Source organism: Corallococcus sp. CA049B (genome assembly GCF_003611685.1).
GTDB classification, from domain to species: Bacteria; Myxococcota; Myxococcia; order Myxococcales; family Myxococcaceae; genus Corallococcus; species Corallococcus coralloides.
Genome location: NZ_RAWC01000038.1, coordinates 1 through 54,813, shown reverse-complemented (window position 1 = coordinate 54,813; position 54,813 = coordinate 1). Strand labels below are relative to the sequence as shown.

The following is a 54,813-nucleotide window of genomic DNA, read 5'->3' as shown; positions in this document are numbered from 1 at the left end:
CCTCAAGCGCGAGCTGCCCCGCCCCCGCGGCCGCTTCACCCGCGTGGAGGCCCAGCGACTGTCGTTCCTTGAACTGACGCGCGCGGAGGGCAAGGAGACGCTGGAGGCCGCCATCGAGGCCACGGAGCACCGCTACTCACTTCTGCGCACGCTGGAGCACCGCTACAACGGCCCGCGCGGTGAGATGACCCAGGTCGACATGGAGAACGTGCTGCGCCAGCACGGCATCATGGAGACGCTGGAGGCGCGCGAGCGCCACAACATCGAGACCGCCTACGCGTCCCAGCGCGGCGCCGCCGGCCGGGTGGCCTGGGCGCTCGGCCTGTCTCCCAGCGAGCTGCAGCGGCTCACGCACGCGCTCAAGCTGGAAGAGGTGGTGGAGGCCCTGCGCGAGCGCTTCCGCAACGAGGTGCTGGCCACGGGCCACCTCACCCACCGGCTGGATCTGCTCGGCCGGGACAAGTACCTGGTGGACCTGGGCATCCAGAAGCGCTTCGCCGACGCGCTCCGCAAGGAGCTGGAGCGGCTGGCGAAGGACGCCCTGCCGGACGCCACGGATCTCCACTCGCTGGCCAACGTCGTGGGTCGCAAGCACGGCGCGCCCGCGGAGCTTGTTACTCGCGCCTTCGAACGCCTGAACCTGACGGAGGGCCTGCGCAAGCAGCTGTCCGCCCAGGCCCAATCCCCTTCGAACTGACTCATCGAGACGAGGTACCCACCCCATGCCCATCTACGAGTACGGCTGTTCGGCCTGTGGAAAGACCATCGACGTCCTGCAGAAGATGTCCGACCCGACGCCCCCCGTCTGCACCGCGTGCGGCGCCCAGAACACGCTGAGCAAGCAGGTCAGCCGCTCCAGCTTCCACCTCAAGGGTGGCGGCTGGTACTCGGACCTGTACGGCTCCACGAAGAAGGACGGCGGCGGTTCGTCGTCCTCGTCGTCGTCCGCGTCTTCTTCGTCCGCGTCGACGTCGAGCACCAGCACGGCGCCCAGCGCTCCCGCGGCCGCGCCGAGCACGCCGTCCGCGTCCGGCGACAAGTCGTAGCGCCCCAGGTCCCACCGTCCCACCGCCCCCGGCTGAAAATTCGCTGGGGGCGCGGGGAGGCCGCAGACTTCACGCGTGCCCTTCCCTCCCTCGAAGCGTCCCCCCCGCCACTGCGCGCTGTGCGGCCATCCGGAGCTGACGGATGCGCGGGGGCAGGGGCGGTTCCTCCTGGTCGCGGATCCGCATGGACGCGGGCCCGTGTGTCCTCCGCAGCGCGGCTGCCGCAACGGCAAGCTCGCGGCGACGGACACGCCAGCGCTGACGCAGGCCAGCCGCTAGGCTAAGCAGACACCTGAAAGCGCGCGCGCCCCACCCCGCGTGCCTCCAGGTGCCATGCCGCGTTCCCTCCGCTCGCTGTCGTCCCGTCTCCTGGTGCCGCTCGTGGTCGCGGCAGCCACCTTCGGCTGCGCGTCCGCCACCCGCATGTCCCCCGAGGACCGCGCCGCGCTGGACCGCGGCCTCAGCGGCCCGGACGCGGAGCAGTACCTGCGCGTCTCCGCCTACCTGACGCCCTTCTTCGGGGACGCGTCCAAGCGGCTGCTGACACCCTACCCGCCGGAGGACGTGCGGCTGGTGGACGACACCCAGGGCAAGCCCATCAACCCCGGCCCCATCCAGGCCACCCTCCCCGCCGGCTCGCGCGTGCGGATCACCAAGGTGGAGTTCCCCACCGCGTGGGTCGTCACCGAGCGCGTCCTCTACTCCCCGCGCACCTGGCCGTGGGTGTACGTGACGGTGGAGGGCGCGCCCGCGGGCGAGCAGGTGGTGATGGTGCTGCCGCCGAATCTGGACCGGCAGGACGCGTTCCGCGCGGAGCTGGGGAGCACGCTGTCCCCCCACCCGCTGACGCAGCAACTCAACGGCTTCAGCGCGGCGGTGAGGGAGGCCGTGCGCACCAAGACGCTGGTGCCGGACATGCCCGCGGACGCGGTGCGCATGGCCTGGGGCCCGCCGGAGTCCGTGCGCCGCACGCTGGAGGGCACCGCGAAGAACGAGGAGTGGCGCTACACCGGCGAGCGCCGCAAGGTGTTCCTCACCGACGGGAAGCTGGTGCGCGCGGAAGAGGCAGGCAAGGCCATCCTGCCCTGAGCGTCTGGCGCCCGGCTAGCGCCGGCCGCCGCGGCGGTGCTGCTTCTTGCCGCCACCGCCCTTGCGCTGGGCCTGGGCCTCGCCCGGCCGGGTGAGGCGGGGCAATTCACCGGCCATCACCGGCCAGTAGTCGCCCTTGAAGAGCTCCTCCACCAGCTGCGCCTGGGTGAGCACGTCGCGCTTGAAGAAGGTGGCGCCGCGGCCCATCTCGTCCAGGGAGCCGCGCGCGTCGCTGCCGCCCACGCAGGGCACCTTGAGGACGTCAGCCGCTTCCACGGCCAGGTCGTTGGCCGTCTGCTTCACCTTGGCGTTGTAGCCCTCCACGGCGCACAGCACGCCGGACAGCGAGCGCACGTAGTCCATGGCGGGGTTGGGCACGTCGCGGTCGAACGGGCGGGCCGCGACGATGGCCGCGCCCAGCGCCTTCACCTTGGGCAGGCACTCGGCGGCGCTCCAGGGCTTCTCCCGGTTGCTGCCCCACATCTGCACGGGCTCCGGCGCCAGCTCCGGCTTCGGGAAGAAGCACAGGTACTGGCCCCGGTCCGTGACGAGCTCCAGGCCCACGAAGACCTTCACCTTGGACTTCGCGCCGATCTCGAACAGCTCGTCGCAGCCGTCCTGGGTGTTCGTCTCGGTGAACGCCACCGCGTCCAGGCCGAACATGGCCGCCCGCTCCAGCACGGCGCGCGGCTCCAGGTCGCACCCCTTGGACAGGTGGGAATGGGCGTGTAGGTCGATGAGCATGGGCGACGCGTGCCTAACAGGCCTCCCCGGGCCTGTCGAGCCCGCGTGCTCGAGGCCCTCAGGCGTACGCGTAGGACTGGAAGTTGCCCTGCTTGGCCTGGCTGTTCTTCTCCTCGTACGTGCGGATGAGGTAGCCCATCAGCATCAGCGAGGACGTGTTCTCCAGCACCCGGGACGGATCCTTGGAGATGAGGTTCGCGCTGTAGTTCAGGAAGAACTGCGCCAGCTCCTCGCCCGCTTCCTTCACGATGAGGGCGTTGAGCGCGCTCGGCTCCATGGTGCGGATGGTGTTGATGAAATCGACCGCCAGGTCCTTCTTCGTCTTCATGTCCACGGTCCTGCCCCCTTTTTCCGCCCATGCCCTGGAGCCGGAAATGGCCCCGAGCCCCGCCCCAATCCACGAACCGGGTGCGACCGGGTGAACCTATGCATGCCGGTCCACCTGCAAACCCCCACCCCGCGCAGCTCCCCCGCTCCCTCGCGGATCACGACTTTTGGTCCGCAGCATTTTTGACACCCCGAAACGGCGTGTGCGATAACCCCCGGTCAAGCCTTTTCTCACCACCCACAAGGAGTGGCAGGCGATGTTCACGGGCGTGAAGGTCTTCTCCGCGACGAAGGCCAAGGAGCGGGAAGAGTTGGGTGAGAACGTCACCCGCTGGATCAAGAGCAACGCGGACCTGGAGATCGTGGACCGGGTCGTCTGCCAGTCCTCTGACAACGAGTTCCACTGCTACACGCTGGTGCTCTTCTACAAGCACGCGAAGCCGCCGGCCTGACCGCCGCTTCAGGCTCCTGGACTCCTCCCAGGCCCGTCCTCTTCCAGGACGCACCTTTCCGGTGCGTGCGGGGAGGCCGGGCCTTTCTGTTTTCGTATGTTATGGTCCGCGCCGTGGCGCGCTTCGGGGACGACAGCGGGGAGGAAGACCGGCAGCTGCGCACGGACGCCCTGCCGGCGATGCGCTCGGCGCGGGTGCGGGTGCGGCTGTTGGTGCTGTCCGGCCCGGACGCGGGCCAGAGCTACCCGCTGGCGCCCGGACGCTACCGGGTGGGCGCGGACGCCAGCTCGGATGTGATCATCGCGGACCGGGCGGTGTCCCGCAGCCACCTGCTGCTGGACGTGCGCGAGGACAGCATCCAGGCGGTGGACGCGGGCTCGCGCAACGGCTCGTTCTGCGAGGGCATGCGCTTCACCACCCTGGAGGTGCGCCCCGGCGCGGTGCTCACGCTGGGCACCACGGAGCTGAAGCTCGTCCCGGAGGGAGAGAAGGCGCACACCCTGCCCCTGTCCAACCGCGAACGCTTCGGCAACCTGGTGGGCCAGAGCCGCCGGATGCGCGAGGTCTTCACCCTGCTGGAGCGCGTGGCCCAGGGCGAGTCCGACGTGCTCATCCAGGGCGAGACGGGCACCGGCAAGGAGCTGTGCGCGGAGGGGCTGCACCTGCATGGCGGGCGCTCCAAGGGGCCCTTCGTCATCGTGGACCTGGCGGGCGTGGCGCCGCAGCTCTTGGAGTCGGAGCTGTTCGGCCACGTGAAGGGCGCCTTCACCGGCGCGCAGGCGGACCGGGCGGGCGCCTTCGAGCGCGCCCATGGCGGCACCCTCTTCCTGGATGAAGTCGGCGAGCTGCCCCTGGAGGTGCAGCCCCGGCTGCTGCGCGCGCTGGAGCGCCGGCAGGTGAAGCGGGTGGGCGCCAACGACTACCGCTCGGTGAACGTGCGGGTGGTGGCGGCCACGCACCAGGACCTGGAGGGCGCGGTGAAGGCGGGCCGCTTCCGCGGCGACCTGTTCCACCGGCTCGCGGTGCTGCGCGCGACGCTGCCGCCCCTGCGCGAGCGGCCGGAGGACATCCCGCTGCTCATCGACACCGTGCTGGAGCGGATGGGCAAGCCGCCCAGCGCCCTGTCGGACCAGACGCGCGCCCTGCTGGCCCAGTACCCGTGGCCGGGCAACGTGCGGGAGCTGCGCAACGTGGTGGACCGGGTGGTGAGCCTGGGCGAGTCCGCGCTGCCGGAGCTGCCGGACACGCCGGTCGCGCGCCCCGCCCTGTCGCCGGACCTGGACCCGGAGGACACGCTGTCGCTGGCGCTGGAGCTGCCCTTCAAGGAAGCGAAGGAGCGCCTCATCGAAGGCTTCGAGCGCGACTACCTGCGCACGCTGCTCGAGCGGTGCGGCGGCAACGTCTCCAAGGCGTCACGCGAGGCGGGCATCGACCGCGTCTACCTGCGCAAGCTCCTGCGAAAGCACGGGCTGGTGTCCGGTCCGGACTGACGGCGCTCCCCTGCCCCCACTCGCGGTCGCGGTCCCCGTGGCCCGGGTGACACTGGGGCGGACCTCCCTGCCGGGGGTGGTTGTCGGACCGGGTTTCCGCCCCATCTTGGGAGCACCAACGCACGAGAGGTGGGGGCCATGCGCCAGGGATGGGGGAGGTGGCTGTTCGTCGTCGGAGGGCTCGTGCTGGGCGTCAGCGCGTGCCAGTCGCGGGACGGGGCCGTCGCGGAGAGCGGCAGGGTGCCGCCGCTCGCGGTGTTCTCGTCCCTGGCGGAGGTTCCCACGGAGGAAGGCACCGGCGGGAGCGGGAGCGCGGGCTCGGTGGTGGCCGAGGACGTGCCGGACTTCTACGGCACGGTGACGCTTTCGGGCACGCGGGGCTTCACGGTGCGCGACGACGACGGCGTGGAGCGGCCCTTCGTGGTGGCGCCGTCCACGCGAATCCTGCGCGACGGCAAGCGCGTGGCCCGCGCCCAGCTGCACCCGGGTGTGCTGGTGCACACGACCTACGGCGAGCGGCTGGGGTCGTGGGTGGCCACGGACGTGGAGATCTACTCCGGCACGCCGTCGCGGGATTTGACGGCGACGGCGACGGCGGCGCCGGTGAAGCGCTGACGGGCGCGGCGGCCCGTCAGTAGACGGCGAGCGCCTGCGGCAGGTGGTAGCTGACGATGGTGAGCACGGGGATCTTCGGGCCCTCGTCCTCGTCGTCGGTGGTCATGCCGGAGGTGACGCGCAGGCCGTCGAAGCGCGCGAGGATGACGTAGTCGCGGCGGGTCTCCAGGAAGGGATCCGGCGCGGCCAGCCGGCCCAGGGCCTCGCGGCCGGTCTCCTCGGAGAGGTTGTCGAAGGTGCGCTCGGAGGCGGACTGGGTGTTGCTTTCACGGGTGAAGATGGAGCCGCCCATGCGGCCCTCGCCGGTGAGCGCCGTGCGTCCGCCCAGGTCGCCGGAGGCCTCCGTCACGGTGTCGGAGTGGTAGGCGACGCCGACCTCGCGGCGGGAGGCCACGGACTGGAGGCCCTGCTCCACCAGCCACAGCGTGGGGCGCTCCCCTTCCGAGCGCTGGTCCGCCACCTGCGCGCGCAGGAGCACGTAGCGGCCGCGGTAGGTGTCCGGCTGGGCGACGGCGGACGCGAGCGAGAAGATGGGCACCTTGCGCGCGTGGAGCAGGCGCAGCTCGCCGTCCACGCTGCCGCCGCGCTGGGCCACCACGCGGGCGATGAGGTTGGCGGCGTCCGGCCGCACGCGCAGGTCCTCCGCCCACGCGCTGCCCAGCACGGCGCCCAGCTGGGTGAAGCCAGGGGCCTCCGCGCACACCTTCAGGGCCAGCCACGCGTCGTCGCGAGAGGTCGCCTGGAGCCTGCGGGCGGCGGTCTCGCACGCGGCGGGCGTGGAGTAGCGGGCCAGGAACGCGCGGGCGTCATGCGGCGACAGGGGCGGTTCCTCCGCGGCGACGGAAGTCCGGGGCGCGGGGGGCGGCGTCCGCGGCGGAGGTGCGTCCGTGAGGGCGCGGTCCTCCAGCGCGACGTGGGAGTGCGAGGCACCGCAGCCGGTGGCGAGCGCACCCAGGAGGGTCAGCAACGGAAGACGGGGCATGGCGCGAGGCTCCTTGAAGTGCGACGGCTCGGTGGACGCGCTACAGCGCGGCGGAGTCGGTGTGCTGCGGGCTTCCGCGCGACGGCGACTGGCGCGGAATGGACGCGGACGGGGGCAGCATCATGGAGCAGGCGTCGCGGCAGCGCTCGTCCATGCACGCGAGCGTGGTGGGCCCGGCCTGCTGCCGCGACACGGCCGCGTAGCAGCTCTCTCCGTTGCCGGGGCACTGGCTGCGCGCGGCGCACTCACAACAGGTGGAGGCCACGGAGGCCATCAGCTGCACGTCCTGGAGCACGGAGGACAGCGCGCGGTAGCAGGCGCGGGCCTCGGGCGCGAAGCGGCCCTTGGCATCCACCACCGGCGTATTGCCTTCGATGCCGCAGCGGCCCACGACGTCCGCGTACTTGCGCTCGCAGACGGCGACGAGCTTGGGGTCGGGCGTGCCGTCGCGCGCGATGCTCACGGCCTCCGAGCAGAGGGCGCGCGACGCGTCCTTCAGCAGCTTGATGTTGGCGGACTCCACGTCCGTGTTCGCGCCCTTGGCGGGCGGCACCTCCGCCTCGAACACGCACTCCTTGCCCGCGCGCAGCGTGTCGATGGTGCACGACCACGCGGTCGGAGACGCATCCACGAGCGGGGGTGCCCCCAGCGCTTCGGGGGGCAGGGACGACGGCGCGGGGCCGGACGGCGCGGCGCCGAGCAAGAGCAGGGACAGGAGCATCGCCTTCATATGGGACGCAGCGTAGGACTTTGGCCCGCGCCGCTCAAACCGCTCCGCCGGGAAGGTGTTCGTCCACCATCATGTCCGCGGGTCCGGGTGGACCGGTCTCCAGCTTCCCCGGAAGCGCCTTCTTCCGGCTGATGACGATGGGCGGCTCGATGAGCCGGGGCGGTGTCGCCCGTGTGTCCGTCGGGTCCGGCACCCACACCGGCTCCTCCGGTCCGCTCCCCCGCTTCCACCGCCGAGGCACCCGCCGGAACCCCACCGGGTACACCGTGAGCTGGCCGTCCGCGTCGAAGTGGAGCCGGAGGAAGTTCTTCCAGTCCGGAATGGACAGCGACGAGAACGCCTCATTGGGGTGACAGGAGAACACGTTGAGCGACAGCAGCAGGTACACGCCCACCACCAGCGGTCCCACCAGCGCACCGCCGCCGAACAGCAGCAGCCCGCTGAAGAAATCCCGCCGCAAGCTCCACTGAAGCTCCGCCGCCAGCGGCGAGGCGATGGCGGACACGCCCCACGTGAGCAGCAGCGCCACCCCCATGTGCGCCAGTCCATGCGCCACGCCCGCGGCCTTCTTCCAGAGCGGTCCCCTCCGGCGGTCCGCGAACGCGATCGCGCCCAGCACCACGCCGGCCCCCAGCACCATGGAGCCCGTGCTCTGCAACGCCGCGTTGATGAGCTCCCGGAACGAAGGCGCACCCACCGCGCCCTCGTTGAGGTTCGCGGCCACGCCCCAGCCCAGCAGCGTGTAGACGACGCCCATGAACACGCCGAACCAGGGGTTGATCGCGGTGAACAGCAGGTTGCGCCAGGCGAGCCACTGGGACGTCTTCCGCGACGGATAGCTCGCCTTCTGCACGAAGCCGCCTGGACTCTGGTCCACCTTGGGCAGGTGCGTGGGATGCAGGAACGCCCCTCCCCCACCCGCGATGATCTTCTGCCGCCCGTCCGCGTTCTCGTGCCGGCGGTAGTGGTGCAGGTCCCCCGCCAGGAAGACGCTCACCTTCTTGCCCAGCACCTCCTGCTCCAGGAAGTCGATGTTGTGGTCCAGGAAGCCGCGCCCCGCGTGAGGCATCACCTGCTGCTTCACCCACGCCGGCTCCGCGTTGCAGAGGATGATCCGGTCCGTGGCGCGCATCTGCCCGGCCACCTTCTGGAAGAACTCCACCTGCGGCGCGTCCAGGTCGGACTCCAGTTGGAAGTCCGTGCCCAGCAGCCACCAGCCGTGCGGCAGCCTCAACGCGAAGTAGCTGCGCTGCTGCTGCGTGCGCCAGCCATTGGAGCGCCGGCCCTGGCAGAACAGGCGCGTGAAGGACACCAGGCCGTCATACCAGTCATGGTTGCCCGGCACCGCGAACAGGTGTGGCCGGTGGCGCCGCTTGTTCAGGGCGTCCTCGTACGGCACCACCGTGCGCGCCTGGTACTCGTCCACGCTCGCGGTCGGATACACCTCGTCCCCGCCGAACACGAGCACGTCGCCGCCCCGCGTGACATGCGTCTTGCCGTCCTCGTCCGTGAGCGCCAGCTCCGGCGCCATCACGGTGGACGCCACCGCGTAGGTGGAGTCCCAGCCGTCGCCCAGGTCCGCCACGTAGTCCAGCCACAGCTCGTCGCGCGGATGGCCGGTGTCGTCCACCGAGTAGTCGAACGCCAGCGGCTGCGGCCGGGAGACGGCATCCAGCAGCCGCCGGTCCGCCTGCTTTCCGAACGTCCCGGACAGCAGCGCCTTCATGCCCGACTTCGCGAGCACGGCCGGGTCGTACCACGACACCATCTTCCGGCCCGGAGGCGTCTGGGGCTCGGGCTCGACGCGCTGGCCCGGGAGGCGGCTCACATCGGAGGCGCGGACGGCCATGGCCCCTCCTCCGCTTCCCGCCACGTGCGTCCCCGCGTGCCCCGGCGGAACGAATCGATGAGCGCATCCGCGAACCGGTCCGCGAGCGCCGCGATGGTGAGGCTCGGGTTGGGCCCGACGGGGCCCGGCATCATCGAGCCGTCGGCCACGTACAGCCCCGGGTGGCCAAAGGCCTCACCCGTCGCGTCCACCACGCCCTCGTCCGGCCCATGTCCCATGGGGCAGCCGCCCAGCGGATGCACGGTGATGACCCGGCTCAAGTAGCTGAGCGGGTTCTGCAGCAGCCTCCCCTCCAGCGTCCTGGCGATGTCCGCCATCGACTGGCGCACCTGATTGAAGTACTCGCGCGAGCCGCTCATCCGCCAGTCGATGGCGAGCATCCCGTCGTCCGTCAGCCGCATGTGGCCGTTGGGAAGGTCGCGCCCCATGCCCAGGAGCGGCAACGACGTCGCGGAGCCCAGACAGTCCCCCAGGAGCTCGGCGATCTCCTCGCTCACGTCGGAGTCGTGCGCGTGTCCCGTCCACCCGCGAATCAGGCGCCACGCCAGCTTGAGGCCTCGCTCCACCAGCGGCACCTGCTGCGCGCCCTCGTAGAGCCAGTTGACGAACTCCGGGTAGCCCGCGTCCTCGATGTAGTAGCCCCGGCCCGTGCCGCCCTCCTCCTGGCTCCGGAAGTGCAGCGCGCTGGTGATGACCGGCCCGTGCCCTCCCTCCAGGATGCGCGGCAGCTGCTTGCCGGTGCTCGAGTCGTGGCACTGGCGCATGAAGCCCAGCAGGTCTCCATTGCCGCAGAAGCGCGTGCCCAAGCGTCCGCTCAGCCCGGGGAAGTTCCGCTGGTTCTTCAGGAGCAGGAACGGGGTGCCGAACGTGCCCGCCGCCAGCACCAGCCGGTCCGCCGTCACGGTGCTGCGCGGCAGCAGGGACTGGGGGCCTTCGCGCGGCACGTCCTCCGGCGTGTCCGTGTGGTCCAGGTACCGCACCACGTAGCCGCCGCCCTCCGCGGGCCACAGCTCCGTGACCTCCGCGCGCGTGCGCAGCTCCGCCCCCGCGCGCTTCGCCGCGGACAGGTACGTGTAATCGAGCGTGTTCTTGCTGCCCGTGTTGCAGCCGACGTCGCACTCACCGCAGAGGTGACAGGTGGTGCGCGTGCGGCCGTGGAGGTTGGGAAACTCCTCGCGGATGGGCTCGCCCGGGACGGGCACCTCGCCGGGGTTGCCGAACGTCACGGCCAGCGGCGGCAGTTGCCAGTCGCCCGCGCGGCCCAGGCGCTCGGCCGCGAGCTTCATGGCCAGCGTCTTCGCGGTGGTGGAGTATGGCGGATGCTCCAGCGGATAGCGCTGCACGCGCATCATCCGCTCCACGGCGTCGTAGTGCGTCTCCAGGTCGGCGCGGGTGACGGGCCAGTCCTCGTAGCCTCCGTCATGGAGGTCCTGGTGGATGAAGGTCTTCTCGTCCTTGCGCAGCAGCACGTTCGCGTAGATGAGCGACCCACCGCCCAGCCCCGAGGACACCACGCCGCCCAGCCCCTGGAAGGACCAGAGGTTGAACAGGCCGTGCATGCCCTTGCTCGGGTCCCAGAAGTTGCGGCGCATGTCGTGCGGACTGCGCGCGAAGGAGCCCGGTGGATACGCCTTGCCCCGCTCCAACACGCACACCCGCAGGCCGGCTTCCGCCAGCCGCCACGCCATCACCGAACCGCCGAAGCCCGAGCCCACGATGACGACGTCGAAGTGCTCATCCCTCGTGGCCATGCGGGGCCTCCCCTTCGCGCTCGCGCACCGGCGCCTCCGGGGCGTAAAGGTCCCAGAGCGCGCCCAGGAACAGGTGGCCGAAGCGGGCCATCATCTCCGCGCCCTCCACGCCCCCGCGAGACGAGCGCATGCTGGCCACCAGGTGGAGCAGCTCGCGCATGCCCAGCACCAGGACGCCCGCGCCCACCACCGGGCCGCGCGCGTCCGCGCCTGCGTGCAGGTAGCTGTAGAGCCGCGTGGTGTCGCGCCAGAGGTCCGGGCCCGGGTCGTCGCGCAGCGTCTTCGTGCCGTCCAGGTAGTAGTCCTGGCCGTTCGCCTGGAAGCGCAGGCCGTAGGTCATGATCTTCGTGCGCGGATCATCCGTGGAGCGGAAGAGGTTGAAGCTCCCCTCGCGCACGGGCAGGTCCATGCCCAGCGGCTTGTATTGCACGTGCGCCACCAGCCGGGCCGCGTGGTCCGGGTCGCGGATGAACGCCTCCATGTCGTCGATGGTGATGGTGCAGTGCATGGTGAAGGGCGTGGAGCGCCCGTCGTGGGCGCCCGCCTCGGGGTCGGTGGTGCCCATCGCGAGCGGACCGGCCATGGTCTCGCGGAAGCTCAGGTCGTAGGCGGGTTCGGTCATCTGCGTGATCTCCGGGGTGAGGGGCAGGCCCTGGCCGTCCGCCACCGCCAGGTAGCGGCAGGCGTCCGAGTAGCCCTGGTCGATGAGGGTCTCCGCCGTGACGTTTCCCGCGTAGAAGTCCGGGTCCAGGGGCAGCGGGTGCGCGGGTTTGATCAGGTGCACGGTGATGGGCCGTGAGTGCCCCGGCACGTGCTCGCCCGCGAGGATGCGCGCGTTGAGCTCGCGCACCTGCGCCAGCTGGGCGAAGAGCGCGCCGTTCGCGCTCAGTTCGATCATGTGGACGTACTGGTGGAAGAAGCCGTCGGCGTACCGGGGCGTGTTGCCGATGCACCAGACGATCCACACCTCGTCCGCTCCGCGGCGCACGGCCTCCATCACGTTGGCGTCCTGGATCCACACCGAGTCCAGGTACAGGTGGCCGTCCTTCACCACCGGGGGCATGAAGAGCGGCAGGGAGATGCCGGCCACCAGCAGGTCGCGGTCCACGTCCGTGTGCGGGATGGCCTCGTTCGTCTTCCGGGTGAAGTCGCACACGTTGAAGGTGCCGGAACGCTCGCGGTTCGCGCGGATGGCGTCCACGTCCACGCCCAGGTGGGGGAAGACGCGCTGGATGATGCCGTCCGCGTCCCCCAGCGCGGGGAGCTTCCAGGGCCGCGCGTATTCGTCCAGCGGCATCAGCGACACGAAGTCCTTCACGTCCAGCGTCCGCCACCGCTCGCACATCTCCGCGGGGGACTGGCCGGACAGCCACATCGCCAGGGTGATGATGCCGCCGGACGTGCCGTCCGCGTGGGAGAAGGTCAGCCGCGCGTCCGTCAGCGCGCGCAGCACGCCCGCCTGCCACGCGACGCGCATGCCGCCCCCCGCGAGCACCAGCGAACGCCGGGGCGCCTCCGCCGGGGAAGGCTGGACGGCCGTGACCTCCCCGAACGTGCGCAGGGGCCGCTGCGAAGGCGCGCCATTCCGGGTCGCCTCCGCGACCCGCAGCGCGCTGACGGAGGGGCTGGTGATCTCCGGAGGTGCTTCCTCTGTCTGCGGCCTGAGCACGGTGATGATCTGCTCGCGCTGGCGCAGCGACGCGTAGAACCCCAGCACCAGCACGGCGGACAGCGCGTCGAACGCCGCCACTCCCAGCGCCAGGGGCGACAGCAGGCCGCGCGCCACGCCCACCGCCACCATGCCGCAGGCCCCCACCTTCTGGAGGCCGGTCCACAGGAAGGCGGCGGGGTTCGCGCGGGGCTCGTGCAGGCCGTGCAGGAGCAGGCCGCCGAACAGCACCATGAACATGCCCACGATGCGGAAGAAGTGCGCGGGCGCGGCGGACGCATCCGCGTGCAGCAGCCGCAGCTCCAGCCCCGGCAGGAACAGCTGCGCCGCGCCGGACGCGACGGTGATCCACCCGATGGCCGCGAGCGCCCAGCGCCAGGGGCGCCCGTTGACGCGGGCCTGTCGCTCCAGCCACCGCGACGCGGTCGGGCTCATGCGTGGACCTCCCGGCGCGGCGGCGCGGACAGCCCCAGGCGCCAGCGCTCCCCCGCGGGCTGCTCCGCGCGCAGCACCCGGTGGACGAAGTAGCCCAGCGTGAGCAGCCACTGCACCGTCCACAGCCCCACGCGGATGCGGTTCATCCGCATCCACGCGTCCAGCACCTCTCTCAGCCGTTCGGGCGACGTGATGCCGGCCGCCATCTCGTCGTTGTACGGGAAGATGTAGATGCGCGTGAGCAGCGTGGCCACCACCACCGCCACCCCCACGCCCAGCGGGTACCAGCGCAGGGCCGCCTTGCGCTCGCGCCACGCCAGCACGCCGGAGGACAGCAGCATCACCGCCGTCATCCAGGTGAAGAACCGCGTGGCCGCCTGCACCTGCGGCACGAACTGCAGGTAGTAGTTGTCCACCGTGAGCTGGGGCGCGATGGGGAACGTGAAGAGGATCAGCGACCAGCCCGTGCCCAGGTACATGGACGTGCACAGGAACAGCAGGCACGCGTTCGCCAGATCCAGACGGCCGCCGCGTTTCATGGACGCGCTTCCTCCCGCGGACGCGCTTCGGGCAGGGGCCCCACGGCATGGAGCGCTCTCGGCGGCGCTCCCTCCGACTCCGGAGGCGGCATGGGCGTCTGGTCCTGGCCCAGGTCCACCACGCTCTTGAGTCCCTCCGGATACGTGTCCGGAGGCAGCGTGGGCTGGGTGAGGAACCACGCCTCGAAGTGATCATCCAGCACGCCGCTGGACGCCGGGAAGAACCCGGTGAGGAACGGGCGCGGGGAGATGCTCAAGTCCCTCAGCACCTGCACGCGCGGATGATCCCCGAGCTCCAGCGTCCCCCACGCGCGCTTCCCCAACCGGAAGCCGAAGCGGCCCCGGAAGTAGATGGTGGACTTCATCAGCATCCCCCGGAAGGCGCAGTAGTTCACCGCCGACATCCGCACGGGCAGCCACGCGAGCTTCGGCCGCTCGATGCGCACGCGCACCGCCTGCTGGCTGCCCTCTTCGTAGCGGCTGCTCACGGAGCCGTCCTCCACCCGGAAGTCCAGCCGGGCCAGGTGCTTGGGCATGCCCCAGATGCCCTTGCCGCCCTTCACGGAGATCTCCGTGTTCACCGGCAGGTCCACCACGTACTGCCCCACGCCGAAGCGCTTCTGGAACAGCAGGGGCAACAGCGGCGGCGCGGGCCTGCGTCCGTGCGTGCACGCGAGCGCGATGCTGAACTCGATGTACGCGCCGATGTCCGTCTGCTTGTAGTCGATGACGGAGACGAGCAGCACGCTCCGGTCGCGCGACAGGCGCAGCGGGTGCAGCTCATTGCCGGGCAGCAGGGCCGCCGCGCGGCGGGCGTCCACGGTGAAGGCGGCCACCATCGCGGGTGCCCCCTTCGAGTCCACCGGCAGCGCGTACGGGATGTCATCCACCCGCGAATAGCGGCCGTACTGGGTCTGGATGCGTCGAGGCAGGAACATGGCTTTGCCTTTCGTCAGTGGAGCGCGGAGCGATCCAGCTCGGAGAGGATGAGGGGGAAGACGTCCTGGGATGCGCGCTTGCCCATGAAGACGTCCAGGTGGCCGTAGCCCGGCAGCAGGTGCAGCGCGTGCCGGCCCGGGTGGAAGTGCTCCAGGTGTTCGAAGCTGCGGCGCTGGCTCTCCGCGAGGAAGCAGCGGTTCTCCTCGCCCGCGAAGAAGACGAAGCGCGCGTCCGTCTGGGGCTCGCGCACGCCCAGGTCCTCCGGCAGCGCGCGGAAGCCCTCCACGGGCACCAGGTGGCCGGCGCGCACGCACTGGTCCATCTGCTTGAAGAAGCTGAAGGGCACGGGGCCGAACTCGTGCTGGAGCCAGTCGTGCGTCTGGGCGTTGAGGTTCTCGTGGCGCCACAGCACCGGGAAGCCCGTGCCGTAGGTGAAGCTCGTCCAGCGGCAGACCAGGTTCTCGCACTCGTGATGCGTGGCCTGCACCACGCGCGTGAGCATCCGGGCCGTGCGCGTGGGGCCGCCGTAGGCCCACTGCGGATCCAGGAAGGGCGTCAGGTGCGCGACCAGCGGCACGGCGTAGTGCAGCTTCACCTTCGCCGTCTTGGGCACCACCGGGTGCAGCGACACGGCGTTGGTGATGATGAGGTCCACCTCCGGAAGGAGCCCCGCCACCGCGGCCATGGTGAAGCTGGTGGAGCCCTGGCAGTGGATGACGGCCTTGATCTTGTCCGCGCCCGTCTTCTCCCGCACGGTGCGGATTGCGGGCGGGTGGTCCAGGACGGCGGCCTGGTCCAGGGTCCACTCGCCCGGCTCCACGTCCATGCTGGCGCGCCAGTTCTCCAGCCACACGTCGTAGCCGTCTTCAATCAGCGCATCGACCACGGTCTGACGCACCGGCGCGCGGAAGATGTTCCCGCGCACGCCTGCGCCGTGCACCAGCACCACCGGCCCCTTGTCCGCCTTCTCGACGCCGCGCAGGTGCACCAGGTGCAGCGCACGGCCGTCACCCGCGAGGAAGGGAACGATCTCCTCCGTGTAGCGCGGCTCATGGATGGTTTCCGCGGACATGACGCATCCCCCACACCGCAAACGTTGGGCGGTGCGCGGAGGCCGACAACCGGCGTGCAACCCCACCCGGCGCGCCGCTCGCTCCGGCAGACAGGGGCCACGGGCAACGGCGCGGCGCCTCCCTGTCACGCCGCCCGCGTCAGCCGTTGGAGTGCTATGCGTGGGGCATGAACGCGGACTCAGGCTGGGGCGACTACGAGGGCGGCGCGACGCTTGGGGGCATGGGCAGCCAGGGCGGCACCGTCGTGCGGGACGAGGGCTTCCGCGGCCTCCTGCGCCTCACCTACGAAGCGGACGACTCGCGGTCCTTCCATGTCGTCACCTGCGGCATCTCCGGTTGGCTGTCGCATCCGCGCTTCTTCGACAACGCGGCGGAGGCGCTCCACGCCTTCGAGTCCATGAAGCCCGCGCTGGAGGAGCTGGGCGCGACGCTCCCCGAGGGCGGGCCGAAATCCACGGCGGACGGACGGGCGGCGGGTCCGCTGCTCGCCGCCTTCCGCGTGCGCTTCTCCTGAGTCGCGGTCCTTGCGCGCAAGGATTGCTTAAGGTTCTGCCGAGATAACCCGGTTCGCCGTCCGGTCAGCCCCGGGCGGTCCCGAGGGCGGCACTCTCGCCGTCCCTGGCTCCCGAGCTCCCGGAGGAACCCCGGATGAAGAGCGAATCCCCTCAGGACCTTTCCCCCCAGGTCATCATGCGCCGGAGCATCCTGCGCGGCATTGGCCTGTCGCTGGCCGCGGTTCCCGTGGCGAAGCTGCTCGTCGCCTGTGGAGGCGACGACACGACGGGCGGCGACACCAACACCGGGGCCGACGCGGGCACGGGCACCGACGCGGGCGTGGTGGACCCGGGCTTCTGGGCCACGGGAGGCACCGCGGCGATGACGGCCGCCGCCGCGTATCCGGATCCGTTCGCGTCCGGCCTGGGCACGGTGTGCAACCTCGCCTGCGAGGCCACGCTGGGGCCCTGCTACGCGACCACGGTGGACCGCAAGGACATCAGCGAGGGCCATGACGGCCTGCCGGTGCGCCTGGCCTTCCTCGTCGTGGACGAGTCCTGCAAGCCCATCCCGGGTGCCACGGTGGACATCTGGCACGCGGGCCCGGAGGGCCTGTACTCCGGCGAGGACGCGAGCGACTTCTGCACGTCCGGAGACGCGACGGCCCGAGCGGCGCGGTGGTTCCGGGGCGTGCAGACCACGGACGCCAACGGGCGCGTGGACTTCGACACCTGCTTCCCCGGTTGGTACAGCAGCCGCACCCTCCACATCCACTTCACGGTGCGGGTGAACGGCCAGGAGTTCGTCACGTCGCAGCTGTTCTTCGACGACTCGACGAGCGACGACATCATCAACAACCAGCCGCTCTACAACACGCGCGGCGAGCGCGACACGACCAACCAGAACGACACGGTGGTTTCTGGAGACGCGGTGGGCGACTACCTCTTCGCCACGCAGCGCATGGCGGACGGCGCGATGCTGGCGTCCAAGACGCTGGTCATCCGCTCGTCGCTGAACAACGCATCCTGCGCCATGCCGGGAGGCAGTGGCGGGGGCGGAGGCCCCGGGGGTCCTCCGCCCGGGGGCGATGGTGGCATGGGCCCCCCGCCTGGCTGGGATGGCGGCCTGGGGCCTCCGCCGCCGGGCTTCGACGGTGGCATGCCCTGAACCAGGGTGAGCCGGCCCCCCCCGGAGGACTCCGGGGGGTGTCCGAAGGGAGGCATGGAGCATGGGCGACCGCATCCTGCTGGTGGAAGATGACGACCCGCTCGGGTCCCAGATTGTCGGGCACCTGCGCGGCGCGGGCTTCGAGCCCGTGTGGTGGCGCGAGGGCCGGCTGCTGGTGTCCGGCGACCTGCCGGACGTGAGCCTCGTGGTGTTGGATCTGATGCTGCCGGGCACCTACGGCCTGGACATGCTCAAGGCGCTGAGGACCTTCTCGGAGGTCCCGGTGCTCATCCTGAGCGCGCGCAACGACACGCTGGACAAGGTCCGGGCGCTGAAGCTGGGCGCGGACGACTACATGACCAAGCCCTTCTGGCCCGAGGAACTGGTGGAGCGCGTGCGTGCGCGCCTGCGCCGGCCCACGTTGCAGAAGGAGCAGGCGGTGGTGGAGGTGGGAGCGCTGCGCATCGACCTGCAGGGCCGCACGGTGCTGGTCCAGGGGCGGCCGGTGGATCTCACGCGGGTGGAGTTCGGGCTGCTCGTGGCGCTGGCGCGCAGGCCCCAGGAGGCGGTGACGCGGCAGTGGCTGGTGGAGCACGTGTTGGATCCGGAGCGTGAGGGCACGGAGCGAACGCTGGACGTCCACGTGTCGCGGCTGCGGCGCAAGCTGGGGCCGGTGAAGTGCGTGGAGACGGTGTGGGGCGTGGGCTACCGGTTGGTGCCCGGGGAGGATGCGTGAAGCTGCGGTTGCGGCTGGCGCTCACGGCGGTGGCGGTGACGGTGCCTGCGGTGTTCGCGCTGGTGCAGGTGGAGCACTCAGTGCGCCGCCGCACGACGGACGAAGTCATCATCGCGTCCACGCTGTCGCAGATGCAGTCCGGGGGCCGGGAGCGCTGCGAGGCCGCGCCCGAGACCTGGATGGTCCGCGCCCGTTCCCCCCAGCGTCCACCGTGGGAGCGGGAAGGCCTGCCCGACGGCAACGGAGGCCCGCCCTCCGGCACGGTCGCGCCGAACGAGCCCTCGGGAAACAACGGTCCTGCCTCGGGAGGCTCCAGGCCCGGGGACGAAGGTCCGAACGAGCCCTCGGGCAACAACGGTCCTGCCTCGGGAGGCTCCAGGCCCGGGGACGAAGGTCCGAACGAGCCCTCGGGCAACAACGGTCCTGCCTCGGGAGGCCCCAGGCCCGGGGACGAAGGTCCGAACGAGCCCTCGGGCAACAACGGTCCTGCCTCGGGAGGCCCCAGGCCCGGGGACGAAGGTCCGCCGCGCTTGAGGCCCCGGGGTCCGATGGGGCGGCGCCTGCCGCCGGTGTCCCTCTACCCGTTCGACGGACAGCTTGTTTCGCGAAACCCGCAGGCCCCAGCGTTGGACGACGAGCTGCGCAAGGGCGTGCGGGAAGACGGAGTGGGCGTGCGCCGCTACTCGAAGGCGGACGGCGCGCTGGTGCAGGACCTGTTGTTGCGCATGCCCTGGGATGGAGGCCCCTGCGAGTACGTGCTCGCGCGCCGGGTCGAGCCCGCGGAGTCGCCGGAGGTGGGACTGCCCCCGCTGTACGTCTGGGGAGTGCCCACGCTCATCCTCCTGTCCGCGATGGTGGTGGCGCTGGGGCCGGTGGTGCAGCGCCTGCGCCGGCTGACGGACGAGGTGCGAGCCTCATCGGTCAGCCGCTACGAGCAGCCCGTGACGGTGAACGGCAGCGACGAAATCGCCGAGCTTGCCCGGGCCTTCCAGCAGGCGCGAGCGGAGCTCCAGGCGCAGATGGCGCACCAGCACGCGCGCGAGCAGACGCTGCGGGACTTCCTGGCGAACACGACGCACGACGTGATGACGCCGCTCACGGTGTTGCAGGGGCACCTGGCCGCGATGCAGCAGCGGATGCGAGCGGGTGAGCCCTTGGAAGCGGGGCTGATGTTGTCCGCGATGAGCGAGGCGCACTACATGGCCTCGCTGGTGCACAACCTGGGAGCGGCGGCGAGGCTGGAGGCGGGAGCACCGCAGGTGCAGCACGCGCCGGTGGACCTGAACGCCTTGGTGTCACGGGTGCTGGGCCGTCACCAGCCCATCGCGAGGCCACAGCGCATCGCACTGGAGAGCGGAGTTCCGGCGACGCCCACCTGGGTGATGGGCGATGAGACGTTGCTGGAACAGGCGGTGAGCAACGTGGTGCTCAACGGCATCCGGTACGGGCGCGAGGACGGCCACGTGGCGGTGGTGCTGGAGACGACGCGCCAGCAGACCTTCCACCTGAGGGTCATCGACGACGGACCCGGCATCTCCGAAGAAGAGCGTTCCAGGCTCCTGGAGCGCCGCTTCCGAGGCAACGACGCGCGGACACGCGAACCCCAAGGCCAGGGCCTGGGCCTGCACATCGTGCACAACGTGGCGGAGCTGCACGGCTGGAAGATGGCCCTGGCCCCCTCGGAGTACGGAGGCCTGGAGGTCGCCTTCACCGGTCCGCTGCTGTCGCCGCCGGAGTGACGGGAGGCAGCCTCTCCACGAACCAGTGCTGCTTGTGGCGAGCCTCCTTGTTGTACTGCTCCGCCAGCCACTCCAGCCGTTGAGGCCGACGTGCGCGCTCGATTTCGTAGCGCACGCCGTTCTCGTCCTGGCGCAGCAGGACCCATTGGTGGGGACCCGGGTCGCCAGACGGCAGTGGAGGCAGCACGCCGCGTGGCTCGACGAAATATCCCTGCTTGTGTCCGCGCGCATCCAGGAGGTTCGCGAAGCAGCGTGCGGAGCCCTCACGCGAGAAGCTCTCCACCTCGAACGTGCTCCCATGCGTGTCGATCCGACACACCGCCCAGCCTCCATGGCCCTCGCGACGCTCCCGCTCCTCGGCGGAAGGCTTCATTCGGAAGGACTCCTCAGCCGCGAAGGGCAGATGCGCGAGCACGTGCTCGAACTCCGCCGACTCCTCGGCGATGACCCTGACGCTCTTGATGTAGAGGTCCAGGCAGAGGACGAACTCCAGGCCGCACTGTGCCTCAAGCCACCAATCACGCTCCGGGCCGGGAGGAGCACCGTACTTCCTGAGATACTCCTCCACGTCCGGATCTTCAAAGTTCGGAGTGCCCAGCGAGTCCACGTCCGCCAGCGCGAACATCGCGTTGCCCACCTCGCGCAGGGGAGCCAGGCTGGGAGTAGACACCTGCTTCAAGGGTGGCAACCCTCGTTCGAGAGAGCTCATTGGCACGAGCTTATCGACCTGACGGGCTTCTGCCTCAACGCGACCGGTTCACCACGTAATCCACGCACACCGCTCGAGCGCAGCGGCCACCCTCCCCTCCGACAGCAATTGGAGCCCTCGTCCGTGAGCTGCTTGCTCCGGCGGTAGCGAGGAAGAAAGTAGAGGGCGGTCGGCACCAGCAGGGCGAACATGACGACGGGAGACATCGTCAGCGCCAGCTGTCGGTCGGGGATGAAGTGGTGCGGCAGCCGAGGCACTCCCAAGAGCACCAGCAGCATCACCACTGCGTACGGCCATGATTTCCGCATGGGCCGTCATCTACGCAAGCCGTCAGCAAATCCCGCGCCCCGAAGCGTTCCACCAGGAGACTGACTCACGGACCTCGGCCGTGGGACCAAGACGTCGTGCATGCGCGAACACGAAGGTGAGCCACGGACAGAGGTGCCCGCCCGGGCTCGGTTCCGTCAAAACCTGTCCGACAGTCGGACAAGTTTCCGCCGCATGAGGCCCAAGGCCACACCGGCCCGGCAGGGGCGCGAGTCATGCGTGCGCAATCGCCAAGGTAGGGCACGGACAGGGGCGCCCGCTCGGGGCCGGTTGCCTCAAAACCTGTCCGACTGTCGGACAGGTTTTCGCCCCAGGCGGCCCGAGGGCGCGCTGGCCCGGAAGTCGGCGCGGTGGGTGGGCCCGCACGTCCATGTCAGACCCCTGTGGTTGGATTGCGATGCTGGAACGAGGAATGGGGATGGGGATGGAACGGCGAGGACTCGTGGCCTATGTGGAGGCGCAAATCGAGCGCGATATCGCGCTGGGGCGGCTGCACCCGAGCGGGCAGTTTGGCTCGGAAGCGAAGCTGGCGCGCCGCTATGAGGTGTGCCGGGGCACCATCCGCGAGGCGCTGCGACGGCTGGCGGCGAGGGGCCTGGTGGTGCAGCGCTCCGGACGCAAGACGCGCGCGGTGGCGCTGGATGAGTCGCTGACGCTGGAGAACCTGGGCCTGGCGCTTCATGACGCCCGCAACCCGAAGGCCCGGTGGCTCCTGGAGGGCTACTTCAGCCTCAAGCGGCAGGTGCTGGTGGAGCTTCTGGCCGACTGCTGCGCGAGGGCCTCGGACCTCGACCTGGACCGGCTGGGGAGTACGTGCTTCCAGCTCCAGGACGCGGCGCACTGGGAGTCAGGGGAAACCTGCGCGCACGTGGAGTTCGAGTTGCTGCGGCAGGCAGCGCGGGTGGCGGCGCGTCCCGGCCACGTGCTCCTCGTCCAGTCCCTGCAGCGGGCATTCCTGGGCGGCGCAGCCCGGTTGATGCCGCTCATGGGCGGAGAGGCGCTGCGCGCATGGGCACTCTGCGTGACGGCGATCCTGCACGAGCGCGACGTGCAGGCACTTCAGAACAAGCTGCCGGCACTCCTGAAGGCGCGCGACGACCGGGTGCTGGACGCCTTTGCCCCGGCGCCCCCGGTACCTGCGGCCCCCGAGGCCCCATGCGCTCGGGAGGCCCCCGTCGGGGCGCCCGCACCAGCCAGCGGCCCGGCGGATGAGTCGAAGGCACGCCCTGGCGTCGAGGAACGTGGCGCTGACGACTCCTCCTCCGCGCAAACCACCTCGCAGGCTGTCGCAATGGAGGCACGCCCCTGTGTCGAGGAGCACGGCACCGATACCGCGCAGGACGAAGCGCCGGAGCGGAAACCTTGCGGCGAAAAATGTAGCGCCGCCGATTCCACATCAGCCGTTGCACATTACGAAGCGTCGGAACTGCACCTCCGCAGCAAGGAGTGTGGTGCCAGCGCCTCCTCATCAGCCGACGCTCATGACGCAGCAATGGAGCGGCACCTCCGCGGCGAGGAGCTTGGTGCCTGCGCATCCTCATCGGCACTACCGTCTTCAGCGGCCCCAGCATTCGCCCTCCGCGCCACCCATGGGGAAGGCTCCGGGAACGTGATGGACGTGAACCTGGGCCTCCTGTCCGACTGTCGGACAGGTTTTGCCGCCTCGCCCACGGCAGGTGACCTCCTGCAACCTGAGCCTTCGCCCCTTGGCACTGCTGACCCAAGCTTCGTGGCGGTGCGCAGGGAGGGCGAAACGATTCATGACGCCCAGGGTCCCTTGGGCGCGTGGACTGCAGGCCTCTGGCGATTCCTTTCCCATTTCCTGGGCCTGTCCGCGTCGCGTGCGGCGAAGGCCCTTCGCGTCCGCGCTCGCCCCTGAAGCCCCGTACGCTGGCGCTTGAGTTGGAGCGCTTGTGCCGGTGGGGCCTGGACTCCACTGCTTGCTCCGGATTTTCGCGCCGACTTTGCCGGCGACCTTCTGGCAACGGACTCCGCACACGACCACCGTGTCCGCCCCGCAGCGGGGCGGACACAGTCCAGCTCCCCTCCCCCTCGCCAGGCCACGAGCTGGACGCGACCCGGCTTCCCTCCCCCGAAATCCGCTACCGCGTCGCGGCCCGACGCGCCGGCGTCCGCCCCTTCACGGTCCGGTGCGCCTGCGCCTTCATCGCCGGTATGCGCCGCGCCTTGTGCGCTCGCGCCTTCACCGGGCCCCTGCGCGCATAGCCCGCGGGCCGCGGCGCCTTCTTCGCCATCACCGCCTTCTTGCGCTGCGCCGTAGCGCGGGCCGCGGGCCGCAGCGTCTTCTTCGCCACCGGCCGCTTGCGCATCGCGGGCCTCGCCTTGCGCGCCGGCACCATCTCCATCCGCCGCAACTGCGACTCGAAGCGCGTCAGCGCCTTGCGGAACAGCGCCGCCTTGCGCCGCGTGTCCATGCGCCCGCCCATCACGCGGCTGCCCATGGGAACGCGCATGGCCTCACGGCGCAGCCGGCGCGCCAGCTTCTCGTACTGGTCCACCATGCCGCGAGCGCGCCGCACCATCCCCATCAGCTCGCGCCGGGACAGCTCCATCAGGTTGCGCGGCGCGCTGGCCAGCACCAGCCGCATCTCCCGCGCGTTCATCAACGCCGTCCCCGTCTCCCGCATCTTGCGCATGTCCGCCCCCTCCCTCGGGTTCGCCAAACAGTCGCAACGTTTGGGGCCCTTCCCGACAGCGGCAAGGAGGACGCGGCCGGGGCCTGCCCCACCGCCCGTCCCCGCGGAACAGGGCTGCTGTCCTGCACTCAGCCGGACGCGCTGACCGGCGGCGCATCCAGCAGCACCGCCAGCTTCTCCAGCGCCAGCCGCGCACGCGTCTTCACCGTCCCCAGCGGCTGACCCGTCTTCTTCGCGATCTCACTCTGCGACAGCCCGTCGAAATACCCGAGCAGCACCACCTCCCGCTGCTCCGGCGGCAGCTGCGCCATCGCCGCCCGCACCCGCCCCTGGTCCTGCACCGCGGCGGCGGCGTCATCCGGTGACGGCGGCGTCGCGCTCACCGGCGGAGGCTGCTGCGCCACCCCCTCCACCATCCGCGACACCGTGCCCAGCGCACGCAGCCGGTCGATGGACCGCGTGCGCGCGATCGTCGTCACCCACGTCTCCAGCCCGCCGCGCTCCGGGTCGAACTCGCGCGCGCGCCGCCAGACCTCCAGGAAGGTCTCCTGCAGCACCTCCTCCGCGTCCGCGCGCGTGGGCAACAGCCGCACCGAGATGGCGAACGCCCGCGCGGAGCACCTCGCGTAGACAACCCGCATGGCCTCCGCGCCGCCGAGCGCCACCTGCCTCAGCAGGTCGCGGTCGGCCGACAGGTCACTCGCTTGCTGAGCAGCGGAGTCGTTGGGCGCCATGTTCGTCCCGGATACCGCAACCGGAGGGGCGGATCCCAGCTTCAACCATCGGGACCCATCCACCCAGCGCCTCGGGCTGGGCGAGCGCTCCCTCCGTTCCTAACGTTGACAGGCCAACGCGACCAGGCGGCAGCCATCTTCAATCAACAACACCCGCACATTGCTGCCTGGAGCCACTGACTCAGAGTCCTATAAGGGGCCGCCAGCCGATATGACCGAACGACTCGGAAGCGTGTTCATCGAGAACGTCCAGCCGGAGCTGGACGCGGGGCGCTACGCCATCAAGCGCGTCGCCGGGGAGACCCTCACCGTCCGGGCGGACATCTTCAAGGAGGGCCACGACGTCCTCGTGGCCGTCGCCCGCTGGCGCCAGGTCACCCCCGCCGCACAGAAGACGGACTGGGCGGAGGCCCCTCTCGCCTTCAAGAACAACGACGCCTGGGAAGGGGCCATCCCGCTCGCGAACAACGGCCGCTACGAATTCACGATTGAAGCCTGGCCGGATCTCTTCCGCACCTGGGCGCATGAGCTGAAGCGCAAGGTGGACGCGGGCCGCGACGTGAAGAGCGAGCTGCTGGAGGGCGCCGCGCTGCTCGAAGGCGCCGCCGCGCGCGCGAAGGGCAAGTCCGCGGAGGACCACCGGCTGCTCGCCGAGGCAGGGGCCCGCCTGCGCACGCCGCCCACGCCGGACCACCTCCTCGCCGCGCTGTCCTCCGAGCTGGCGGACGCCGCGTCCCGGCACCCGGACCGCACGCTCGCCAGCAGGTACGACAAGGTGCTGGAGGTGTTCGTGGACCGGGAGAAGGCGCGCAACGCCGCCTGGTACGAATTCTTCCCCCGCTCCGCCAGGCGTGACGGCAAGACCCACGGCACGTTCAAGGACGCCCAGGCCTGGCTGCCGTACATCCAGAAGCTCGGCTTCGACACCGTCTACCTGCCGCCCATCCACCCCATCGGGCGGACCGCTCGCAAGGGCAAGAACAACAGCCTGCGCGCGGAGCCCGGTGACGTGGGCAGCCCGTGGGCCATTGGCGCCGCGGAGGGCGGCCACAAGGCCGTGCACCCGGAGCTGGGCACGCTGCAGGACTTCCGCGCGTTCGTGGACGCGGCGAAGACGCACGGCATCGAAGTGGCGCTGGACCTGGCCTTCCAGTGCTCGCCGGACCACCCGTACGTGAAGGAGCATCCGGAGTGGTTCCAGCACCGCCCGGACGGCACCATCAAGACGGCGGAGAACCCGCCCAAGCGCTACGAGGACATCGTCAACTTCGACTGGATGGGCCCCGCGCGGGACGCCCTCTGGAAGGAGCTCAGGTCCGTCGTCCTGCACTGGGTGGACAATGGCGTGCGGACCTTCCGCGTGGACAACCCGCACACCAAGCCCATGCAGTTCTGGCACTGGCTCATCCGCGAGGTGCAGGACCTGCACCCGGACGTGCTCTTCCTGTCGGAGGCCTTCACCCGCCCCAAGGTGATGAAGGCCCTGGCCAAGGTGGGCTTCACCCAGTCGTACACGTACTTCACCTGGCGCCTCTTCAAGGACGAGCTGCGCACGTACCTGGAGGAGATCACCCAGCCGCCCGTGGCGGACTACTTCCGCGGCAACCTCTGGCCCAACACGCCGGACATCCTCCCGGAGAACCTCCAGAACGCGGGGCCTGGCGCCTTCCGCCTGCGCGTGGCGCTGGCCGCCACCCTGTCGTCCGTGTGGGGCATGTACTCCGGCTACGAGCTGTGCGAGGGCCGTCCGGTGCCGGGCAAGGAGGAGTACCTGGACTCGGAGAAGTACCAGCTGGTCGCCTGGGACTGGGACCGGCCGGGCAACATCTCCGACTGGATTGCCAGGCTCAACGCCATCCGCAAGGCGCACCCCGCGCTCCAGCACTACCAGGCCCTGCGCTTCTTCGAGTCCGACAACGACCGCGTCGTCTTCTACGGCAAGCGCTCGCCGGACGGGCTCAGTACGGTGCTGGTGGCGGTGAGCCTGGATCCGTACGCGCCCCAGGAAGCGCTGCTCCGCGTGCCCATGGAATGGCTGGGCGTCACAGCGGAAGAGACCTATCAGGTGCAAGAGCTGATGGCTGATCAGCGCTCGCTCTGGCAGGGCCCGGACGTGCAGGTGCGCTTGACGCCCGAACAGCCCGCGGCCATCTGGGCCGTGTACCGCTACCGCCGCACCGAACACGCGTTCGACTACTTCGAGTGACTCCCTCCGAGAGGCGTATGGACCTGGATCCGCTTTGGTACAAAAAAGCGCTCATCTACGAGCTGCACATCCGCGCATTCCATGACTCGAACGGAGACGGCCACGGGGACATCCCGGGCCTGATTGAAAAGCTGCCGTACCTCCAGGAGCTGGGCGTGGACTGCCTGTGGCTCCTGCCGCACTACCCGTCCCCGCTGCGCGACGACGGCTACGACATCGCGGACTACTACGGCATCCACCCGGACTACGGCACGCTGGCGGACTTCCAGCGGCTGGTGGAAGAGGCCCACAAGCGGGGCTTGCGCATCATCATCGAGCTGGTCGTCAATCACACCAGCGACCAGCACCCCTGGTTCCAGGAGGCGCGCAGGGATCCCAAGAGCCCCAAGCGCAACTGGTACGTCTGGAGCGACACGGACGAGTCCTACAAGGGCGCGCGCATCATCTTCACCGACACGGAGCGCTCCAACTGGACGTGGGATCCGGTGGCCAAGCAGTACTTCTGGCACCGCTTCTTCAGCCACCAGCCGGACCTGAACTACGACAACCCCGAAGTGCAGGAAGCCATGCTGGACGTCATGCGCTTCTGGCTCAACATGGGCGTGGACGGGTTCCGCTGCGACGCCGTGCCCTACCTCTTCGAGCGCGAGGGCACCAACTGCGAGAACCTCCCGGAGACGCACGCGTTCTTGAAGCGCCTGCGCAAGACGATCGACTCCGAGTACCAGGGCAAGGTGCTGCTCGCGGAGGCGAACCAGTGGCCCGCCGACGTGCGCGTGTACTTCGGCGAGGGCGACGAGTTCCACATGGGCTTCCACTTCCCGGTGATGCCCCGCCTCTTCATGGCGGTGCGCCGCGAGGACCGCACGCCCATCGTGGAAATCATGCAGCAGACGCCGGACATCCCGGAGTCCTGCCAGTGGGCCATCTTCCTGCGCAACCACGATGAGCTGACGCTGGAGATGGTGACGGACGAGGACCGGGACTACATGTACCGGGAGTACGCCACCGACCCGCGCATGCGCATCAACCTGGGCATCCGCCGCAGGTTGGCGCCGCTGATGGACAACGGCCGGCGCCGCATCGAGCTGATGCACAGCCTGCTCTTCACCCTGCCCGGCACGCCGGTCCTCTACTACGGGGACGAGATCGGCATGGGGGACAACATCTACCTGGGCGACCGCAACGGCGTGCGCACACCCATGCAGTGGACCGGCGACCGCAACGCGGGCTTCAGCCGCGCGGACTACGCGCGCCTCTTCGCGCCCGTCATCGCGGACCCCGTCTACGGCTACCAGTCCATCAACGTGGAGGCCCAGGAGCGGCAGAAGTCCAGCCTGCTGCAGTGGGTGAAGCGGATGATTGGCATCCGCCAGCGCTACCCCGTCTTCGCCATGGGCTCCTTGCGCTTCCTCACCACGGAGAACCGCAAGGTGCTGGCCTTCGTGCGCGAGTGGGAGGGCCAGACGGTGCTCGTCGTCTGCAACCTGTCGCGCTTCGCGCAGCCGGGCGTGCTGGACCTGCGCGAGTTCGAAGGCAGCATCCCCGTGGAGTTGATTGGAGAGACGCCGTTCCCCCGCATCAGCGACCTGCCCTATCAGCTGTCGATGGGGCCCTACATGTTCCTGTGGTTCCGGTTGGACAAGCCGCTGCAGGCGAAGGAGTAACCCCGAGTGATCCCCCTGGACCTGACCAAGCTGCCCGACTTCCTCAAGGCCCAACGTTGGTTCGCCGGCAAGGCCTGGCCCATCAAGAGCGTCAGCGTAGTGGACCACGTCATCATGGATCTGGGCACGTGCACCTTCACCCTGGCCATCATCGAGGTCGTCTACGAGTTGGGGAACCCGGAGCGCTACCAGCTCCAGGCCCGGCAGACGCCGGAGGGCCTGGTCAGCGCGCTGGAGGACGACGAGTGCGTGCGCGCCGTCTTCAACCTCGCGCGCGAGGGAAGACAGGTGGCCTCCGGGTCCGGCCGCGTGGTGGGGGAATGGATCGCCTCCACGGACAGCGGCGTGGCGCTGCCGGAGCCGCTCTCCGTGCGCCGGCTCAACGTGGAGCAGAGCAACACCTCGCTGGTGCTGGGCGAGCGGGTCATCGTCAAGATCATCCGCAAGCTGGAGGCCGGCGTGAACCCCGAATACGAGGTGGGCCGCTTCCTCGCGACGAAGACGTCCTTCCGCGCGACGCCGCAGCTGGTGGGCGCGCTGAACCTGGAGGGGCCCGCCGGCGCGACGCTCGCGCTGGCGCACCGCTTCGTGCCGGACGCCGTGGACGGCTGGAAGTACACGCTGGAGCGGCTGCGCCAGGAGAAGGCGCTGAGCAACGGCTTCCTCACGGACATGCGCGAGCTGGGCGCCCGGCTGGGTGAGCTGCACAAGGCCTTCGCCTCCGCGGGGCCGGACGACCTGGCGTTCTCCCCGGAGCCGCTGCTCCAGGAGGACCTGCAGCGCTGGAGCGCGTCCATCGTGGGCGAGCTGGGCGTGACGCTGGCGGACGCCGGGCGGCTGCACGCGGACCTGGAGGGCCGGCGCGACGGACTCATCGCGTACGCGAAGCGGCTGGCGCAGGTGGCGCCCTCCGGGCAGAAGATCCGCATCCACGGCGACCTGCACCTGGGCCAGGTGCTGCGCTCGCAGAACGAGTGGCTGTTCTTCGACTTCGAGGGCGAGCCGTCCCGCTCGTTCACCGCGCGCCGGGAGAAGTACAGCGCGCTGCGCGACGTGGCGGGGATGCTCCGCTCGTTCGACTACGCGGAGGCCACCGTGGCGCTGGAGGGCGGCCAGCCGCGCGGGCGCGTGGGCCCCACCCGCGACGCGTTCCTGGAGGGCTACCGCCAGGCCACGCGCGGCGCGGCCTTCCTGCCCGACAGCGATGAAGCCTTCAACGTGATGTTGCGCGCCTTCGAACTGGAGAAGCTGTTGTACGAAGTGCGCTACGAACTCGCCAACCGGCCGGACTGGGTGCGCATCCCCGTCGAGGCCCTGTTGCGGATGGAGGATGCCCAGTGAGGAAGCCTGCGGACAGAGCACAGGTGGACGCGGAGCTGCAGCGCGTGGTGGAGCTGCGCCATCCGGAGCCCCACTCCATGTTGGGCGTCCACCCGGACGGCGACGCGGTGGTGGTGCGCGCCTACCGCCCGGAGGCCGTGGCCATCCACGTCCTGCCGGAGTTCGGGGGCAAGGTGCCCATGCAGCACCGCACCGGCGGCGTCTTCGAGGCGCGCATCAACGGCCGCACGGCGCCCTTCAGCTACCTGCTGGAGGTGGAGTACCCCGGCAAGAAGGTCTTCACGCTGCGCGACCCGTACAGCTTCCTGCCCACCATCGGGGAGATGGACCTGTACTTCGCCGGCGAGGGCCGCCACGAGCGGCTCTGGGAGCGCATGGGCGCGCACCTCATCCACCACAACGGCGTGAAGGGCACGTCGTTCGCCGTCTGGGCCCCCACCGCCCGGGGCGTCTCCGTGGTGGGTGACTTCAACGGCTGGGACGGCCGCCTGCACGCCATGCGGCGCATGGGGTCCTCCGGCATCTGGGAGCTGTTCGTCCCGGAGGTCGGCGAGGGCACCCGCTACAAGTTCGAGATCCGCCCCGGCCACGGCGGAGGCCCGCTGCTCAAGGCGGACCCCTTCGCCTTCCGCACGGAGACGCCGCCCGCCACCGCGTCCGTGGTGCATGACCTGCAACGCTACTCCTGGGGCGACAGCGCGTGGCTGGAGGCGCGCGGCAAGCACGTGGACGCGGCCCAGCACCCGTGGAGCGTCTACGAAGTGCACCTGGGCAGCTGGCGCCGCGTGGTGGAGGACGGCGACCGGCCCATGACGTACCGCGAGCTGGCGCCGGAGCTGTCGCGCTACGTGAAGGAGCTGGGCTTCACGCACGTGGAGCTGTTGCCCGTGTCCGAGCACCCCTACGGCGGCTCGTGGGGCTACCAGGTGGGTGGCTACTACGCGCCCACCGCGCGCTTCGGCCACCCGGACGACTTCCGCTACCTGGTGGACTACCTGCACCAGGAGGGCATCGGCGTCATCGTGGACTGGGTGCCGGGCCACTTCCCGCGCGACAGTCACGCGCTGGGCCAGTTCGACGGCACGTCGCTCTACGAGCACTCCGATCCACGCCAGGGCTCGCAGCCGGACTGGGGCACGCTCGTCTTCAACTTCGGCCGCAACGAGGTGCGCAACTTCCTCATCGCCAACGCGCTGTTCTGGCTGGAGGAGTACCACATCGACGGGCTGCGCGTGGACGCGGTGGCCTCCATGCTCTACCTGGACTACAGCCGGAAGCACGGCGAGTGGGTCCCCAACCGCTGGGGCGGCCGGGAGAACGAAGAGGCCATCCAGTTCCTGCGCGAGCTCAATGACACCATCCGCCGCAAGCACCCGGGCGTGGTCGTCATCGCGGAGGAGTCCACCGCGTGGCCCAAGGTGTCCCAGCCCGTCAGCGAGGGCGGCCTGGGCTTCCACTTCAAGTGGAACATGGGCTGGATGCACGACACGCTGTCGTACTTCTCCAAGGACGCCGTCTACCGGCAGTTCCACCACAACCAGCTCACCTTCGGCCTGCTGTACGCGTTCAGCGAGCACTTCATGCTGCCGCTGAGCCACGACGAGGTGGTGCACGGCAAGGGCAGCCTCTACGGGCGCATGCCGGGCGACGCGTGGCAGAAGCGCGCCAACCTGCGCGCGCTGTTCGCGTGGATGTGGGCCCACCCGGGCAAGAAGCTGCTCTTCATGGGCGGCGAGTTCGGCCAGCCGGCGGAGTGGAACCACGACAAGAGCCTGGACTGGCACCTGCTCAATGATCCGGGCCACAAGGGCATCCAGAAGCTGGTGGGCGACCTGAACCGCGTCTACCGGGACGTGCCCGCGCTGTATGACTCGGACAGCGAGCCCATGGGCTTCCAGTGGCTGCAGCCGGACGCGTCCGCGGCGAACGTGCTGGCCTTCGTGCGCCGCTCGCGCACGCCCGGCCGTCACGTGGTGTGCGTGGCCAACCTGTCGCCGGTGCCTCGCGAGGATTATCGCGTGGGCTTCCCGCTCCACGGCCGTTATGTGGAGCTGGTCAACACCGACGCCGGGGAGTACGGCGGCAGCGGCATGGGCAACCGGGGCCAGGTGCACACGGAGCCCACGGGCTGGGACGGTCAGCCCGCATCCGCGACGCTCACCCTGCCCCCGCTGTCGGTGGTGTGGTTCACGCCGGGGTAGCGGCAAGCCCCGGCCTCACCGAAAGGACCTGGGGCATGGCGGCAGGAGCAGCGGCGAAGCGGAAGCTGGGAGCGACGGGCCTGGAGGTGTTCCCGCTGTGTCTGGGCGGGAACGTCTTCGGCTGGACGGCGGACGAGGCGACCTCGTTCGCAGTGCTCGACGCGTTCGTGGAAGGCGGCGGCGACTTCGTGGACACCGCGGACGTGTACTCGCGGTGGATCCCCGGCCACGTGGGCGGCGAGTCGGAGACGGTGCTGGGGAAGTGGATCGCCTCGCGCAAGGCGAAGGACCGCCTGGTGATTGCCACGAAGGTCGGCGCGGAGACGGCGCTGGGCAAGGGCCTCACGCGCGAGCACATCGAGAAGAGCGTGGACGCGTCCCTGCGCCGCCTGGGCGTGGAGAGCATCGACCTGTACTACGCGCACTACGACGACCCGAACACGCCCTTCGAGGAGACGCTCCGCGCCTTCGACGCGCTGGTGAAGGCGGGCAAGGTGAAGGCGCTGGGCCTGAGCAACCACACCGCCGAGCGCGCGCGGGAGGCCCTGGACACGCAGAAGCGGTTGGGGCTTACGCGCTACCAGGTCATCCAGCCGGAGTACAACCTGGTGGAGCGCCCGAAGTTCGAGGGCGCGCTCCAGCAGGTGAGTGCGGAGGAGGGCCTGGCCGTGGCGCCCTACTTCGGGCTCGCCGCGGGCTTCCTCACCGGCAAGTACCAGGAGGGACAGCCGGCGCCGTCATCACCGCGCGCGGGCAACGTGCTCAAGAAGTACGGCAACGCGAAGGGCTGGGGCGTCGTCGCCGCGCTGAAGAAGGTGGCGGAGCGCCGGGGGGCCACGCCGTCGCAGGTGGCGCTCGCGTGGCTCACGACGCGGCCCACGGTGGTGGCGCCCATCGCCAGCGCCACGTCCGTGCCGCAGGTGAAGGAGCTGCTCGGGGCCTTCTCGCTGAAGCTGGAAGCGGACGACCTGCGCGAGCTGGACAGCGCGTCGGCGGCGTAGGGCGGGCTTCAGCCCTCGTCAGCGACGAGCACGGTCTTCAGCCGTGCCAGGACGGGCTCTGGCACGTCGATGAAGGACAGGCCCACCTCGAAGCGGGCCACGGCGTCCTTGGGTAACTTGATGGCCCAGACGATGCGCGCCGTACATTCCACCGAGCTGCCGTCCGGGAGGAACAACTCCAGATCCAGGCGCGAGCCCACGTCCTGTGGATCATCCGAGTAGATGCGCGCGCCCCCGAGGCTGACGTCGAGCACCTGCTTCTTTTCGCCCACCTTCATGCGCGCGGGGCGCGAATAGAGGGGCGCGTGGATGCGAGGAAAAGCGCGGCGATCGATGTGAGAGGTCATCTGGATTGTCACGTTCCGCCATCCTAACGTGCCTGTCACGAAACGGCACATCGCCCTCCCAGGCGAGGAGGCCAAGCCGGTGGGTCGGACCACCTCCTCCGTGGGGTCGCGGTAACCCTACCCGGGCGTAACGCCAAGGCCCTCGAGCTCCGGTGCGTCCCGGGCCAGCTCGTCGCAGATGAGCGCCTGGATGCGGAAGGCCAGCCGCGCCTCCTGCACCACCTCCTGGGCCTCGCCCTCCGTCAGCGGCACCTCGTCCAGCCGGGCCACGAGCCGGCCCTGGAAGGCGAGCAGCTCCGCCGCGGACACCGCGTTGTAGAAGGCCGTACCCCGGCCGTTCTCCAGCTCGAACGCCCTCGCGATGAGCGCCGAGCGCTGGGGCGCGGTGAAGAGGTCCTGGACGCTGCGGGCCCAGGCATGGGCGATGAGCAGGTGCGGGGCCTCCGCCGCCACCTCGCGGATCCGCTCGGCGTGCAGCCGCGTCTCCGCGCAGGCGAAGGGCTTCGTGCGCGTGTCGCCGCAGAACCAGTCCAGGTCCGCCAGCAGCGCGGAGGCCCGCCGCAGCTCCGGCAGCCGCAGCACGCGTGTGAGCGGGCCGTCCTTCAGCGCCGGCAGCACGGACTCCAGCGCCTCGTAGACGACGTGCAGCTGGCGCAGGTGGTTCACGTAGTGGCGCGCCCGCACGAACTGGGCATAGACGCCGCCGTTCCACGAGCCGTGGAAGAGCGCCTCCAGGAAGGTGGACTGCTCCGCCTGGCGCCGGGCAATCCCCGTCCCCTCCTCCAGCCGCAGAGACAGCCGCTGCGTGGACGGCAGGCCCGCGGGGCCCGTGGACGCGGACCCCAGGCGCTTGTCCCTCGCGGAGCGCTCGAAGCCGCCCCAGCGGATCGTCCCCCGGACGGTGCTCACTGCTTCCACCCGCCGGTGGGCGCCCCGTGGGCGGCGGCAGGCGCCGGCTCCCGCGCTTCCGCCTCGTGCGCGGGCGCGTGCGGCAGCTCCAACTGATGGATGGCCTCCAACAGGGTGTGGCCCAGCGCGCGCAGGACGTCCTCCTCCAGGCGAAGCGTCACCGGCCCCACCGCCAGGTGGATGTGCCCACAGCTGCACCGCGTCACTTCAGCGCACGGGCCTCGCGCCAGCACCGCCCTGCAGCATCCCTGACCGAGCATCGCGTTCTCCATTTAATTTTGATTATCGAAATCAAATTCATGAGGCCACAACGCCCTTCCGCCGTCAAGCCCGGTCCATGCCGTTCTGTTCCAGAGGTCAATGACCAACGCCTCAAAGACAGACATGAAACACGGAAGAACAAAGACAAACACTACAATCAATTACATATTATTACCTGTTACTTGTTTCATGTTTCACCCATCAAACCACAGGCTGCTTTTTTGTTCATGTAGGCATGGACATTCCCGCTACGGCGAAACTCCCTGAAGGTTTGTTCAGGCTCGTTCAGGGGCTGTCGGGAGGCGTGGAAAAATGGCTGAAGGTTTGTTCAGGTCACGTTCAGTCGGAAAATGCGGTTGGAAAAAAGAGGACCCTGCGGCGACCGCGAGTGCTGACGCCCTTGCTGGGGCTGGCGTGCCTGCAGGCCGGCTGCAAGTCCAACTCGGCCCGTGTCTCCAGCCCTCCCCTTCGCGCCAGGACGCGGGCGTGGTGGGCAGGGGTCAGCAGGCTGCCCTGGAGCCTCCAGTGGGCGCAGGTCCAGGTTCCGGATGGCATGCGGGGGCGATCCGTTCGACGTGCCGAACTCCCTGAGCATCCGTTCAGGCATGTCGGTGCCGGTCTGTGCGCGGGTTCCGGGCGCGCGATTCATCGCGTTCTTCCCGGAGCTGCACGGCGCCTACGGCCACGAGAACAAGGAGCTGGCTTTGGACTCGCAGCACCGCGTGTACGTGGCCATCGCGTCCACCTGCAACGTGCACCTGAGCGACATCACCAGCGACCCGCTGCGCGGCGCCATCTGCCCATGAGACCGGAGCGGCGGCTCACTCGAACTGTTCGCCCGGGGCCTGCGCAGCGCGGAAGGGCTGGCGTGGGAGCCGGGTGCCGGCACGCGGTGGGTGGCGGCCAACAACCGCGACAACACACCCTCCCCGTTCGACGACGGCACCGGTCAGTACGACAAGACGGACCAGGGCATCCAGGCGCACTCAGCGCCACGGGACCTGACGTTCTTCGGCAATGGGGAGCTCGACCCGGCATGGAAGCGCGGAGCGCGGGTCGCCTGCCACGGCTCTTGGAACCGCACGGGGCGGACTGGCGACAAGGGGCACCGTCTTCCCGGGGAGCCTCTGGCCACGCACCGGCCCACGGAGGAGGTGGACCTCGTCACGGGCATCAAGTGCCCGGACCTGAGCGGGGGGGGGCCAGCCGGTGGACGTGGCCCTGGCCCCGGGCGGCGGCTTCATCGTCAGCGACGCCGCCGCCGGAGCGCTCTACCGCATCGCTGCCACCGCCTGGCCGTAGCTCAGCGCGACTCGCCGCGAGCCAGCCGCTCCACGTAGTCCGCGGGCAGTCCGGCGCTCTTCGCGCCCCGCACCAGCGCCTCCACGAAGCGCGGGCTCACCGGCCCGTCCGACGACGCACGGCGCGGGTTGGTCACGAACGCGGTGGCCTCCACCTCCTGGCCCTCCACGCGCACGCGCACCGTGCGCTCCACGCACATGCTGGTGACGAAGCCCTCCTTGTGCTGGACGATGGGCCAGTCCTTGCCGGGAATCTCGAAGAGCCGGCCGTACACCCGCGCGCCCGGCGCGTCCGTCAGGCCCGCCACCCGGCCGCCCCACCAGCGCGAGGGGAAGTCGTAGACGAGGTCCACGTCCAGCGCCTCGGCGAGCCGGCCTTCCGGCAGCTCGAAGAAGCCGTAGCTGTGCTGGTGCTTCCACTCGTCGAAGGCGGCCCGGTCCAGGATGGTCGAGTACGCGAAGTAGCGCCGGGGCGCGTTCGCGTCCGCCTGCTCGCGCGCCTTCATCACCTGATCGTAGTGCGAATCCATTGTGTGTCCTCCCGCCTCTACCGCTCGCTCTTGCCGCGCGACAGGGCGCCGTCGCGGAACGCGCCCAGCACCCCGCCCACGTCCAGGCGGGACGTCTTGATGAACAGCCGCAGCGCGCGCTCCACGTGGTCGGCCAGCACGGCCATGCGCTCCAGCCGCCGCAGCTTCTCCGCCTGCACGCCGCCCGCGCCCTCCGCCAACCGGCGCGCCTCGGACAGGTCCGCGCGGATGCGGGTGACGAAGGCCGCCTCGCGCTCCTCCACCACGTGCGTCACCATCCGCACCAGGTCCGTCTCCGCCGCGTAGCGCCACACCGTGTCCCGCGGCACGCGCACCCGCTGGATGACGCCCCAGTGCTCCAGGTCGCGCAGCAGCATGGACACGCCGCCCTTGGACAGGTCGAGCTCGCGCTCGATCTCACCGGCCGTCAGGGGCTCGCCGCGCAGGTAGAGCAGGCCCCACACGCGGCCCTGGTTGCGCTTGAAGCCCCAGAACTCGATGACGTTACCCACCGCCTCCACGGCGATGGCTTCCCATGGCGCCAGCCGGCCATTCTGCGGCGGCGCGACGGTCTTCTGGCTCCCGGGATCCCCCCCCGTCCACAGGTAGCCTTTCATGCAGCGCGCCCCTTCACCTGCTGCGCGATGCCCTCCGACAGCCGGTGCGCCCAGCTCATCAGCTCCGCGCCCGCAGCGTCATTCGCGAAGGGCCCCAGCTTGTCGAGCGCCGCTTCGATTTCGACGTTCATCATCTCCATGGACGCCTCCACCGCGCCGGTGGCCTCGATGGCGGCGCCAATCTCCCGGGTGCGCTCCGGGGTGATGACGGAGAACGCCCACGCGTCCTTGAGCTTGCGGCGCAGGGACTCGTCCCGCGACACCGCCAGCAGGATGGGCAGCGACGGCGTGCGCGAGTGCACGTCCGCGTACCGGGGCTTGCCCACGTCCGTGCCCAGGATGTCGCGGATGTCGTCGGCGATCTGGAACGCCACGCCCAGGTGCCGGCCGAAGGCGTCGAAGCGCGCCTGCGCCTCCGGCTGCTCCCCCAGCGTCGCCGCGGCCTTGCCGCACCAGCCGAACAGCGACCCCGTCTTGCCCTCGGCGATGTAGCGCAGCCGCGTGAGCGGCAGGTTCATGTCGCCGCGCGCCTCCACCTCCGCGATGGCCGCGCGGGTCATCTCCGTGACGATGGCCAGCCCGCTCTGCACCAGGCGCGCGTCCAGCATGGACAGCCGCGACAGCGCCGTGGACAGGATGAGGTCGCCGCTCATCACCGCGACGATGTTGCCCCAGCGCGCGTTCACCGTCGGGCGGCCCCGGCGGAACATGCCCGCGTCCACCACGTCGTCATGCAGCAGGCTGGCCGAGTGGATCATCTCCGCCGCCACACCCACATCCACCAGCCGGGCGGCCGGCACCCCCACCACGCCACCGAACAGGCGGACGAGCATGGGGCGGGCCCGCTTGCCGCCGGCCCCCAGACACAGGTGGCGCGCCGCATCCATCAGCGTGTCGCCCTTCACGTCCGGCCCGACGTCGCCATCCGCGAGCAATTCGGTCAGACGCTGCTCCACCTGCCCCAGAAACTCCGTCAGCTCGTGAGCGACATCCATGTGCGCGGTCTCCTTCCGGGCCGTTCATATAGTTCAAGACCGCGTGAACTGCACCTGAATCCCTCCTGCCCACCAGGCGGGCGGTCAGTCAGCGGAAAGCGACGAATAAGGCCGGTTGGTGTCCGGCCGGGCCCGGCGGACTCCTTGGAGGTCCGATTGAGAGGGAATGCGCGGCCATGGGAAACGAATCCAAGTGTCCGCCGCCCTCCGCCGCCGCCTCGTCCAGAGCTTCGCCTCCCTCGCCACCGGCGTCCCCCTCTTCCGCCCTGGCGCCTCGCTGCCCGGCTCGTCCGCGCCCCTCTTGGGGGCCCCTCCGCCCCCGGACGGCCGCCGGGGCCCGCCCCTGCACCGGCGCCTCCGGGCGTCGCTGAAGGTGTCCACCGTGGAGGGGATGTTCGCGGAGGTGTTCACCGCGTGCGCGGGTCCCACCGTGCTCACCGCGTGGGCCATCGCGCTGAAGCTGGGGCCCTTCCTGGTGGGCGTGATGACGGCGCTGCCGTTCTTCGCGCAGTTCGTGCAGTTCCCCGCCGCGTGGCTCACCCTCTGCTTCGGTCACCGGCGGGTGGCGCTGACGGCGGTGTGCCTGTCCCGCCTGTCGCTGTTGCCCATGGCGCTGTTGCCGTGGCTGGGCCTGTCCCTGGAGGGGCAGCAGCACCTGCTGCTCGCCGTGGCCGGGGCGTCCGCGGTGCTGGCGGTGGTGGGCAACAACGCCTGGGTGGCGTGGATGGGGGAGCTCGTCCCGGGCGCCGTGCGGGGCCGCTTCTTTGGCAAGCGCACCGCGCTCACCACGCTGATGGGCACCGGCGCGTCGCTCACCGCGGGCCTGCTGATGGACCGGCTGAAGGGGCTGGACGGGGTGGGCATGGCCCTGCCGCTGCTGGCGCTCGCCGCGTGCGTCATGGGCGTCGTCACCACGCTGATGATGGCCGCGCAGCATGACCCGGCGCCCCCGGGCACTTCTCCGAAGTTGGAGCTCAAGGCGGCGCTCCTGCCCTGGAAGGACGACGGCGCCCGGCGGGTGCTCCTGTACCAGGTGGCGTGGAACGCGGCGGTGGGCGTGTCCGCGCCCTTCTTCGCGCTGCACAGCCTGCAGAACCTCAAGATGACCTTCGTCATCATGGCCCTGCACGCGGCGGCGGTGGCGGGCGTGCGCGTGCTGACGGCGCCCCTGTGGGGCCGCGCCATCGACAGGCTGGGCGCGCAGCCCGTGCTGATGCTCTGCTCGCTGGGCATCAGCGCCATCCCCATGCTGTGGCTGTTTCCCTCCGCGGGGACGCTCTGGCCGCTCTTGTTCGACGTGCTCCTGGCGGGCGCGCTGTGGAGCGGCCACGGCCTGGCCATCTTCGCACTGCCCCTCACGGTGGCGCCGCGCCACGGCCGGCCCTTCTACCTGGCGGCGTTCGCCACCGCGGGCGGGCTGGCCTACGCGGCGGCGGCGGCCCTGGGCGGGGCGCTGGCCGCGCGCGTGCCCCAGCAGTTCATGCTGGGCGGCCACCTCTGGGTGAACCTGCACGTGCTCTTCGTCGTGTCGTCGGTGGCCCGGCTGGGGGCCGCCTTCCTCGCGGCCCGGGTGAACGAACCCGGCGCCGCCACCACGCGCACCGTGGCCCAGGTGGTGGAGCGCTTCCGCCCCCGCCTCCGCCCGGCTACAGCCGGTAGTCGCGCACCATCGCCGCCACGCGCTCCGACAGGAGCTTGAGCGACACCGCGGACTCGCTGGTGGCGGAGATGCGCTTCACCGTGTCGCCCATCACCGTGTTGAGCTCGTTGACGGCGGTGAAGATCTGCTCGATGCCGGTGGCCTGCTGGTTCACCGTCTGCGAAATCTGACGGGCGGACACCACGCTGTCCCGGACGATGGAGGACAGCTGGCGCAGCGTGTCCCCGGACGTGCGCACCTGGGCCAGGCCCGCCTCCATGCGCTGCGTGCCCGCGGCCGTGATCTCCACCGTGGCGAAGATGGCCGTGCTGATGTCCGCCAGGATGCCGCGCACCTGGTTCGTCGCGCGGATGGACTGGTCCGCCAGGCCGCGGATCTCCCGCGCCACCACCGCGAAGCCCTTGCCGTGCTCCCCGGAGCGCGCCGCCTCGATGGCCGCGTTCACCGCGAGCAGGTGGGACTGGTCCGCCAGGTCCTTCACCGTCTCCGTGATGCCGGAGATCTGCTCGGTGCGCTCGCCCAGGGCCATGATGCGCTCGGCGATCTGCTCCACCTGCGCGCGCAGGGCCACCATGCCCTCGATGCTCTCGGTGATGGCGATCTCGCCCGTCTTGCCCAGCACCTCCGCGCGCTCCGCCACGTCGATGACCGTCTCCGCCGCGCGCGACGCCACCACCGACGTCTGGCGGATCTCCTGCGCCGTCACCTGCGTCTCCTGCAGCGCGGCGGCGTGGCGGGACACCATCTCGTTCTGCCGGCCCGCGGAGTCGTTCAGGTGGTCCACCGAGCCGCGCAGCAGGTCCGACGACCCCTGCAGCTGCTGCAAGAGGTCCTTCACCTTGGACACCATCAGGGAGAAGGCCTTCGACAGCTGGGCCACCTCGTCCGAGCCCTCCACGCGCACCGTCTCGCGCAGGTCGCCGTGCTCCGCGATGCGCTGGGCGGCCTCCGTCAGCTGCACCAGCGGCGCCGCCACCCGGCGCGCCAGCAGGATGCCCACGACGACGAAGATCGCGAGCGCCAGCACCATCACCACGCTCACCCCGGTGGTGATGGCCCGCACCTGCGCGCGCGCCGCCGTGCGGTTGAAGCCCACGTGCACGGTGCCCGCCCCGTTCGCGAAGCGCGAGCTCACGTCCAGGAGCTCCGCGTCCCGCACGTAGAACGTCGCCTCACCCTGCGCGCGGCCCAGCCGGTCGCGCAGCTCCCGCATCGCCGCGGCGTACTCGCCCGCCACCGCGCGCAGCTGCCCGGTCCCGTCGAAGACGGCCACATAGGCCACCTGGTGGTGGCGCACCGCCTGCTCCAGCACGGACTGGAGCGCCTCCGTCTGGCCCCCGGGCATCGCCGCGGGCAGCGTGGCCGCCAGCGCCGCGGGCAGCGCGCCTCCCACATCCCGGCCCTGCGCCTCGAAGGCGGAGCTGACGCGCGGGATGAGGTAGCCGAAGAAGAGGACGATGAAGAACAGCGCCACCAACAGCGGCGCCAGCGTGAGCTTCTGGGAAAGGGAGAGTCGCATCCGGGAGCGGCGCCAAATCCAGAGGAAGTCTGGGAAACGAAGCCCCCCTGGACCATCCAGCGAGGTGCCGCATTGTGGACATCCCAGAGGAGCCGGCGCAATGGCCGCGCGCATCGAAAGCCCGTGAAAGTCAGACACCGCGCCCTGGGTAGCGACGAACCCGGGGCGCGGGGGTCATCCCGGCCGCGTCAGCCGGCCTTGCGGTTGTTGGAGGGCGCGCTCTCGTCCCACTTCTCCATCAGGGTGTTGGACGGGAGGGTCTCATCCAGCAGCTTGCGCGCGGCCTCGGCGCCGGTGACGGGCAGGCCCTTCCTGTCAATCAGGCCCAGCTGCACCAGGACGGCGGCCTGATCCCAGTAGATGTGCTCGTGGTAGAGCTTGTCCCCGCGGAAGTTCACCACCGCCACGAAGGCCGCCTCCACGTACTTCCCGGTGGGCGGGATGCCCGGGAGCATCCAGTCCATCTCGATGTCGTGGGTGAAGCTGAAGATGAACTCGTCCACCACGCGGTCCGCGCCCACGGTGCGCGACAGCAGGGTCATCTTCGTGTCCTTGGGGTTCGCGTGGACGAAGTGGTTCGCGTAGAAGCGGTGCAGGTACTCCGCGCCCACGCCCCCCGTCATCACCGGCACGCTGTTGACGTACGGGTGCGACACCATGGTCTTCATGGTCGCGTCCGCGTCGCGGGCGGCGAACTCCAGCTCCGTGTGCTTGTCCCACAGCGCGGCCAGGTCGTAGCGCGGCCCCATCACGCGCTTGAGCAGCGCGAGCGTGCGCGTGTGCGCCGTCATCATCGAGGGCCGGTGCCACGCCGGCGACCCCTCGCGGAAGAAGCCGTGGCGCACGCCCTGGTACACGTACAGCTCCACGTCCACGCTCACGTGCTGCTTCACCCGCGCCACCGCGGCCGGCGGCACGAAGCCGTCCCACTCCGCGTAGTGGAGCACCATGGGGGCCGCGCTCTCACCCGCCTGCGCGAGCACGTCCTCCATGCCGGGCGCGCAGTAGGCCACCGCGCAGTCCACGTGCGCGTGCGCCGCCAGCTGCGCGGCCAGCGTCCCGCCCAGCCCGTAGCCCAGCGCGCCGACCTGCTTCTTGCCCCGGAGCCCCACCACCTCCGGAAGCGAGCGCGCCCAGGCTACCACCGGCTTCAGGTCCACCTCCTCCGGCTCCCCTCGCGAGGCGAGGTCGGGCACCACCACCACGTAGCCCTCTTCACTGAAGCGCTCGGCCATCAGCTTCAGGTGTGCGTTTCCCTCGAACGCCTCCACCATCAGCAGCAGCAGGGCCGGACCCGTTCCAGAGGCGGGGCGTCGCACCCACGCACGCATCGGGTCGCTTCCATCCACGGGAATCCACGTCGAGTTGTCGTTCATTTGTCGCGCACCCTCCCCAAAGCGGACACTTTTCGCGCCAGGACGGTCTGCCTCCCGGACGTCTGGCATTGTAGCAAACCCTCCACATGCTTGCCTCAACTTATGAGAGGTTTTGATGTGGATGGATTGTTGTATGGCTTTCAAGTGGAGTAATCAGCCACCACTGCAATGCACTGTCCGTGACGCGAACGGCCTTGTGTTTCAAGCCGTCATCGGCTCGGAGGCTCGCGCGCACGCGGAGTGCGCGCGGGTCTCAACCAAAGCCTGACGCGGAAGACAGAGAGAGAAGATCGTCCCGACGTCCGGGGTGGATTCTACCCGGAGGGTTCCGCCGTGCGCCTCCACGATGCTGCGCGCGATGTAGAGCCCCAGGCCCAGGCTCTCGCGCTGGCCCTCGCCGTCGCCGCGGCGGAAGGGCTGGAAGAGCGTGGGCAGCACGTGCGCGGGGATGGGAGCCCCTGCGTTCTGGACCTCCAGGTGGACGGTGTCCGCGCCCTGCTCATAGGTGCGCAGGCGCACGGGGGTGTCTCGCGGGCTGTACTTGAGCGCGTTGTCCAGCAGGTTGGCCACCACCTGCGCCAGCCGGTCCAGGTCCCACACGCCCGGGAGGCTGTCGCGGACGAAGTCGCACAGGATGGAGCGCTCCGGCTTCGCCGCGCGCAGCTCGTCCACGACCTTGCGGCACAGCTCGTTGAGGTCGCCCGCGCCCGGCACCACCGGGATGCCTCCGCCCACGCGCGCGCGGGTGAAGTCCAGCAGCTGATCCACGATGCGCTGGATGCGCTCACCGCCCCGGGCCACGCGCTCGAAGGCCTTGCGCTGGGCTTCCGGCAGCACCTCGCGCGACAGCTGGACGTTGGCCGTGGTGAGGATGGCCGCGAGCGGCGTGCGGATGTCGTGCCCCACGATTCCCACCAGCTGCTGCTCGAGCTCCGTCGCGCGCTGCAGCTCCTCCTCCACGCGGCGGCGCTCCGCCAGCTCCAGCGCCTGCTGCCGCAGCTTCTCTCCGCGCAGGTACAGCTCCACGAACACCGACACCTTGGCGCGCAGGATGTCCGGGTCCACGGGCTTGAGCAGGTAGTCCACCGCGCCGTATTCGTAGCCCCGGGTGACGTAGGCCGCCTCGCGGCTGAGCGCGGTGATGAAGAGGATGGGCAGGTGCTTCGTGCGCTCGCGGGTGCGCAACAGGCGCGCCGTCTCCAGGCCATCCAGCCCCGGCATCTGCACGTCCATCAGCACGCACGCGTACTCGTCCAACAGCAGCGCCTTCAGCGCCTCGTCGCCGGAGCGCACCGACACCACCTGCTGGCCAAGCGGCTCCAGGATGGCCTCCAGGGCGAGCAGGTTCGCCGGCGTGTCGTCCACCAGGAGGACGCGCGCGCGGGGCGCGCCGGGCGCTTCATCGGTACGGCGGTGGGACAGGCCGGAGACGGCGGTGAGCACGGGCGTCCTGGGAACGGAGGGCGTCAAGGAGGCGTTCACTCGGGCGTTTGGGGTGGAGCGGCTTGAGCGGGCGGGCACGAAGCCGGGGACACGTGGTTCCGCCGGATGTCGAGCCCCGATTCCAACATGGCCCCCTCGCCACCTTGTTCCCTGCACCTGTATTCAAAAGCCACAGCAAGACAGGAATTCGTAATCAAAACTGACCCGTTGCAATTCCTGTCAGGGGCGTAGACTCCGCGCACATGACGCTCCCGGCTCCTCACACCCTCCTGCTCGGTCCCACTGACTTGCGCGCGCTCGTGGAGGGCGTGGGGCTGGACGTCCTGATGGACGAGCTCATCCAGGCGCTCACCGTGGCGCTGCGGGAATTCGACGAGTCCGTCCTGCAGGTCCCCAAGCGGGAGGGCTTCCAGGTGGTGAGCGACCCGAGGCCCTCCGGGACGATGGGCTGGATGCCCGCCCTGCGGCGCGGGGACAGCCTGACCGTGAGGGTGTCCGCCTCCCTCCCCAGCAACCGGGGGGACTCCGGGCTGCCCACGCTGGTCGCGTCCCACAGCATCTACGACGTGAAGACGGGCCACCTGGTGGCGGTGATGGACGGCGTGTTCGCCACGGCGCTGCGCACCGGCGCGGCGTCGGCGGTGGCCAGCCGCTACCTGGCGCATCCGGACAGCCGGGTGCTGGGGCTGGTGGGCTGCGGCGCGCAGGCCGTGTCCCAGTTGCATGCGCTCAGCCGCGTGTTCCGGTTGGACCAGGTGCTGGTGCACGACGTCGATCCGGACGCGGCGCGATCCTTCGTGCGGCGCGTGGCGTTCCTGGGACTGGACGTGCGGCCCACGCTGCTGCCGGACCTGGAGCTGCGCTCGGACATCCTCTGCACCGCGACCACCGTCGCCCCGGGCGCCGGGGCTGTCATCTCCGGCCACGCGCTCCAGCCGCACGCGCACATCAACGCGGTGGGCTCGGACCAGCCGGGCAAGGCGGAGCTGCCCCTGGCGCTCCTGCGGCGCAGCCTCGTCGTGCCGGACTTTCCCGCGCAGGCGCGCCTGGAGGGTGAGTGTCAGCAGCTCCACCCGGATCAGATTGGCCCGGACCTGGCCACGGTGGTGCAGCAGCCGGAGGAGTTCGCGGGCTGGTGCGAGCGCAACACGGTGTTCGACTCCACCGGCCACGCGCTGGAGGATCACGTGGTGACGCGCCTGCTGTTGGACCACGCGCGGCGCATGGGCCTGGGCACCCTGGTGGCGCTGGAGGCGCTGGGGGGGGACCCGTTGGATCCGTACTCGCAGGTGCGGGGTGACACGGCCGGACGCGCCGAGTCGCCGCGCCGCGCCGCCGGCAGCTGACGCCGGGGCGGTGTCGTTTCACTCCCGGCACACAACTTCCCGCACGCGACGCCGATAATCGCGATAGCAGCAACTATCCACTCTTCCTGGAATCGTACACCATGACCGTCCGCGCCACGCCTACCCGCGCCACCGCCAACGCGCCCGCGAGCACCGCCGCCACGGCCCCCCGCACCGCCGCTCCCGCGCGCGCCGCGGCCGCGTCCACGGCCCTCACGGCACCGCCGGCCGGCCTGGGCAAGGGTGACTCCGGGGCGAAGGTGAAGCAGCTGCAGCAGGGGCTGGTGAAGCTGGGCTACATGACGCAGGCGCAGATGAACACGGGCACCGGCTCCTTCGGGCCGGCGACCGAGGCGGCGGTGAAGAAGTTCCAGGCGGACAACAAGATCTCCGCCACCGGCTACTACGGCACGCAGACGGCCGCGGCGCTGACGAAGGCGCTCAAGACGACGACGCCTCCGCCCACGGAGCCCGGGAAGTTCACCAAGCCCGCGGTCATCAGTGCGCCCTCGCCCAACAGCGACTCGCGCAACGGCGCGGACATCGACACCATCGTGCTGCACCACACCGGCACCAACAACGGCTCCGGGGACCTGTCGTGGATGCGCAACAAGGACAGCAAGGTGTCCGCGCACTACATGCTGGACCGCGATGGGAAGATCTACCAGCTGGTCGGCGACACCAAGCGCGCGTGGCACGCGGGCAAGGGGGAGCTGCACGGCGTGCCCACGGACGTGAACGCGCGCTCCATCGGCATCGAGATCGTCAACGACGGCAGCGGCAAGACGGCCTTCACGGAGGCGCAGTACAAGTCGCTGACGAAGCTCGTGGGCTACCTGAAGCAGGAGTACGACGTGCCGGCGAAGAACATCGTCGGTCACAAGGACGTGGCCGTGCCCAAGGGCCGCAAGGACGACCCGGCGGCCAACTTCGACTGGTCCCGGCTGCGCAAGGGCATTGGCGGCTGAGCAGCGCTCCTCGCGCCGCCTGCCCTGCCCTCACGGCGTGTGTACTTCCACCGGAGCGTGCTAGAAGACCGCTCCAGTGCTCCGACTCTGGCTCTTCATCTGCCTGATGCTGCTCGCTCCCATCGGGGGCGGGCTCGCGCATGCCTTCGGGCCGGCGCGGCAGGCGGAGACGTGCCTCACGGGCTGCGCGGATGACGACGCGCAGGGCCAGTGCGCCCCCACCTGCGTGGACTGCGCCTGCTGCGCGCACGCGAAGCCCCTGGCCGTCGCCGTGCCGTTGCCGGGCCTCGTGGGCTCCCTGTTCCGGGAGCCCCCCATCACGCCCGAAGCCCTGGAGCCGTCCTCCGCCGACGCGGAGGACATCCTCCATCCCCCGATAGTCCCTCTCGTTTAAGGCCCGCGTCCGTCGTCGTCCGCACGCGCCCCGCCACCGGTGTGCCCGGCCTCCTGCCCGGGTCCATGGATGCGCGCGGCCCGCCTTCCGAAGAGGTCTTCTCCCGTGTCCATCCGTTCCGCGACGGCCGCCCTCGGGCTGGCCGCTGCACTGCTCTGGCCGCGCCCTGGTGGCGCGGCTCCCTCCCGCATCACCCTCCAGGACGTCTTCGCCCTGGCGCGCGAGCACGCCCCGGCGCTGGTCGAGGCCCGGGCCCGCGTGCGCGCCGCGCAAGGTCCCCTGGCGAGCGCCGCGCCGCTCCTGCGCGAGAACCCCCAGCTCGACGTCCAGGTGGGCCCGCGCCGGCTCCCCAATGGCGACCACGGCCTGGACCTCGCGTTGGGCCTGTCGCAGCCCTTGGAGCTGGGCGGCAAGCAGGGCCTGCGGCGCGAGGCGGCGCGCGCGGGCCTGTCCATGGAGGAGGCCCGCCTGCGCGACGCGGAGCGGCTCCTGCTGGGGGACGTGGCCGCGGCCTTCCTGCGCCTGCTGCAAGCCAGGGAGCGCAAGAAGCTGGTGGACGCCGCGGCGGAAGCGGCGGCGCGCACCGTCCAGGCCACGGAGCGGCGCTACGCGGCCGGTGACGTTCCAGCCGTGGACGTGAACGTGGCGAAGGTGGCGCACGCCCGGGCCCGAGCGGAGGCCCAGGTCGCGGTCGGCGAGATCCACGCGCTGCGGGAGGAGCTGGAGGTGCGCCTGGGCTACCGCGCGAGGCCCATGGCCACCTACGACGATGACCTCCGGGCGCTCGCGCGGGCGCCCGTCCGCGAGGTGCCGGACAACGCGGGAGCGCGCGCGGACCTGGTGGCCCTGGAGCAGGAGCAGGTCCAGGCGAAGGCCGCCGCGACGCTGGGCCGGCGCCAGGTGCTGCCGGATGTGACGGTGGGCGCGCGCTACCAGAAGGAGGCCGACGAGACGGTGTTCCTGGGGACGCTCAGCGTGCCCCTGCCCCTCTTCGCCCGAGGCCAGGAAGCGCGCCTCGTGGGTGAAGCCGAGGCAGCCCGCGCCGAGCAGGAGCTGGCCGCCGCGCGCGCCGTCGTGCCCGCACAGGTCCAGGCCGCGGAGTTCCGTTACCGCGCGAGCCTCGGCGCGCTCGGGTCCCTGGAGGAGGTGCTGCCGCTATTGGATGACAACGAGGCGCTGGCGCAGCGCTCCTATGACGCCGGGGAGATGGACCTCGCGGCCTTCCTCCTCGTCCGTCGCGACACGCTGGAGGCGCGGGCCGCGTGGCTCGAAGGCCTGCTGCGACTGGCCCTTGCTCGTGTGCAGTTGGAAATGGAAACGGGAGCCCTGCCATGAAGCCCACGCTGCTGCTGCTGTCCGTCCTCGTGGGCCTCACCGCCTGCAAGTCCTCCAAGCCGGAGCACGGCGACGCGCACGAACACGGCCACGACGAGGCCGCCGAGGAGAAGCTCCACGTCGAGTCCGGGGACGTCATCCACGTGCACGTCCCCCAGGAGATGCTCCGCGACCTGCGCGTCACCACCGCGAAGGTGGAGGCCCGCCCGGGCGGAGAGAGCGTCACCGCGCTGGGCGAGCTGACCTTCAGTGAAGACGCCTACGCGGAGGTGGCCTCGCCGGTCTCCGCGCGCGTGGCGTCCGTCGCCGTGACGACGGGCCAGGCCGTGAAGCAGGGCCAGCGGCTGGCGGAGCTCCAGAGTCCGGAGCTGGGCCGCGCCCGCGCGGATCTCCAGGCCACCCAGGCCCGCGCCACCGCCGCCCGGCAGGCCGCGGACCGCAAGCGCACGCTGGCCGAGGAGCGCATCGTCGCGCGCAAGGACGCGCAGGCCGCTGAAGCGGACGCCGCCGCCGCGGAGGCGGAGGTCGCCGCCGCGAAGGCCGCGCTCGCGGCGTTGGGGGCGGGCAATGGAGGTGACGGCTCGTCGGGCTTCGTCCTCAAGGCGCCCATCGACGGCACCGTCGTGGAGCGCACCGCGCGGCTGGGGCAGATGGCGGATCCGTCCCAGCCGCTCTTCCGCGTCGGCGACCTGTCGTCGCTGTGGCTCATCGTCCACGCGTTCGAACGGGACGCCGTGCGCCTGAAGCCGGGCGCGGACGCGCGCGTCACCTTCGCCGCGTTCCCGGGCCAGGAGTTCGCCGCGAAGGTGGGCCTCGTGGGGCAGCGGGTGGATCCCCACAGCCGCACCATCCCCGTGCGCCTGGAGCTGGACAACGGCAAGGGGCTCCTCAGGCCAGGCATGTCCGCGTCGGCGTCCATCCCGCTGGGGGATCCGGGCGCCACGCTCACGGCCGTGCCCGCGGCGTCGCTCCAGCGGCTGGAGAACGGCTGGGTGGTGTTCCTGCCCACGCCGGAGGCCGGTGTCTTCGAGCAGCGCGAGGTGGGCCGCGGCCGCAGCCTGGGCACGCAGGTGGAGGTCCTGAAGGGCCTCACCGTGGGCGACGAGGTGGTGGTCGAGGGCGCGTTCCTGCTCAAGGCCGAGGTGGAGAAGTCCCAGGGCGGAGGTGACGAGCATGGGCACTGATCCCCGCACGACGTTGCCGGGGCGCATCCTCCGCGCGTCCTTCGCCCGGCCCGGGCTGACGGTGCTCGTCGTCCTGGCGCTGGCGGCCTTCGGAGCGGTGGCGCTCCGCAACCTGCGCCAGGACGTGTTCCCGGACCTGTCCGCGCCCATCTTCAACGTCATCGTCCAGAACGCGGCCATGGGCGCCGAGGAGCTGGAGACGGCGGTGGCCATCCCCATGGAGGTGGCGCTGGCGGGCCTGCCCGAGGTGCGCCGCATCCGCTCCACCTCGCAGCTGGGCGTCACGCAGGTGACGGTGGAGTTCGAACCGGACGCGGACTACTTCCGCAGCCGCCAGTACGTGGCGGAGCGGGTGGCGCAGGCCGAGGGCGAGCTGCCCCCCGGCACCGACGCGCCGCTCGTGTCCAGCCTCACCGGCCGGCTCAACGAGGTCTTCGAGTTCACGCTGGAGGCGGAGCCCGGCAGCGCGGACCTGATGGCGCTGCGCGACCTGGCGGAGTTCGACATCAAGAACCGGCTGCTCGCGGTGCCCGGCGTCGCGGGCGTGGAGCGGCTGGGCGGCTACCTGCGCCAGTTCCAGGTGCTGCTGGATCCGGATCAGCTGGTGGCGCGAGGCATCACCCTGGACGAGGTCCAGCACGGCCTGGAGGGCGCCAGCGTCAACGCCTCCGGAGGCTTCGTCACGCAGGGCCCCATGGAGTGGGCCGTGCGCGCCGTGGGCCGGGCGGAGACGGTGGAGGACCTGAGCAACACCGTGGTCGCGCTGCGGGACGGGACGCCCGTGCTGCTGGGCGACGTGGCGGACGTGCGCGAAGCCCCCGCGCCGCGCCGGGGCATGGCGCACCGGCTGGAGGGCGAGGTGGTGAGCTGCCGCGTGAGCAAGCAGTTCGGCGCGGACACCGTGCAGGTGGCCGAAGGCGTGCGCGCGGCCATCGACGAGCTGCGCCGCTCCCTGCCGCCGGGCGTGCAGCTGCGCGTCGTCTATGACCAATCCGAGCTGGTGGGCTCCGCGCTGGGAGGCGTGGGCCGGGCCATCCTGCTGGGCGCGTTCCTGGTGGTGGGCGTGCTCTTCCTGCTGCTGGGGGACTGGCGCGCGGCGCTCATCGTCACGCTCACCCTGCCCCTGTCGCTGGCGCTGGCGGGACTGCTGCTCAAGGCGGCGGGCATCGGGTTGAACACGATGACGCTGGGCGGGCTGGCCATCGCGGTGGGCCTGCTGGTGGACGCGGCCATCATCGTCGTGGAGAACGTCATCCACGACCTGCGCGAGGGCAAGGGGCGCCGCCCGGTGCGCGACGAGGCGCTGGCGGCGGCAATGGAGGTGGGCCGTCCCATCGCCTTCGCCACGCTCATCGTCGTCTCGGTGTTCATCCCGCTCTTCGCGATGTCGGGCATCGAGGGCCGCATGTATCAGCCGCTCGCGGCGGCGGTGGTGGCGTGCCTGGCCGCGTCGCTCGCGCTGGCGCTCACGCTGGTGCCGGTGGTGTCGGGCCTCTTCTTGCGCGCGCCGAGCGAGGACTCGCCAGAGGACGTGTGGCTCATCCGCAAGGTGAAGGCCGCGTACGCGCCGCTCCTGGACAGGTGCATGCGCCACGCGGGCCTGGTGCGCGTGGTGGCGCTGGCCATCACCGTGCCCGCGCTGGGCCTGGCCTTCATGGTGGGCAGCGACTTCATGCCCCGGCTGGACGAGGGCGCGTTCCTGCTCCAGACGGTGCTGCCGGCGGAGGCGTCCCTGGAGGAGGTGGACCGCCTCAACCACCGCGTGGAGGACGTGCTGCGCGAGTTCCCGGAGGTGGAGGACGTGGTGCGCCGCACCGGCCGCGCCGAACGCACCGAGGACCCGATGCCCCACACCCTGTCCGACGTGCTGGTGGTCCTCAAGAAGGACACCCTCGGAGGCCGCGAGGGGCTGGAGTCGCGGATGCGCGAGGCGGTGGGGAAGGTGCCCGGCGTGTCGGTGCTCTTCACCACGCCGCTGGGGATGCGCATCGACGAGGGGCTGGGAGGCAGCCCCGCGGACCTCTCCGTGCGCGTCTTCGGGCCGGACCTGGACACGCTGTCGCAGCTCGCGGAGCGCGCGCGTGCGTTGATGTCGCGGGTGGACGGCGTGGAGGACCTGCGGGTGGAGCGGCTGAGCGGCCTGCCGCAGCTGCGCATCGCGGTGAACCGCGCGGCGGTGGCGCGCGTGGGACTGACGCCCGGGGACGTCATCCGGGCCGTCCGCGTGGGGCTCGTGGGTGAGGAGTCCGCGCAGATCTGGCGGGGCCAGCGCCGCTACGACCTGGTGCTCCGGCTGGCGGACCACCGCCGGGGTGACGTGAACGCCATCCGCAACCTGCTGGTGGACGGGCACGACGGCACGCGCATCCCCCTGAGCCAGCTGGCCACCATCGAGGAGACCTCCGGCGCGGGCAGCGTGCGCCGCGAGGCAGGCAGCCGGCGCATCGCGGTGGAGGCGGGCGTGTCCGGCCGCGACCTGGGCAGCACGGCGGCGGAGGTGCGCGAGGTGCTGGCCACGCAGCTGAAGCTGCCCACGGGCTACTTCGTGGACGTGGGCGGCAAGGTGGAGAGCCAGGAGCGCGCGGCGCAGGCGCTGACGGTGGCCATCGCGTTGGCGCTCCTCGCGGTGTTCGTCCTGCTGTACCTCGCGCTGGACTCCGTGGCGGAGGCGCTGGTCATCCTGGCCACGCTGCCGGACGCGTTCGTGGGCGGCATCCTCGCGCTGCTGCTCGCGGGTGAGACGTGGAACGTGTCCAGCCTGGTGGGCCTCATCGGCCTGTTCGGCATCGCGGTGCAGAACGGACTGGTGCTCGTGGCGCAGACGAAGGACCTGATGGGCCGCGGCAAGCCCTTCGCGGAGGCCGTGCGCGAGGCGAGCCTCGGCCGCGTGCGGCCCAAGCTGATGACGGCGGGCACGGCCATCCTCGGGCTCTTGCCGCTGCTGGTGTTGCCGCTGCACGGGACGGAGATTGAACGTCCGCTGGCGGTGGTGATGGTGGGCGGGCTCGTCACGTCCACCCTCTTCACGCTGCTGGCCCTGCCCACGTTCTACGCGCTGGTGCACGGGTTCCAGGAGCGCCTCGCGGCACGCAGGGCTGCCAGGAAGCTCCCGGCATGAGCCTGTCACCCGAAGCGATGGATGCGCTGCTGCGCCATCACCATGCGTTCCTCGCGTTCCTCACGCCGCGCGTGGGGAGCCAGGAGGCGGCGCGCGAGGTGCTTCAGGCCGCGTTCGTGAAGGGCATGGAGCAGGGAGGCGCCCTGCGCGAGGAGCAGAGCGCGGTGGCCTGGTTCTACCGGCTCCTGCGCAACGCGCTGGTGGACCGTCACCGGAGGGGCCAGCGGGAGGTCTCCACGCTGGAGTCCCTGGCGCACGAGCAGCCGCTGTCCACCGAGGACGCCAACGGCCTGGAAGCGACGGTGTGCGGCTGCGTGGCGGGGCTCGCGGGGACGCTCAAGCCCGAGTACGCGGAGGCCGTGCGCCGGGTGGACCTGGAGGGACTCACCGTGGCCACGTACGCGCAGGAGGCGGGCATCTCCGCCAACAACGCCGCCGTGCGCCTGCACCGCGCGCGGAAGGCCCTGGGCGAGCAGCTGGTGGAGCTGTGCGGCCATTGCTGCGCGCAGGGCTGCGTGGACTGCGACTGCGCGCCCGCGTGAAAAATCAGGTGTAAGGGCGCGCGGGGCCGGGCGTCAGCGTGGGGGAACGCAGCTGGAGGTCACCCATGGACGTCGCCACCTTCACCCGGCCGGCCCTGCCCGCCGCCACCCTCGCCTTCCTCCTCTTCGCCATGGTGTTGCCGTCGGTGCGCCTGCGCCGCCGCACGGGCCGCCCGGCGCTGGTGCTGCACCGCTCCGGGCCGCCGCTCCAGCGGGTCATCGGCGTAGGAATGGCGCTGTTCATGGGGGCCATCGTGCTCTGGAGCGCGGCGCACCTGGCCTTCGGTGAGCAGGCGCTGGGCGTGTGGCACGTGCCCGCCGCGCTCCGGTGGACGGGCTGGGCCCTGGTCGCCGTGGGGTTCGTCTTCACCGTGCGGGCCCAGGTGGAGATGGGCGCGTCGTGGCGCATCGGCATCGACTCGGATCGGACGGAGCTGGTGAAGGGGGGCCTCTTCGGCGTCGTGCGCAACCCCATCTTCAGCGGGATGCTCGTCGTGGTGACGGGCATGGCGCTCGCGACCCCGAGCGCGTGGACCGTGATGGGCTGGCTCGACTACGTGCTGCTGGTGTCGCTCCAGGTGCGGCTGGAGGAGGACCACCTGCTCCGCCTGCACGGCGCCACCTATCAGCGCTACGCGGCGCGCGTGGGCCGCTTCATCCCCGGTGTCGGGCGGCTCGAAGCGCCCGGCCTGGACGCCGCATCGCGCATCACAGTGTGACGTTGACGGTCACACCTCGCACGAAGCGCCCGGGCGAACGTGCTCCCCCGGACGCCGTCATTCCGTGGGGTTGCGACACCTGACGCCGTGGCCCGACCCTTGCTCGACAGGCGCCGGTGTCCTGGCTGCCGTACGGGCACATCCATTCTCGAGGTCTCGTGTGCATTGGAAATCCCCCTGGCTCCTCGCGGTTCTGCTGCTCGGTGGCTGCGCGTCCATCCAGAAGGAGCGCGGCCACCAGGAAGTGGCGGCGCTCGTGGAGGAGCGGACAGGCTTGAAGACGCGTTGGAACCAGGGGACGCCGGAGGACGCGCAGGTGCGGCAGCACCTGGATGCCCTGCTGGCCGGCGACCTCACGTCGGACCGCGCGGTGGAGGTGGCGCTGCTCAACAACCCCGCGCTCCAGGCGACGTACGAGGAGCTGGGCGTCTCCCAGGCGGACATGGTGCAGGCCGGGCTGCTCACCAACCCGTCCTTCGACGGGAGCATCGGCTTCCCGGTGACCTCGGAGGGCGGCATCGAGCACGAGTTCTCCATCGTCCAGAGCTTCGTGGACCTCTTCACGCTGCCCTTGCGCAAGCGCGTGGCGAAGGAGCAGTTCCAGGCGGACACGCTGCGCGTCGCGCACGAGGCGCTGACCACGACGGCGGAGGTCCGCCAGGCGTTCACGGAGGTGCAGGCCCGGCAGCAGCTGGTCGCGCTGCGCCGCGAGGTGTTCCAGGCCGCGGACGCGGCGGCGGACCTGTCCAACCGGCAGCGCGCCGCGGGAAACATCACGGTGCTGGCCCTGGCCACCGAACAGGCCGCGCTGGAGCAGGCGCGCTTGGAGCTGGCCCAGGATGAGCTGGCGCTCGTCGAAGCGCGCGAACACCTCACCCGCCTGATGGGCCTGTACGGCCCGAGGGTCCAGTGGACGCTGACACAGCAGCTGCCGGAGGTCCCCGCCGCCGAGACCTCGCTGGAGCGCCTGGAGACGCTCGCCATGGAGCAGCGGCTGGACATCGACGCGGCCCGCAAGCAGACGTCGCTGTTGTGGAACGCGCTGGAGCTGGCGCGCAGCACGCGCTTCTTCGGCCGCGTGGAGGTGGGCGTGCACACGCACCGCGACGCGAACGGGCCTCGCCTGCTGGGCCCCACGCTGTCGCTGGAGCTGCCCATCTTCGATCAACGTCAGGCGCTCATCGCGAAGCTGGAGGCGCAGCACCGCCAGGGTGAGAACCGGCTGATGGAGCTGGCCGTCAACGCCCGCTCGGAGGTGCGCGCGGCGAGGGCGAAGCTGGTGACGCTGCGGAACATGGCGGAGCGCTACCAGAAGGTCGTGCTCCCGCTGCGCACCACCATCGTCGAGGAGTCGCAGCGCCAGTACAACGCCATGCAGATCGGCCTTCCCGCCCTCCTCCTCGCGCGACGTGAGCAGGTGGAGGCCTGGAGGGCGTATCTGGAGTCGGTCCGCGACTACTGGATGGCGAGGGCCGAACTGGAGCGGCTCGTGGGCGGACGTCTGCCCGGTGTCGCCGAGCCCTCCCCCGCCCCCAATCC

Annotated in this window: 49 protein-coding genes and 1 pseudogene; 28 read left to right on the top strand and 22 right to left on the bottom strand. The window is 70.7% G+C overall.

The window, feature by feature from the left end:
• From D7W82_RS11975 to D7W82_RS11960, 4 genes and pseudogenes are all read left to right on the top strand, one after another.
• A pseudogene (locus D7W82_RS11975) lies at positions 1-697 on the top strand (hypothetical protein); the annotation flags it as partial.
• Positions 698-722: 25 nt separating this feature from the next.
• Positions 723-1,046: an FmdB family zinc ribbon protein gene (locus tag D7W82_RS11970; protein ID WP_120618465.1), complete on the top strand. Its 324-nt coding sequence runs from the start codon at positions 723-725 to the stop codon at positions 1,044-1,046.
• A gap of 75 nt (positions 1,047-1,121) precedes the next feature.
• Complete coding sequence (locus tag D7W82_RS11965) at positions 1,122-1,325, top strand: hypothetical protein (RefSeq protein ID WP_120568423.1); 204 nt, start codon at positions 1,122-1,124, stop codon at positions 1,323-1,325.
• Between the two features lie 54 nt (positions 1,326-1,379).
• The gene (locus D7W82_RS11960; protein ID WP_120618464.1) at positions 1,380-2,135 is read left to right on the top strand and encodes a hypothetical protein; all 756 of its coding nucleotides are present in this window, start codon (positions 1,380-1,382) and stop codon (positions 2,133-2,135) included.
• A 15-nt stretch (positions 2,136-2,150) separates the two neighbouring features.
• Here D7W82_RS11960 and D7W82_RS11955 read toward each other — a convergent pair whose 3' ends face one another.
• Together D7W82_RS11955 and D7W82_RS11950 are read right to left on the bottom strand one after the other, a co-directional pair.
• Positions 2,151-2,879 carry a PHP domain-containing protein gene (locus tag D7W82_RS11955; protein WP_120618463.1) on the bottom strand — a complete coding sequence of 243 codons (729 nt, stop codon included), beginning with the start codon at positions 2,877-2,879 and terminating at the stop codon, positions 2,151-2,153.
• A 58-nt stretch (positions 2,880-2,937) separates the two neighbouring features.
• Positions 2,938-3,213 carry a hypothetical protein gene (locus D7W82_RS11950; protein ID WP_043321624.1) on the bottom strand — a complete coding sequence of 92 codons (276 nt, stop codon included), beginning with the start codon at positions 3,211-3,213 and terminating at the stop codon, positions 2,938-2,940.
• 250 nt (positions 3,214-3,463) lie between these two features.
• On the opposite strand from D7W82_RS11950, the gene D7W82_RS11945 reads away from it, so the two are divergent.
• The 3 genes from D7W82_RS11945 (at position 3,464) to D7W82_RS11935 (ending at position 5,763) form a co-directional block, all read left to right on the top strand.
• A complete protein-coding gene (locus D7W82_RS11945) occupies positions 3,464-3,658 on the top strand; it encodes a hypothetical protein (protein WP_014397120.1) in 195 nt (64 codons plus the stop codon).
• Positions 3,659-3,759: 101 nt separating this feature from the next.
• Positions 3,760-5,148 (top strand): sigma 54-interacting transcriptional regulator, encoded by a 1,389-nt coding sequence (locus D7W82_RS11940; protein ID WP_120618462.1) that lies wholly within the window; start codon positions 3,760-3,762, stop codon positions 5,146-5,148.
• A gap of 138 nt (positions 5,149-5,286) precedes the next feature.
• The gene (locus tag D7W82_RS11935) at positions 5,287-5,763 is read left to right on the top strand and encodes a hypothetical protein (RefSeq protein WP_120618461.1); all 477 of its coding nucleotides are present in this window, start codon (positions 5,287-5,289) and stop codon (positions 5,761-5,763) included.
• Between the two features lie 16 nt (positions 5,764-5,779).
• On the opposite strand, the gene D7W82_RS11930 is transcribed toward D7W82_RS11935, so the two are convergent.
• Genes D7W82_RS11930 through D7W82_RS11895 form a run of 8 tightly spaced genes read right to left on the bottom strand, consistent with a single transcriptional unit; the run spans position 5,780 to position 15,729 of the window.
• A complete protein-coding gene (locus D7W82_RS11930; protein WP_120618460.1) occupies positions 5,780-6,745 on the bottom strand; it encodes a hypothetical protein in 966 nt (321 codons plus the stop codon).
• Between the two features lie 40 nt (positions 6,746-6,785).
• On the bottom strand, positions 6,786-7,475 hold the full coding sequence (locus D7W82_RS11925) for a hypothetical protein (RefSeq protein ID WP_120618459.1): 690 nt from the start codon (positions 7,473-7,475) through the stop codon (positions 6,786-6,788).
• Positions 7,476-7,509: 34 nt separating this feature from the next.
• Positions 7,510-9,324 (bottom strand): metallophosphoesterase, encoded by a 1,815-nt coding sequence (locus tag D7W82_RS11920; protein ID WP_120618458.1) that lies wholly within the window; start codon positions 9,322-9,324, stop codon positions 7,510-7,512.
• Complete coding sequence (locus D7W82_RS11915; protein WP_120618457.1) at positions 9,300-11,075, bottom strand: GMC oxidoreductase; 1,776 nt, start codon at positions 11,073-11,075, stop codon at positions 9,300-9,302. The genes D7W82_RS11920 and D7W82_RS11915 overlap by 25 nt, the downstream gene beginning before the upstream one ends.
• Complete coding sequence (locus D7W82_RS11910; protein ID WP_120618456.1) at positions 11,059-13,179, bottom strand: patatin-like phospholipase family protein; 2,121 nt, start codon at positions 13,177-13,179, stop codon at positions 11,059-11,061. Before D7W82_RS11910 ends, D7W82_RS11915 begins: the two co-directional genes overlap by 17 nt.
• The gene (locus tag D7W82_RS11905) at positions 13,176-13,718 is read right to left on the bottom strand and encodes a DUF1772 domain-containing protein (protein WP_120618455.1); all 543 of its coding nucleotides are present in this window, start codon (positions 13,716-13,718) and stop codon (positions 13,176-13,178) included. Before D7W82_RS11905 ends, D7W82_RS11910 begins: the two co-directional genes overlap by 4 nt.
• On the bottom strand, positions 13,715-14,656 hold the full coding sequence (locus tag D7W82_RS11900; RefSeq protein WP_120618454.1) for an acetoacetate decarboxylase family protein: 942 nt from the start codon (positions 14,654-14,656) through the stop codon (positions 13,715-13,717). Before D7W82_RS11900 ends, D7W82_RS11905 begins: the two co-directional genes overlap by 4 nt.
• 14 nt (positions 14,657-14,670) lie before the next feature.
• On the bottom strand, positions 14,671-15,729 hold the full coding sequence (locus D7W82_RS11895) for an alpha/beta fold hydrolase (protein ID WP_120618453.1): 1,059 nt from the start codon (positions 15,727-15,729) through the stop codon (positions 14,671-14,673).
• Between the two features lie 167 nt (positions 15,730-15,896).
• On the opposite strand from D7W82_RS11895, the gene D7W82_RS11890 reads away from it, so the two are divergent.
• From D7W82_RS11890 to D7W82_RS11870, 4 genes are all read left to right on the top strand, one after another.
• Positions 15,897-16,244, top strand: a complete 348-nt coding sequence (locus D7W82_RS11890) for a hypothetical protein (protein WP_120618452.1) — start codon at positions 15,897-15,899, stop codon at positions 16,242-16,244.
• Between the two features lie 134 nt (positions 16,245-16,378).
• The gene (locus D7W82_RS11885) at positions 16,379-17,392 is read left to right on the top strand and encodes a protocatechuate 3,4-dioxygenase (protein ID WP_120618451.1); all 1,014 of its coding nucleotides are present in this window, start codon (positions 16,379-16,381) and stop codon (positions 17,390-17,392) included.
• A gap of 61 nt (positions 17,393-17,453) precedes the next feature.
• Positions 17,454-18,128 carry a response regulator transcription factor gene (locus D7W82_RS11880; RefSeq protein ID WP_120618450.1) on the top strand — a complete coding sequence of 225 codons (675 nt, stop codon included), beginning with the start codon at positions 17,454-17,456 and terminating at the stop codon, positions 18,126-18,128.
• Entirely contained in the window at positions 18,125-19,867 is a 1,743-nt protein-coding gene (locus D7W82_RS11870) for a cell wall metabolism sensor histidine kinase WalK (protein ID WP_233587436.1), read from the top strand. Before D7W82_RS11880 ends, D7W82_RS11870 begins: the two co-directional genes overlap by 4 nt.
• On the opposite strand, the gene D7W82_RS11865 is transcribed toward D7W82_RS11870, so the two are convergent.
• Complete coding sequence (locus D7W82_RS11865; RefSeq protein ID WP_120618449.1) at positions 19,836-20,546, bottom strand: hypothetical protein; 711 nt, start codon at positions 20,544-20,546, stop codon at positions 19,836-19,838. The two genes, D7W82_RS11870 and D7W82_RS11865, sit on opposite strands and share 32 nt — an antisense overlap.
• 781 nt (positions 20,547-21,327) lie before the next feature.
• Between D7W82_RS11865 and D7W82_RS41465 the strand changes: the two genes are divergently transcribed.
• Positions 21,328-22,782 (top strand): FadR/GntR family transcriptional regulator, encoded by a 1,455-nt coding sequence (locus D7W82_RS41465; protein ID WP_233587435.1) that lies wholly within the window; start codon positions 21,328-21,330, stop codon positions 22,780-22,782.
• 223 nt (positions 22,783-23,005) lie between these two features.
• Here D7W82_RS41465 and D7W82_RS11850 read toward each other — a convergent pair whose 3' ends face one another.
• Positions 23,006-23,560, bottom strand: a complete 555-nt coding sequence (locus D7W82_RS11850) for a hypothetical protein (RefSeq protein ID WP_120618447.1) — start codon at positions 23,558-23,560, stop codon at positions 23,006-23,008.
• 128 nt (positions 23,561-23,688) lie between these two features.
• Positions 23,689-24,294 (bottom strand): sigma-70 family RNA polymerase sigma factor, encoded by a 606-nt coding sequence (locus D7W82_RS11845; protein ID WP_120618446.1) that lies wholly within the window; start codon positions 24,292-24,294, stop codon positions 23,689-23,691.
• Between the two features lie 211 nt (positions 24,295-24,505).
• On the opposite strand from D7W82_RS11845, the gene D7W82_RS11840 reads away from it, so the two are divergent.
• From D7W82_RS11840 to D7W82_RS11820, 5 genes are read left to right on the top strand one after another with little or no spacing between them, the layout of a single operon-like run.
• Positions 24,506-26,500 (top strand): alpha-1,4-glucan--maltose-1-phosphate maltosyltransferase, encoded by a 1,995-nt coding sequence (locus D7W82_RS11840; RefSeq protein WP_120618445.1) that lies wholly within the window; start codon positions 24,506-24,508, stop codon positions 26,498-26,500.
• Positions 26,501-26,517: 17 nt separating this feature from the next.
• Positions 26,518-28,167 carry a maltose alpha-D-glucosyltransferase gene (treS, locus tag D7W82_RS11835; protein WP_120618444.1) on the top strand — a complete coding sequence of 550 codons (1,650 nt, stop codon included), beginning with the start codon at positions 26,518-26,520 and terminating at the stop codon, positions 28,165-28,167.
• A 6-nt stretch (positions 28,168-28,173) separates the two neighbouring features.
• Positions 28,174-29,508, top strand: coding sequence for a phosphotransferase (locus D7W82_RS11830; protein WP_120618443.1), 1,335 nt, complete (start codon positions 28,174-28,176; stop codon positions 29,506-29,508).
• Positions 29,505-31,709, top strand: coding sequence for a 1,4-alpha-glucan branching protein GlgB (gene glgB / locus D7W82_RS11825; protein WP_120618442.1), 2,205 nt, complete (start codon positions 29,505-29,507; stop codon positions 31,707-31,709). Before D7W82_RS11830 ends, glgB begins: the two co-directional genes overlap by 4 nt.
• 35 nt (positions 31,710-31,744) lie before the next feature.
• The gene (locus tag D7W82_RS11820) at positions 31,745-32,710 is read left to right on the top strand and encodes an aldo/keto reductase (protein WP_120618441.1); all 966 of its coding nucleotides are present in this window, start codon (positions 31,745-31,747) and stop codon (positions 32,708-32,710) included.
• 8 nt (positions 32,711-32,718) lie between these two features.
• On the opposite strand, the gene D7W82_RS11815 is transcribed toward D7W82_RS11820, so the two are convergent.
• The 3 genes from D7W82_RS11815 to D7W82_RS11805 form a co-directional block, all read right to left on the bottom strand.
• Positions 32,719-33,069 (bottom strand): PilZ domain-containing protein, encoded by a 351-nt coding sequence (locus D7W82_RS11815; protein WP_233587434.1) that lies wholly within the window; start codon positions 33,067-33,069, stop codon positions 32,719-32,721.
• 105 nt (positions 33,070-33,174) lie between these two features.
• The gene (locus D7W82_RS11810) at positions 33,175-33,966 is read right to left on the bottom strand and encodes a heme oxygenase (biliverdin-producing) (protein WP_120618439.1); all 792 of its coding nucleotides are present in this window, start codon (positions 33,964-33,966) and stop codon (positions 33,175-33,177) included.
• A complete protein-coding gene (locus tag D7W82_RS11805; protein ID WP_120618466.1) occupies positions 33,963-34,226 on the bottom strand; it encodes a hypothetical protein in 264 nt (87 codons plus the stop codon). The genes D7W82_RS11810 and D7W82_RS11805 overlap by 4 nt, the downstream gene beginning before the upstream one ends.
• 606 nt (positions 34,227-34,832) lie before the next feature.
• Between D7W82_RS11805 and D7W82_RS11800 the strand changes: the two genes are divergently transcribed.
• A complete protein-coding gene (locus tag D7W82_RS11800) occupies positions 34,833-35,033 on the top strand; it encodes a hypothetical protein (protein ID WP_147439298.1) in 201 nt (66 codons plus the stop codon).
• A gap of 497 nt (positions 35,034-35,530) precedes the next feature.
• Here the strand turns inward: D7W82_RS11800 and D7W82_RS11795 are convergent, their stop codons facing one another.
• From D7W82_RS11795 to D7W82_RS11785, 3 genes are read right to left on the bottom strand one after another with little or no spacing between them, the layout of a single operon-like run.
• On the bottom strand, positions 35,531-36,058 hold the full coding sequence (locus tag D7W82_RS11795; protein ID WP_120618437.1) for a gamma-glutamylcyclotransferase: 528 nt from the start codon (positions 36,056-36,058) through the stop codon (positions 35,531-35,533).
• A gap of 17 nt (positions 36,059-36,075) precedes the next feature.
• A complete protein-coding gene (locus D7W82_RS11790) occupies positions 36,076-36,675 on the bottom strand; it encodes a GbsR/MarR family transcriptional regulator (protein WP_120618436.1) in 600 nt (199 codons plus the stop codon).
• Positions 36,672-37,670 carry a polyprenyl synthetase family protein gene (locus D7W82_RS11785; RefSeq protein WP_120618435.1) on the bottom strand — a complete coding sequence of 333 codons (999 nt, stop codon included), beginning with the start codon at positions 37,668-37,670 and terminating at the stop codon, positions 36,672-36,674. Before D7W82_RS11785 ends, D7W82_RS11790 begins: the two co-directional genes overlap by 4 nt.
• A 166-nt stretch (positions 37,671-37,836) precedes the next feature.
• Between D7W82_RS11785 and D7W82_RS11780 the strand changes: the two genes are divergently transcribed.
• A complete protein-coding gene (locus tag D7W82_RS11780) occupies positions 37,837-39,369 on the top strand; it encodes an MFS transporter (protein WP_120618434.1) in 1,533 nt (510 codons plus the stop codon).
• On the opposite strand, the gene D7W82_RS11775 is transcribed toward D7W82_RS11780, so the two are convergent.
• The 3 genes from D7W82_RS11775 to D7W82_RS11765 all read right to left on the bottom strand — a co-directional run bounded on the left by D7W82_RS11775 (position 39,317) and on the right by D7W82_RS11765 (position 43,695).
• Entirely contained in the window at positions 39,317-40,849 is a 1,533-nt protein-coding gene (locus D7W82_RS11775; protein ID WP_120618433.1) for a methyl-accepting chemotaxis protein, read from the bottom strand. The two genes, D7W82_RS11780 and D7W82_RS11775, sit on opposite strands and share 53 nt — an antisense overlap.
• A gap of 188 nt (positions 40,850-41,037) precedes the next feature.
• Positions 41,038-42,225: an alpha/beta fold hydrolase gene (locus D7W82_RS11770; RefSeq protein WP_233587433.1), complete on the bottom strand. Its 1,188-nt coding sequence runs from the start codon at positions 42,223-42,225 to the stop codon at positions 41,038-41,040.
• Positions 42,226-42,426: 201 nt separating this feature from the next.
• Entirely contained in the window at positions 42,427-43,695 is a 1,269-nt protein-coding gene (locus tag D7W82_RS11765; RefSeq protein ID WP_233587432.1) for an ATP-binding protein, read from the bottom strand.
• A gap of 215 nt (positions 43,696-43,910) precedes the next feature.
• Here D7W82_RS11765 and D7W82_RS11760 point away from each other — a divergent pair, with 215 nt between their 5' ends.
• The 9 genes from D7W82_RS11760 to D7W82_RS11720 form a co-directional block, all read left to right on the top strand.
• A complete protein-coding gene (locus D7W82_RS11760; protein WP_120618430.1) occupies positions 43,911-45,014 on the top strand; it encodes an ornithine cyclodeaminase family protein in 1,104 nt (367 codons plus the stop codon).
• Positions 45,015-45,115: 101 nt separating this feature from the next.
• Positions 45,116-45,982: an N-acetylmuramoyl-L-alanine amidase gene (locus D7W82_RS11755; RefSeq protein ID WP_120618429.1), complete on the top strand. Its 867-nt coding sequence runs from the start codon at positions 45,116-45,118 to the stop codon at positions 45,980-45,982.
• A gap of 76 nt (positions 45,983-46,058) precedes the next feature.
• On the top strand, positions 46,059-46,376 hold the full coding sequence (locus D7W82_RS11750; RefSeq protein WP_120618428.1) for a hypothetical protein: 318 nt from the start codon (positions 46,059-46,061) through the stop codon (positions 46,374-46,376).
• Positions 46,377-46,481: 105 nt separating this feature from the next.
• Complete coding sequence (locus D7W82_RS11745; RefSeq protein ID WP_233587431.1) at positions 46,482-47,711, top strand: TolC family protein; 1,230 nt, start codon at positions 46,482-46,484, stop codon at positions 47,709-47,711.
• Entirely contained in the window at positions 47,708-48,895 is a 1,188-nt protein-coding gene (locus tag D7W82_RS11740) for an efflux RND transporter periplasmic adaptor subunit (protein ID WP_120618426.1), read from the top strand. Before D7W82_RS11745 ends, D7W82_RS11740 begins: the two co-directional genes overlap by 4 nt.
• Complete coding sequence (locus tag D7W82_RS11735; RefSeq protein ID WP_120618425.1) at positions 48,885-52,013, top strand: efflux RND transporter permease subunit; 3,129 nt, start codon at positions 48,885-48,887, stop codon at positions 52,011-52,013. Before D7W82_RS11740 ends, D7W82_RS11735 begins: the two co-directional genes overlap by 11 nt.
• A complete protein-coding gene (locus D7W82_RS11730) occupies positions 52,010-52,555 on the top strand; it encodes an RNA polymerase sigma factor (protein WP_120618424.1) in 546 nt (181 codons plus the stop codon). Before D7W82_RS11735 ends, D7W82_RS11730 begins: the two co-directional genes overlap by 4 nt.
• A 65-nt stretch (positions 52,556-52,620) precedes the next feature.
• Positions 52,621-53,274, top strand: coding sequence for an isoprenylcysteine carboxylmethyltransferase family protein (locus tag D7W82_RS11725; RefSeq protein ID WP_120618423.1), 654 nt, complete (start codon positions 52,621-52,623; stop codon positions 53,272-53,274).
• Positions 53,275-53,434: 160 nt separating this feature from the next.
• The coding region (locus D7W82_RS11720) for a TolC family protein (RefSeq protein ID WP_147439297.1) at positions 53,435-54,813 on the top strand (1,379 nt) is incomplete at its 3' end.

What these genes read in the sequence shown, in the direction of transcription:
- D7W82_RS11850 (WP_120618447.1), bottom strand. Translation starts at nt 23,560, where the DNA reads ATGCGCAAGATGCGGGAGACGGGGACGGCGTTGATGAACGCGCGGGAG.
- D7W82_RS11945 (WP_014397120.1), top strand. Translation starts at nt 3,464, where the DNA reads ATGTTCACGGGCGTGAAGGTCTTCTCCGCGACGAAGGCCAAGGAGCGG.
- D7W82_RS11925 (WP_120618459.1), bottom strand. Translation starts at nt 7,475, where the DNA reads ATGAAGGCGATGCTCCTGTCCCTGCTCTTGCTCGGCGCCGCGCCGTCC.
- D7W82_RS11890 (WP_120618452.1), top strand. Translation starts at nt 15,897, where the DNA reads ATGAACGCGGACTCAGGCTGGGGCGACTACGAGGGCGGCGCGACGCTT.
- D7W82_RS11775 (WP_120618433.1), bottom strand. Translation starts at nt 40,849, where the DNA reads ATGCGACTCTCCCTTTCCCAGAAGCTCACGCTGGCGCCGCTGTTGGTG.
- D7W82_RS11740 (WP_120618426.1), top strand. Translation starts at nt 47,708, where the DNA reads ATGAAGCCCACGCTGCTGCTGCTGTCCGTCCTCGTGGGCCTCACCGCC.
- D7W82_RS11955 (WP_120618463.1), bottom strand. Translation starts at nt 2,879, where the DNA reads ATGCTCATCGACCTACACGCCCATTCCCACCTGTCCAAGGGGTGCGAC.
- D7W82_RS11920 (WP_120618458.1), bottom strand. Translation starts at nt 9,324, where the DNA reads ATGGCCGTCCGCGCCTCCGATGTGAGCCGCCTCCCGGGCCAGCGCGTC.
- D7W82_RS11940 (WP_120618462.1), top strand. Translation starts at nt 3,760, where the DNA reads ATGGTCCGCGCCGTGGCGCGCTTCGGGGACGACAGCGGGGAGGAAGAC.
- D7W82_RS11820 (WP_120618441.1), top strand. Translation starts at nt 31,745, where the DNA reads ATGGCGGCAGGAGCAGCGGCGAAGCGGAAGCTGGGAGCGACGGGCCTG.
- treS (WP_120618444.1), top strand. Translation starts at nt 26,518, where the DNA reads ATGGACCTGGATCCGCTTTGGTACAAAAAAGCGCTCATCTACGAGCTG.
- D7W82_RS11760 (WP_120618430.1), top strand. Translation starts at nt 43,911, where the DNA reads ATGACGCTCCCGGCTCCTCACACCCTCCTGCTCGGTCCCACTGACTTG.
- D7W82_RS11970 (WP_120618465.1), top strand. Translation starts at nt 723, where the DNA reads ATGCCCATCTACGAGTACGGCTGTTCGGCCTGTGGAAAGACCATCGAC.
- D7W82_RS11930 (WP_120618460.1), bottom strand. Translation starts at nt 6,745, where the DNA reads ATGCCCCGTCTTCCGTTGCTGACCCTCCTGGGTGCGCTCGCCACCGGC.
- D7W82_RS11900 (WP_120618454.1), bottom strand. Translation starts at nt 14,656, where the DNA reads ATGTTCCTGCCTCGACGCATCCAGACCCAGTACGGCCGCTATTCGCGG.
- D7W82_RS11770 (WP_233587433.1), bottom strand. Translation starts at nt 42,225, where the DNA reads ATGAACGACAACTCGACGTGGATTCCCGTGGATGGAAGCGACCCGATG.
- D7W82_RS11915 (WP_120618457.1), bottom strand. Translation starts at nt 11,075, where the DNA reads ATGGCCACGAGGGATGAGCACTTCGACGTCGTCATCGTGGGCTCGGGC.
- D7W82_RS11805 (WP_120618466.1), bottom strand. Translation starts at nt 34,226, where the DNA reads ATGCTCGGTCAGGGATGCTGCAGGGCGGTGCTGGCGCGAGGCCCGTGC.
- D7W82_RS11885 (WP_120618451.1), top strand. Translation starts at nt 16,379, where the DNA reads ATGAAGAGCGAATCCCCTCAGGACCTTTCCCCCCAGGTCATCATGCGC.
- D7W82_RS11735 (WP_120618425.1), top strand. Translation starts at nt 48,885, where the DNA reads ATGGGCACTGATCCCCGCACGACGTTGCCGGGGCGCATCCTCCGCGCG.
- D7W82_RS11755 (WP_120618429.1), top strand. Translation starts at nt 45,116, where the DNA reads ATGACCGTCCGCGCCACGCCTACCCGCGCCACCGCCAACGCGCCCGCG.
- D7W82_RS11935 (WP_120618461.1), top strand. Translation starts at nt 5,287, where the DNA reads ATGCGCCAGGGATGGGGGAGGTGGCTGTTCGTCGTCGGAGGGCTCGTG.
- D7W82_RS11785 (WP_120618435.1), bottom strand. Translation starts at nt 37,670, where the DNA reads ATGGATGTCGCTCACGAGCTGACGGAGTTTCTGGGGCAGGTGGAGCAG.
- D7W82_RS11845 (WP_120618446.1), bottom strand. Translation starts at nt 24,294, where the DNA reads ATGGCGCCCAACGACTCCGCTGCTCAGCAAGCGAGTGACCTGTCGGCC.
- D7W82_RS11960 (WP_120618464.1), top strand. Translation starts at nt 1,380, where the DNA reads ATGCCGCGTTCCCTCCGCTCGCTGTCGTCCCGTCTCCTGGTGCCGCTC.
- D7W82_RS11840 (WP_120618445.1), top strand. Translation starts at nt 24,506, where the DNA reads ATGACCGAACGACTCGGAAGCGTGTTCATCGAGAACGTCCAGCCGGAG.
- D7W82_RS11795 (WP_120618437.1), bottom strand. Translation starts at nt 36,058, where the DNA reads ATGGATTCGCACTACGATCAGGTGATGAAGGCGCGCGAGCAGGCGGAC.
- D7W82_RS11880 (WP_120618450.1), top strand. Translation starts at nt 17,454, where the DNA reads ATGGGCGACCGCATCCTGCTGGTGGAAGATGACGACCCGCTCGGGTCC.
- D7W82_RS41465 (WP_233587435.1), top strand. Translation starts at nt 21,328, where the DNA reads ATGGAACGGCGAGGACTCGTGGCCTATGTGGAGGCGCAAATCGAGCGC.
- D7W82_RS11800 (WP_147439298.1), top strand. Translation starts at nt 34,833, where the DNA reads ATGTCGGTGCCGGTCTGTGCGCGGGTTCCGGGCGCGCGATTCATCGCG.
- D7W82_RS11905 (WP_120618455.1), bottom strand. Translation starts at nt 13,718, where the DNA reads ATGAAACGCGGCGGCCGTCTGGATCTGGCGAACGCGTGCCTGCTGTTC.
- D7W82_RS11895 (WP_120618453.1), bottom strand. Translation starts at nt 15,729, where the DNA reads ATGTCCGCGGAAACCATCCATGAGCCGCGCTACACGGAGGAGATCGTT.
- D7W82_RS11730 (WP_120618424.1), top strand. Translation starts at nt 52,010, where the DNA reads ATGAGCCTGTCACCCGAAGCGATGGATGCGCTGCTGCGCCATCACCAT.
- D7W82_RS11910 (WP_120618456.1), bottom strand. Translation starts at nt 13,179, where the DNA reads ATGAGCCCGACCGCGTCGCGGTGGCTGGAGCGACAGGCCCGCGTCAAC.
- D7W82_RS11725 (WP_120618423.1), top strand. Translation starts at nt 52,621, where the DNA reads ATGGACGTCGCCACCTTCACCCGGCCGGCCCTGCCCGCCGCCACCCTC.
- D7W82_RS11790 (WP_120618436.1), bottom strand. Translation starts at nt 36,675, where the DNA reads ATGAAAGGCTACCTGTGGACGGGGGGGGATCCCGGGAGCCAGAAGACC.
- D7W82_RS11780 (WP_120618434.1), top strand. Translation starts at nt 37,837, where the DNA reads ATGCGCGGCCATGGGAAACGAATCCAAGTGTCCGCCGCCCTCCGCCGC.